Below are 56,389 nucleotides of genomic sequence, written 5' to 3' on the forward strand. Positions count from 1 at the left end.
CCGGCTTTGCATCTGCACTTTTGATGGCAAGCTGTGTGTCTCCCCCGCCTGCAATCACAGGCACTCTTTCAGAAAGACCGAGAACCGCCGTTTTCTTAAACGTTAACATTCCGACAACCGTCCCAGATCGGACGAGTGAAGGAAGAATGGCAGAAGGCACACCGAAGATGTTGCATAATGTCTCTGACCACGCCTTTTTCCTTACGTCAAACAGCAGTGTTTCAGCAGCCTGTGACGGTTCATAGCTTAAAATACCGCTCAGCTCAAATGTCACCCAGTCACTGATGCTTGTGATGTACTTCACTTCTTTCCATAAAGACGGCTGTCTAGCTTTTAATCCGACAAGTTTCATGGCGGAAAATAAAGCGCTCGGAAGACGTCCGGTTTGCTGATGCACTTCTTCTTTTGCATCAATCCCGTCTTCCCATTCACGGCCTCTGTTATCAATGTTGGGCAGACCGAGAAATGCCTTTTTATCTTTATTGATCAGAACAATTCCCTGCCTCTGGCTTGTTGAGGTGATTCCGATTAATGTAATATGAGGGCTTTTGGCAATAACCTTCCTTGCCATAGCGCTGATTTGCGTCCATAACCCTTCCGGTGAGAAATATCGTCCGTCCGGATAAAGCGGATCCGTCACATATTCAATGTCTTCCCTTTCAAGCGCGGTCACTTCGCCGCCGGCAGTCACGACCGCGACTCGCGCATTCCCCGTCCCGATGTCAAATACAAGGTAGCCTTTTTGTTCAGCCATTACAGCCTCCTCCTTCCGTTTCAAGTTCTCTTTTGTTATAAAGTTCACGTATTGAACAGGTTTGATCTTGTTTCCATTTGAAAAGCGCTTCATTTAAAATCTTCACATGATGATCCTCCACTTCAAACGTTGCGCCCGCTAAATGGGGAGTCGCTAACACATTCGGCAAAGAGATCAATTCATAATCAGAAGATTCAGGCGGTTCGTGATAAAACACGTCAAGGATCGCTCCCTTAATCCGCCGTTCTTTCAGCACCCGCAGCAGCTCTTCCCTGTCTGTAACCGCCGCTCTTGACGTATTGACAAAAACAGCTTCCTGTTTCATCAATTGAAAGTGCCGGGCGCCGATAAGGCCGATGGTTTCTTCTGTGCGCGGCAAGTGAACGGAAACAATATCACTTTCAGAAAATACCCGTTCAATCGTCGTTTTTTCATACTCCCGGTTTTCATGACGGACAAATGGGTCATAGTAAAGCACCTCGCAGTCAAAAGCGGCCAATAGCCGGGCGATTCTCTGTCCGACAGCTCCGAAACCGATAAGGCCGACTGTTTTCCCCGTCAGCTCATTTCCTCTGAATTTGACGTAAGCCTGCAAATAATCACCATTCCACTTCCCGTCCTTCAGCCACTGATGGGAAGAATACGTATGACGCAAAAATGAAATCACATTTCCGATAAACATTTCAGCAACAGCCTGGGCATTGCGGGCCGGTGTAAAGAAAACGGGGATTTTTCTTTTAGTCGCCGCCGTAATATTCACATTAGACGGCATTCCTCTGCAGACACCGATAAAAGCGGAATCAGGCAATATGTCAATAACACGCTCAGACACCTCATCAAGTTCAGTAATAAGCCCCGACGCGTTTGTCTCTTGAATCATTCGGATCAATTCATCTTCCCGATAGGCCCGGCCGTGCTTCTTCCACGGCCGGTGCACAGTCCGGCCGAACAGCTCAGTCAGCTCCTTCAGCCCCTCGTCGTGATATGGTGCGGTAATTAAAACCGTCATGGTGCAAAACATCCTTTTCACATAAATTTTTTCATAAAAAAATCTCTTTCCCCAAAGAAGGAAAGAGATTCATATACCGTCTTTATGCGCTTGAAGCGCACAAATATGTATAGATCATTCTTTCCTATCTTTCAAGCATACGCTTGCTGGAATTGGCACAATAAATGTTGCCGAGGTTTCATAGGGCCAGTCCCTCCACCTCTCTGGATAGAAAATAAAATGATGAAATTGTCAGGCTTTTTAAAAGAATAAACTCATCATAGAAAAGTCTTTCCGTGATGTCAACACTTTTTTCTGAATTGACGTTCGATTTTGAAATGTTATAATGCTTACAATATAAACAAAGAGGAGAAATGGGCTATGAATTCTGCTGCAACACAGCCGAACGGGGTCTTTAAGTCGGTATGCTCACTAGACTGTCCCGATCAATGCGGCTTGCTTGTGACAAAAAAAGACGGAAAAATCGTTAACATTCAGGGAGACCCCGACCACCCGGTCACATCAGGGAATATTTGCAACAAAGTCAGACACATGGCTGAGCGTATTTATGATGAGAAGCGTGTAACCGTTCCGTTAAAACGGATCGGTAAAAAAGGTGAAGCCGCGTTTGCGCCTATTTCCTGGGAGGAAGCGATCAATACGATCAGTGCGCGCTGGAAAGAGCTTATTGCCGAAGAAGGAGCAGAAAGCATTCTTCCGTACAGCTTTTACGGCAATATGGGAAAACTGGCGGCAGAGGGAATGGACCGCCGTTTTTTCCATCGTCTCGGAGCGAGTCATCTCGAACGGACGATCTGCAGCAAAGCCGGATCTGAAGGCTATAACTATACAATGGGTGAAGGAGCGGGTACTGATCCGGAGGAGACCATACATGCAAAGCTCTTTATTTTTTGGGGGATCAATGCCGTCAGTACGAATATGCATCAAGTCATGATTGCTCAAAAAGCCCGGAAAAAAGGGGCTAAAATTGTCGTTATCGATGTACATAAGAACCAAACCGGCCGGCTTGCCGATTGGTTTATTCCCATTCGCCCCGGCACAGATGCCGCACTCGCCCTCGGTATCATGCATGTCTTATTCGACGAAAACCTTCACGATGAAGCATTTCTCACAGAATACACCGAAGGCAGTGACGAATTAAAAGCGCATGTTAAACACTATGATCCGGAAACGGTTTCTGCTATTACAGGCGTTAAGGCCGACGATATCAGACGTCTTGCGAGAATGTACGGGGAAACCTCCCCTTCCCTTATCAGGATCGGAAACGGCATTCAGCACCATGACAATGGCGGAATGATCGTCCGCACCGTCGCCTGCCTTCCGGCTGTTACAGGACAGTGGCTCAACACAGGAGGAGGCGCAATCAAGCACAACAGCGCGGTATTAAACTATAACAGACAAGCGCTCCAGCGGCCTGATCTGCTTTACGGCAGGAAGCCGCGATCATTTAATATGAACAGGCTCGGAAGCGTTCTTTTAGAAACAAAACCGCCCGTGCGCTCCCTGTTTATTTACGGCACGAATCCCGCAGTGGTTGCGCCGGAAGCGAATAAAGTCAGAAAAGGCCTGCTGCGGGAGGATTTATTTACAGTCGTTCACGATCTGTTTTTAACGGAAACCGCCAAATATGCGGATATCGTGCTCCCTGCTGCATCCGCATTTGAAAACACAGATTTTTACACGTCTTACTGGCATCATTTTATTCAGCTGCAAAAACCGGTGATCGAACCCTACGGAGACAGCAAATCGAATACGGAAGTGTTCCGTTTGCTTGCCGGAGCAATGGGATTTACCGAGCAGGAGCTTCAGGATTCCGATGAAGAGTTGATCAGACAGGCGCTGGACTTTCCCGACAATCCGTATATCGAGGATATTGATTACGAAGCGCTCTCACGCCATTCCTTCATGAAAGCCAAACGGAAAAAACCGCTTTTTCCGGGAAAGCTCAAGACACCGAGCGGAAGAATTGAATTATATTCGGAAAAGATGAAACAGGACGGTTATCCGGCGCTGCCGACACACATCCCTCTTGAGAGCGATGATGATTTTCCGCTTTTATTTGTCCCGGGACCGAATCATAATTTTTTAAATTCAACATTTTCGAATAATGAAAAACACGTAAAATTAGAAAAAGCGCCAAAGCTTTTTATTCATACAGAGGATGCTGTACGCCGGAACATAGAAGACGGGGAAACCGTTAGAGTTTGGAATCACCGCGGCGAGTGTGAATTAACAGCTTCGGTCGGCGAACAGGTGCTTCCCGGCGTTGCAGTCAGCCAAGGTCTTTGGGCCGATATGGATGATAAAAAACAGCTTGTCAACTCGCTCACGCCCGATCGGCTGGCGGATATGGGCGGAGGCGCTGTTTTCTTCTCCGGAAAGGTGCAGGTGGAAAAGCTCAGCAATCAAAACCGCCCGCAATAAACGCCGGGCGGTTTTGATGAAGGCTGAATCCTTTCAGCCGGCTTCACCGTATAAAAAGTGATAACGTTTATTGGAGGTTTGCTGTATGGATATCATTACCGGCATCGGAATCGCTTTAGCCGGATATTTCATCGGAGACGGATTGAAAAACTTTAAATCACCTGATCCTCATGAACACACTGACCACATTCTCATTAAAGAAAAAGATCTGCACTTCTTGGTTATTATTTAGGAGTTACGAAGGAAGAAGCAAAACAAATCGTGCCCGACACCTCTGACATTCCGCATATCACGAGAAACGGAAAGCGGTATGTGCAGAAGAATACATTAAGAGAATGGCTGACTTCTATGCTGGAAAAAGAATAACAGCTGCCATGAAAAGCGGGAAGAGTTTTTCTCTTCCCGTTCATCAAGATACGCCGCCCTGCCTCTCTTCAACCCCAAACATACGACAGATATCGTTCTTACTTAACGAAACATCCCCTTCTTTAGATTTCAAATAAAACCCTTTCTTATATAACCGTATGACTTCCTCATATGTAAGCTCATGACGAAGGAGCGCCATTAAACGCCCGTCTTTTTTATCCTGTTTATTGAACCATTCATACTGTTCTGACCAGTTCACTTTCTGCATGTCAAACACCTTCTCACTTTGGATTAATGCCCTTTTCGCATTTATTATACTTATTTCCCCTTTTGTAAACACTCCGACTGCCTGTGACATTTTTGCATCCGCACCCACTACTATTAGTCACCATGTTGACTTATTTCCCATTTCGATGTATATTGTAATTGTCAACATGGTGACAATTCAGATAGGAGATACCTTATGGATATTAATTTACTAATGAAGGAACTGCATGTTATGCAACAAAGTTACGCATCATTATTTTCGGTTGTCAATAAAGTGCAGGCTCGGGGGGACGAATACTTAGAACTGTTGACTTCCCGACAGCACATGACTCTTATTGCTATTGCCCATTTACCGACGGAAGATACCACACTTATGAATATCGCTAAAAAGCTGGGCACAACAAAACAAACCGCTAACAAATTAATTTCAAGCCTCGCGAAAAAAGGATATGTTCACACTGTGCCAAGCAAACTGGATAAACGTGCAATCAATATTGAGATTACCGCTGAAGGAAAAAAAGCGTTAATTTCCTGTTCAGAAAAATCCACCTATTTTTTAGCGGATATGTTTCAAGACTTCACAACTGATGAAATTGAAACATTCTGGAGGCTATTGCAAAAACTTTATCGTTTTGATGGTGAAGAACAGGATGGTTTTGAAGAAAAAGCACATTTAAAAGTTGAAGATCAGGCACAATTCATCTCAGATGACTATGAAGAAAAAATCATGGCTGAATTTTCAAAACGGCGATATGGGGGTGCAGACGATGAATAATATGCTTTATCGAAAAGTAAAAGAAACAGAGGATAAGATGAAGGAAAAATGCTATGAGCTGAAAGATAAAATTGATCAATTTATTTCTCATGCTAAATATAAAATTCATTGCAAACGTAAACTGGACCGAGCCGGCAATTATATATCAATTGCCATCGGACTCTTTATCCTAACTGCCTCATGGCTGACCGCAACACAATGGCTGCTTTGGATAGGCGCGGCGAGTATTTTGAGTAATGCCTGTTTGCTCATTATAAAGCCTGTTAAAAATTGAAAATCTGAAAAAAGCTCTCTAAAAGAGAGCTTTCTTTTATTAATCGTCCCAGTCTTCATCTTCTTCCCAGTCATCTTTCGCTTCCTGAATCTTATTATAAAAAAATTCGATAAAGCTTTCTGCAGCGATATCTTGATAGCCAATTATCCTATCCCATTCCACTACAGGGCATTCTCCGTCTTTCATTTTATTCGTATCTAGACAGTAAGCAAAAAAATCAACATCTTCTATGACAACAAGACCATCAGCAAGTCCATAATGTTGTTTATATTCTTTAGTTTTATCTGCAACTGACGCATGATCGAAGTTATAGCCTAAAACTAAAACCCCGAATAAACCACCAGCACCGTATTTTTCTAAGAACCATTTATAGCTAATAGGAAGTTCGCATTGGAGGATTTCTTCAATGCGAGTTATGTTTTCATGGCTTGCACCCTCTGTGAATATAGCATTTTGCTTGTTTTCATTAATAAAGTTTTCAACCTTTGAATAAATCATTTAATTTAAACACCTCAATTCTCATTCTCAAATTGTTTCGCTCTCCACTTCCAATATCTCTTTCGAAAGCTTTCATATTGTGCTTTTAAAACCTTATCATTTCTAAAACTTTCACCATCAGTCTTAAGCTTATGAATAACATCACTATATTTTGTATGTAAACTGTTTGGGATTTCAAGCATTGGGCCAGGTTCTTCTTGAATCAAGTGATGTAAATTAATCTGTGTGCCATCTTTTGCATAAGGAGCATTACCGTTTTTCATAAGCTGAAGATTTGTTACGCCAAATTCTGTTTTTTGGTTCATATCAATATCTTTCATAGTATACACTCTGCGGCTTATGTCTTTAACTTTTCCCTTTGCTTTTACCTTGCCCTTAACCTCAAAGGCACCATACTTTTCTTTATTTAACCAAGGAAGGTTTATTTCTTGACCAGTAAACGGCTTTCTCGTTCCATCCGGGATTTTCTTTGCATTGGTCAAAAGTTCATTTTTAAGGTTTTGGCTGTCAACCACATTGTATGGTACGTTATCGGCCAGAGCAAGATCATACTTAGAGTTATAAGGAAGCAGATCTGGAAGTTTAACGTCTTTAATTTTCTTCCCTGCCTGTCCTGCCTTGCTTATGACCTTCCCCGCCGCATCAGCTTTGTTAACGGCTCCTGCCCCTTTCGTTCCGACAACAGCCACAGCCACTGAACCGACCGCATATGTCACCCATCTTGATCTGGAATACGCATCTCCGTTCACCATATCCTTTTGATACGACTCTTCAATTGCCGCTTTAACAGCATCATATGTTTTAACAGGATGAAGTACTGCATTCCCCAGTGCTGACAGCGTTTCCCCCGGATCGGTTATGAAGTCCCATAGACCGGTCACCGTGTCTTTCCCGACATCATATAAACCAACGCCGGCTCCTTTTAAAATATCCCAAGTCACTTCTCCGGCTTCTTCCATCTGTTTTGCTTGTTCAAGCTGAATGACATATTGCTGTTGGGAAGGTTCAAGGTTTTCATAGCCGATCTTCTTCGCAATTTCCAAATATTCATCCGGATCGGTCACACCGTCGGCGAGCTTTTTCTTTAGATCCTTGATTTCCCGCTCTTTCGCTTCTTCCTTCTTAATCGTCAGATAAGCGTCTGAGTGTCTTGTAATCTCGCCTTTTTTCTTATGTATGTCACTTTCCCTGTAAGCTTTAGCGTTATAGTGAAGTGGTGTTGCGTTTTCCCCTTTGCCCGTGGCATTTTGGAGCTGTTGAAAATCGGCCTGGATGAACTGTTCGTTTGCCTCGGTTTCTGCGTATTCTTTCGTTAGATCGTGATCAAGCTTGCCGAGCTTATGTACAGTATCGTCCCGTTTTTTGTCTGCTGATTCCAGCTTTTGATCGACATCTTCTGTAGAGAAAACATCAAGATGGACAATATCGCTGATTTCATCAAGGATACCTTTCATTTCATTGCGCTGTTCCTGCATGATGGCTTTTGATTTATTTTTCGCATGAATCAGCTCGTGTTCTAAAAATGACTCTTCCACAAACGAATCGGCCAATCCGGCATCAGCTACTTTTCCAGAAATACTGTTAAGAAATGCGATTTTCATATCGATCAGATCAAGCCAGCTGTCTGTGACGCCGGCGTGATCTTGAAAAAAGGCTTTAATGTTGTCGGCGCCTTTGCCTGAAAACTCACTGTCATCTAAGTCAGCCATTCCCTGAAACGCTTTTCTGAGATTGATAAATTGTTCTCTAATCTGATCGTATTGTTTTACCCGCTTTTCCGCTTCTGAAATGAACGAGGCTGCTTCAAATACTTTCATTTACGTCTCCTTCCCGCTTCTTTCTGTCTAAATTTTACCATAGTATATAAGATTAGATGAATCTCTTGCAATTTGTCGAACTGCTTTAATCAAGATCATAAAATTTCAAACAAAACCTTACACGAAGGAATCGGGGATCGGCAAAACAAAGCCAGATATAACATATGTTAAAAAATCTCTTGCATTTCCACACCCGCCATGCTATATTGATATAGCGATGAGCTGAATTGTGTAAGCCGATGCACATGCCCTTGCGGCACACACGAATGTGGCGTGTGGTGTATCGCCTCAATACGCAAAAGACGTTTGCTTCTGCAAACGTCTTTTTTTATTATCCGATTTTCGTTCCGTTCGGTACTGTCTGCTCTGGCGTAAGCAGGACAACATCTCCTTTTTCCGGGATGCCGCCGAGAACGAGAACTTCTGACTTAAATCCGGCGATCCGCCGCGGCGGAAAGTTGACAATAGCGGTAACCTGTCTGCCCGTCAGATCACCCGGTTCGTACCGTTTTGTAATCTGGGCGCTTGATTGTTTCATGCCGATCTCTTCGCCGAAATCTATTGTCATCTTAATGGCCGGCACCTTTGCTTCCGGGAATACTTCCGCTTTTACGACCGTTCCTATTCTAAGATCAAGCTTGATAAAATCTTCGATGACTGCCATATCAAAAACTCCTTTTTTACAATCATGATACCAAAAAAAGAAGCAGTTTATTTAACCGATTTTCAGGATTATTTATCAGATTGAAAGGTGTTTCGGAAGACGCGCGGCGTTATTCCCTTATGTCTGACAAACCATCTGGTGAAGGAAGACAAATTTTGAAAGCCGACCTCCTGACTGATGTCTGTCAGCCGGCATTTTGTTTCAATAAGCATTTGTTCCGCTTTCTTCATACGGAGCTCAGCAATATAAGCTTGCGGGCTTTTTCCCGTCTGCTTTTTAAACCAGTCGGAATAATACGCCGGGTGGTAATGTTCCATTGCGGCGAGCTCTTTAATTGTAAAAGTCTTTGAGAGATTTCGGCGGATATACGCAATTGAATTATTCGTACGGTTTTCTTGTATCTTTCCAGCAATATATTCTGCAAGCAGACTCAATGAATGAGCCGACTGCTGCTTTGTCTCTTCTGTCAGCAGAAACCGAATCGATGTCCAAAAAGGATCAAGCTTATTCAGAACGCCGGGGTCAAAGGAACCTTTGAAAAAAAATGCCGGTATGTCGAGAACGAGACATTCATTTCGCTCCAAAGAACGGAACCGATGTTCATACCCGGGCGGAATATACAGCATTTGATCAGGTTTTAATCTGATTTCACGTCTTTCTGTCTCCAGGTCCAGCTGTCCTTCGAGCGGAAAAAGCATTTGGCAGTATGTGTGTGCATGAGAATCAAAAATATGTGAATAGGTGCGCCGCTCACAAATGATATGTTGTAATGAATCCATTTGTCCCTCCTTTTTATATGATGCGTCTTTTTATTTAGTTTACATAATAATATTATTGTTCACTCGACTGCAAACCTCTTAAGAAAGCAACAACTGCAAACTTCCGGCTTTCCTTAATTGATTCGGTTAATTCAAATGCACTCTGTTTTCTCAACACGGCAAATCCGTGAAGAAGGCTCCTCAGTCCTCTCGCAGCATGAATCGCAGTGTCAGACTGTGCATAACCGTTCGCTGTCAGCTGCCTGACAACAAGCTCTACAAGCAGGCTTGACAGATTCTCAATCCGGCCGTCTTTTATCTTTTGAAATGTTGCGTCATATAATCCGGGATTGGCTTCGGCGAAATTGATATAGGCATCGGCAAGAGCAAGCAAAGCCGTTTCACCCGTCAGTCCTTCTGCAGAGGCCGCCATTCTTTCATATAACATAGTTAAACCGGAGATAGCCAGCTCTGTTTTAATTCCTTGAAGGCCATTGACAAAATTGTAAAGGGAAGGCGGTTTTACGTTTAAGGACTTTGCAACAGCCGCAAGCGTCACTTCGTTCAGCCCTTTTTCGTCAGCGATGCCTGCTGCGGCTCTCAATATCATGTCAAGGCTCATTCCGACTCTCGGTGACATTATGATCGGCCTCCCGGCAGGCTTCGTTCGGCTTCCTCAACAGCCTCAGCCATCATTTCAACGGGATTGCAGAGAACATTTCCATGTCCGGCGGCCAGACTGCTTGGTTGATGAGCGATAAGCGTTCTTGCTGTTTTTACAGCTTCTTCTTTATTCCACGTAGCAAAAGCCGGAAACGGAAATTTCCATTTCAGCTTCCCAGAAACAGCAAGGCCGCCCCGTACTTGAAAGGCATCTCCGACGATCAGCATATCATTTCTCATATCTTTAAAAGCGAGGCTTCCCGGCGTATGACCGGGAGCGGGAATGACAAGTAAAGATCCGATCCGCTCGCCGCCTTTCAGCAGGCGATCAGGTTCGGTCTGAACATTTTTCGGCACTCCCCCCTTTATCGGCGTTTGTGCTTCATGCTCAAATAAAGAAGTGTCACCTTTCAGCAAGAAAGAATCCCGCTCAGAAATACAGACGGAAGCATCCGGAAATTCCGCAGCTAATGAGTCAAGCGAACCGATGTGATCCCCGTGCGCGTGGGTGAGTAATATGTCATTCAGCGGCTTCCCAAGCTGCCGCAATGCTTGCTTGATTCCTTTATGACTGTTAGGCAGTCCGGCGTCAATCAGGGTTACTCCTTCTTCTTCTTCAACCAAATAACAATTCACCGGGAAAAGCGCTGGAAAAAAAGTCAGCTGCCAAACACTTCCGTATTGTAAGATTCTCATCAACATCCCCCTAAAACTAATATCATTAGTTTTATTATAACTAATACTGTTAGTTTATCAAGAGTTTTCTGTTTAAATCCTGAAAAAGGCGCGGGCGCTTCTCTTATGCAAAAAAAAGAAACGCGCATACTGTGATAAAAGATGCTTTCAGCCTGCGAATAAATCAGACTACTAAAACTAGCCGGATAAGCATACACTACTCAACGGAGGGGGAGTTCCACACCATGCATATCACACTTCAAAGCATCTGCCCTGTCTTAATGATTGCCTTTTTCCTGTATAAAAAGGTGAAACGGTCCGTCGGCTTTCAGCCTTTGAAACCCCGCTGGCTTTATACCAGAATGATTTTGTTTTCATTGCTGGCCGCAGCTCTGGCGTTTTTCAGCATCACACACCCGGCTTTATACGGCCATCTTATATTCGGCACTTTTTGCGGCTGGCTTCTGGTCCTGTTTGCCAAACGGAACATTTCTTTTGAAGAACGCCGCGGAAAAATGTATTTTCGCACTCACCTGTGGATTGAACTTATTCTATTAACGTTATTCCTATCGAGATTTGTTTATCGCGTTATTGAAATTTACCGGGTCACAGCGGACTTTACCCATCCGGAGGCATACAGCCAAACGGTCGGGGCCGATCCGCTGACCATCAGTATCTTTTATTTCATCGCAGTGTATTACAGCGGCTTCTCTTTTTATGTTTTAAAAACGAGCAGAGACCAAACCAATAACAGTCAGTACGGCTGACATCTCTGTCTAAAAAGCAGGGATGTTTTTTAATCGTGCCGCGTATGGTGAATCATTTGCTGAAGCACATCTAACACATGTTCATCCTCAGGAGAATAATAGATGGATGTTCCTTCTCTGCGTGATTTGACGAGGCGCAGATTTTTAAGAAAACGCAGCTGATGAGAAACGGTAGACTGCAGCAAATTCAGCTTTTCTGCGATATCATTTACCGCGTGCTCACCCTGTGACAGCAAATGGAGAATTCTGATTCTGGTCGGATCAGACAGCGCCTTAAAAGTCTGGGCAACCAAAAATAAAGTTTCCTCATCTAAATCGACAGCGGGGTCATTCGTGTTTCCGGATTCGTGAAATTCAGTCATATACCTCACCCTTCTTTTCTCAAGTAGCCCAATTATACCAAATGTCAATTGATGCAGATACATCCTGCGCCTGACAAAAGAACCGTTATTTTAAATTTATGTTTCAAATACGGGTTTCCGCTTGGTTTCGCGCATTCATCTGTGTCATAATGAAAAAGTCATAATGCTCCTGAAATTGAGGGTGAAACACAGTGGAGAAAAAGAAAAAAGGCTGTTTCGCTGCCGCGGGTCTTATGATGATATGTGTTTTTGTCATGGTTTCCTTCTTCCTCATTCTGTTATTTTCAAATAATGAATTGCTCAAAAGTCTTCCGTTTGATGTCAAACCGATCGTCCTTGAACGGCTGACAGATTACAAACCGCTTGTTGAAGACGAGCTGGATGAAAAAGGACTCACCAAATATACATCGCTTGTACTCGGCATGATATATCAGGAGTCAAAAGGAAGAGGAAATGATCCCATGCAGTCTTCAGAATCTCTGGGTTTAAAGCGAAATGAGATTAAAAACCCTCAAACCAGTATCAAACAGGGAATCAAACAATTCACTCTCATGTACCAAACAGGCAAGAAAAAAGGCGTAGACTTGGATACGATTATACAAAGCTACAACATGGGAGCCGGCTATATTGATTTTGTGGCTGAACATGGAGGATCGCATACTGAGGAACTGGCAAAACAATACTCCGAGCAGCAGGTCAAAAAGAATCCGAAACTTTACACTTGCGGAGGGAACAAAGACAATTTCCGTTATCCCTACTGCTATGGTGATTACACGTACGCAGAAAAAGTAAAAGCAAAAACAAAAACCGTTGAACAATCCTTAAATGTAACAACACTTGAAACGCTTGAAGAGTAAAAGGCGCCCTGATGAGGCGCCTTTTTCAATCAATAGAAAAAAGCCGCGCAGAGCACGGCTTTTTTTAATAATACGGTGAGATCATTAAGTATACAATGACGCCCGTCAGACTGACATACAGCCAGAGCGGCATCGTCCATCTGGCGATTTTTTTGTGGCGCTCCACCTGCATACTGAATCCTCTGATCAGCGTAAACAGCGCAAGCGGCACGATGATGAAGGAAAGGCAAATATGCGTAATTAAAATAAAGAAGTAAATCCCGCGCATGATGCCGTGGCCGCCGAATAAAGTATTCTCAGCTATCGAGTGGTACACGACATAGCAGATCAAAAACAGCAAAGTCGTCGTAAACGCCGCTAAAATAAAACGTTTATGCGCTTGAATGTTTTTTTGCTTAATCATAAAGAGCGCTGCCAGCAAAAAGATAAACGTGAAGCTGTTAAAAATGGCATTTAACATCGGCAGAATATGAATATTGGCAATGCTGACCTGTCCCGATTTCGGCATAAAAAACAGCACCGCAATTAACCCGTTGATCAGAACGGTCAATGTCAGCACGATACCGGTATAACTTTTAGGTTTGTTTTCTGTCTGATTCATCTTATGACCTCTCTCAATTTTACTGACTATCCAAATGGTATGAGAATTCAGCTTTGATGTCAACGGTTTCGTCCGCTTCGTCAGAAATTAGACAAACTTAAGCCCTAAAAAGACCGGGTGTTTGAGACCCGGCCTTTCGTCATATTATGCTTCCTTCAACAGTTCTTCTATCACCTTATGCTCGTTTTCATTCAACAGATTTTTTGGAATGATCCGATCTATCGGTTTATTCATATGCTGATCGAGAATATCGGCTGTTTCTTTGTCCCCTGCGATTACGAGACGCTCCCATTGGTGTGAAGCGGCCTTTTGATCAAGATTTGAAGCCAATCGTTTATACAGCCTGTTTTGGTTTTCTTCGACGTGGGCTTTGGCGGCGTCTTCGTCCATTGAGGCGGAGCTTCCGCTTACATCCTGCGGTTTCCACGATTCATTGATGACGTCGTATTGATAATGCTCCACCCCTTCAATTTTTCCGAGTACGGTTTCTATGATCTTCACTTCATTCTGCTGGGTGAGAATAAAAGCCGTGCTCGGAAATTGTTCACGGAGAAGTTCTAATTGATCAAGGACAGCCGTTTCTTCCCAATAAAATCGTGTTTCGACAGGCACCTGCAATTCAATCGTCTCCCAAATACCGCCTTCTCCCGATGCAAAAAATACGAGACTTCGCGGCATCTCTTTACCAAGCCCATCGATATATTGATAGACACGTTCCATGATGCGGACGAGAGATTTTTCTTCTTCCGGATCACTGGCAGACAGATACTCTTTTAATCTCCGAAAACCGGTTTTCAAGGCGATTTTCCACTCTCCCCCCTGCTGATCCGGATTTCTCATATCCGTATTTACATATAAGGAAAGCATTTTATCAGGAGATTCCGTCATTACGTACTTCAATTTGCCGATGAGTGAGTCAATTGCCATTATAGATTCCTCCTTTTTCCGCTGCTCACTGTTCCTTTCCCTATCCGCACCGCCTTAAAAACGTCAATCCACATATAAACGGCAGACTTTTCTAAAAAAGTTTTTGCAAAACCCATTTACAAACCAAGACATCATTTACTACAATGGATACTTGTGTTTAACTAAGACTTTTACGCTGTGAAAGGAGTATGATTTTGTTTACTGCAGAAGAAAGAGATCAGAAAGAGCTGGAAAAAGAGCTTCATAAACTTGAATTTCAGATTTTCAGAATGCGGGAAAATCTGATAGATGTATCAAAAGACGCGCGAGTGCTTGGTATTGATCAATCGAACAATGACGATTGGATCATTGTTTCCTCGATTGATGATGGCCAAACATGTAAGATTATGCTGACTGATTGTGAATCAGCCTACCGGGGAAGAGGCTGTTTTTCACTGATCGCCTCTTATTATGACAATGCCATTCATATCGGAGACATTAAAGGCCCGCCGAACCACGGCTACGGCTCGATCTGCATGAAATTTTTAAAACATATCGCCAGAGAGCAGAATATCCCGAAAGTGACGGGCGACATCGCTAAGCGTGATTGGGATCATGTCGACAGACTCGTTCATTTTTATGAAAAGCATCAATTTGATGTCTGGATTGACAATGATACGCAATCAGGCGGCATTAAATGGGTCGACTTGTAAAAAAATAATAGAGAAACCCTCTTTTATATGGTGTAATAGATTAAACCATATAAGGAGGGTTTTTTTTGTATCCGGAAAAATTGAAAAAAGGTGACGGCATTCGTATTGTGTCTCCGGCCACAAGCATGTCCGTTATGTCAGATGAAAATATAAATGCCGCAAAGTCAAAATTGGAGGAGCTCGGCTTTCGTGTCTCTTTTTCAGAGCATGCGAAAGAAATAAATGAATTTGATTCATCATCCATTGAATCGCGTGTACAGGATCTGCACGAAGCTTTCGCTGATCCTGACATCAAAGCGATTTTGACGACACTCGGCGGGTTCCAATCAAATCAGCTGCTTCGCTATCTTGATTATGAAAACATCAAGCGGCATCCGAAAATCCTTTGCGGCTATTCAGATATTACCGCTCTCGGTCATGCCATATATCAAAAAACCGGCCTTATTACATATTCCGGTCCCCATTTTTCTTCATTTGCCATGAAAAAAGGGCTGGACTATACGATTAACTCTTTCTTGGCCTGCTGTGCTTCTGACAACCCGTATGAGATAAAGCCTTCATCCGAGTGGAGTGATGATAAATGGTATTTGAACCAGGAGGACAGACGTTTTTATCGGAATCCGGGACCGCTCGTTATTCAACCCGGATATGCGGAAGGAACACTGATCGGAGGAAATCTATGCACGCTGAATCTTCTGCAGGGCACCGAATACTTTCCGGAGATGGAACAAGTGATTCTGTTTATAGAAGATGATCATATGTCGGACATTCATATGTTTGACCGGGATTTGCAGTCACTCATCCACCTTCCCGCTTTTTCAGCTGTGAAGGGAATTGTCATCGGACGTTTCCAGCATGCTTCAAATGTGTCTGAGGAGGCTCTGCGTGCCGTCATCCGTACAAAAGAAGAACTGTCATCCATGCCTGTTATCGCAAATGCTGATTTCGGCCATACCTCCCCTTTGATGACATTCCCGATCGGAGGAACATGCAGAATAGAAGCCGGCTCAGAAGGCGTAAGGATATGGATCGATCGGCATTAATACATAAAGACGGGAAAACCGCCCCGTCTTTTTATTTTGATGCCTTATGCCGCGGCGTGCGCGGAGCGATCATAATTCGTCCGCCAGCCGCTGCCGTCACCCATACGGAAGCTCCTTCATAAAAACGGCTGATCTCTTCATTATATACGGCATGTGTCAGTTCACGTTTATCATGCGTTCCGTCTTGGTTTTTTACGTTTAAAATAAGCACAAGCTCGTGCCTGCCATTCTTCATCACACCAGTACGTCTCACCTTTTCAATAACGGCTGGCCTTCCTCTCCCTCTGTCAAGCGCCTGAAACAGCCTGACAGCCGGCATAGACAGTCCGATAACGATCACAATGGCCAAAGCGGTACAGATACATGCTTGAAACACCGGTGATTCTGTGAAGGCATTCCATAAACATATAAATTCCGGCTCCATCAGATTCATACACCCCTTCAGATTCCGTTTTCACATCCATTCCTTCTATATAATATATTAGAGAAACGCTTTTTCTTTTTCCGCATATAACGATTATATACAGTCAAAAAAGGGAAGAAAAAAAGAACACAAAGCATTTCGCCTTGTGTTCTTCATCTCTATATGAAACTAGTCTAATACTTTAACATTTACTGTTCTGACGCCCCAGTTGTTAGCGTCACTTTTCTTTGCAACAAATACGTCAATTTTATTTCCTTTAATTGCGCCGCCTGTATCTGCTGCTGTTGCCACTCCGTAACCTTCAACATAAACCTTAGAGCCAAGCGGAATGACACTAGGGTCTACCGCGATGACTTTTGCATCAGGGTTTTTGTTTAAGTCAACACCGGTTGCCGTTACACCGGAAATGCCGCCGTCGTTAGCAGAGTAAGCAGTTGCAGTCATTGTCAGCTGCTTTTTAGGCTCTTGTTGGTTTGTATTTGATTGAACAGGCTGCTGTTTTGCTTCGACAGCCTTCGCTTCTTGTTTAGGTTGTTGTTCTTGAACAGGTTCTTGTTTAGGCTGCTCGTTTTTGACAGCTTCTTGTTTCGGCTGTTCTGTCTCGGCAGCTGGTTTTTGTTCAGTTTGCGGCTGGCTGGCTTCTTGAGCCGGCTGTGCAGCCTGAGCCTGACCTTTCACATTTAACGTTGTGCCTGCGTAAATTATATCTGATTGCAAGTTATTCAAGCTTTTCAGATTGCCGACTGATGTTCCGAATTTCTGAGCAATTTTCCAGAGGCTGTCGCCCTGCTTCACTGTGTACTGCCCAGATGTGGTTGTTTCTACTGAAGAAATAGTCAGTTTCTCTCCTTCAATGATTAAATCAGAAGATAACTGATTCCATTCTTTTAAGTCCTTTAGGTTCACTCCGTTTTTTTGCGAGATCCCCCAGAGCGTGTCACCCTTTTGCACCGTGATTTCTTTAGCAGAAGCGTGAGCTCCGAATGCAGTTGTTGAAATTGCTGCAACTGCGACAAAGGACATAATCGTCTTCTTCATAAGTAAATCCTCCCTTGTTAGCTTTTTATTGGCGGCTAACAGGTGATATCGTAACATATGAAAATGTCAGTTCAATAACAAAACGATTTGAATTAGATTACAGTTCCTTTACATGAAACATTTCTCTCGCTTGGTAAGTCTTGCTGAAACCTTGATACAGCAAGGGTTTTCAAGCTTATGATTTTTCCGGCGCCAATGAAAAACACAATGTGCAAATTTCTAAAAAAACTTTTTTTCACTCTGTTTCTCTTACATAATTTCGGATTTCTTCTAAAAAAACCGCTCCGTATTTCAATCTTTTTTGTTCCCCGACCCCTTTTACGGAAAGAAGATCCTGATCTGTTTTCGGAAGTTTCGCTGACATTTCTTTTAACGTCTGATCTGAGAACACGACAAATGGAGGCACACCCTGTTCAGCTGCAATCTCTTTGCGGAGACGCCGGAGAAGCTCAAATAATTCATCATTTTCAGTTACGGCAGCGGCCTGTAAGGCTTCTTTTCTCGAGACTGCGCTTTTTCCAAGCAGAACGTCCCTGCCTTTTTGGGTGACCATAAGCGTCGGAAATGTGCCGTCCGCCATTCTGATATATTCATCTGAAATAAGGAATTCGATAAAATCACTGATTTCCGCTGCGGATTGATGCTTCATAATGCCGTAAGTGGACAGGCTGCTGAAGCCGTTTTCCAGCACTTTTTTATTTTTTGAGCCGCTAAGCACCTGCGCCACCATCGTTTTTCCGAAGCGCTCATTCATTCTGATGATGCATGATAATACCATCTGCGCTTCTTTTGTGACATCATGGGCGGTCCTTGTATCAGTGCAATTGCCGCATGCTTCGCAAGCTTCCGCCTCATTCTCGCCGAAATACTTCAGAATAAACCGCTGCAGGCAATCTTCCGTATGACAGTAATCCACCATCTGTCTCAGTTTTTTGAGATCCTGCTTTTGTTTTTCTTCTCCGGCGGCCGATTGGTCTATTAAAAAACGCTGCACCATAATATCCTGCGGCGAAAATAAGAGCACACACTCGCTGTTAAGACCATCGCGCCCGGCCCGTCCGGCTTCCTGGTAATAGCTCTCCATATCTTTCGGAATCTGCGCGTGCAAAACGAACCTGATGTTGCTCTTATCGATTCCCATTCCGAAAGCGGACGTAGCTACCATCACTTGTATCTGATCGTTAAGAAACCGCTCCTGCTGGTCTTTTCTGTCATCATCCGCCATTCCGCCGTGATAACGGCCGGCATTGATGCCGCTGCGTTTTAATTTATCATATAAACGGTCGGTTTCTTTTCTTGTCGCTGTATATATAATGCCGGCTTCGTGTTTATTTTTTTCCAGATACCGCTCGATAAACCGATCTTTGTTTTCGCCCTTTACTACTTTAAACGTTAAATTCTCTCTGGCAAAACCGGTATATACAGTTTGTTCTTTCTTAATATGAAGCTGCTTGCAGATGTCATCATGAACCTCAGGTGTAGCCGTCGCCGTTAATGCGATGATGACGGGCGGTTCTTTTAATTCATTAAAAAGGATTTCGATATTCCGGTAACTCGGCCTGAAATCATGTCCCCATTGCGATATACAGTGAGCTTCGTCAATGGCGACAAGAGGAACCGTAATATTCTGCAGGATGTGAATGAATTCAGAAGAAGTCAAACGCTCCGGTGTGATGTAAAAGAGCCGGTAAGCCCCTTGTTTCAAACCGGTCAGGCGCTCATGAATGTCACGGCTTGTCTGGGTGCTGTTAATATAAGCTGCCGCGATACCCGCTTCTTCAAGCGCGTCGACTTGATCTTTCATTAAGGAAATAAGAGGGGAAATAACGATTGTGGTCCCTTCAAACAGCAGTGCGGGAATCTGATAGCAGATTGATTTTCCGCCCCCCGTCGGCATAATGCAGACCGTGTTTTTTCTCTCCTCTGTAACTGATTGTATCGCCTGCTTTTGGCCCGCGCGAAGACTGTCGTAGCCAAAATAATGCGCCAGAAGGGATTGGGCTTTATCCAGCATAAGTTGTAAAACCTCACTTTGTCTTTGATTCTTTCATTTTATCATACAGATAAAGTACGCCGCTCAAGGGCAATTCAAAATAAAAAGCCATCTCCGCAAGGGAAATGGCTTTCGCTACGTATGCCGTACGCAAGTAAGAAAGTTTTAAACCACCACTCCTCAAAGTGGGTGTTTGCAGAAGCGTTCCTGTCGTCCTCTGCAATGGAGGCATGACATTCCGGCTTCGATATAAAACTCCCTATTACAGCTTAAAGGTTAAAACTTAATTAACAATACGAACAATGTAGCTTCTCTTATATCCTACACCATCAGTCGTATTTTGGCAAGAGGGTTAATTCTTTTACAGAAAACCTTTTTTCTTTGTGAGAACTGCTTTATTCTACATAAAAATTGTTTTTTCGACAAAACATCAATATATCAATATAAGATCTGATCGAAAGCTGCCGCCAGTTTCTTCTATAATATAAAAAACTCTCACACCCTGTATGGGCGCAAGAGTTAATGGAAATTAGAATTTTGCAGCCAGATCTTTCGCTTCTTGCAGTCCTTTTTCAATGATCGCTTGAGCGTTATCCGGTGCAGCATTATGGCCTTCAACGACAACAGTGTGAAGATCTTGGACACCCCAGAAACCGAGAACGGTTTTCATGAAGTTTAATGACATTTCAAGAGATGCCATCGGTCCTTCAGAATATACGCCGCCGCGTGCGTTTAAGAGCGCTACTTTTTTATCTCCCATCAGACCTTTTGGTCCTTCAGGCGTGTATGTGAAAGTAACTCCTGCGCGAGACAGGTAATCAACATAAGTATGAAGCACAGCAGGCACTGTGAAGTTCCAAAGCGGGAATGCAAACACGACTTTGTCAGCTTTGACGAATTGATTTAAGTAAATGTCAGCAGTTGACGCTTGTTTTTTCTCTTCGTCTGTCATTTCAATTCCTTTTGAAGCTTTGAATGTTCCGTTAATCATATCTCTTCCGAGGTAAGGAAGGTTTTCTTTATGAAGATCAAGTTCGATCACTTCATCATTCGGATTGTTTTCTTTATAAGCAGCCAGAAACGCTTCGTATAATTTTACGGATACGCCTTCTTCAGCCGTACGGTCACTTGATTTTACAAATAATACTTGAGACATTCTAAATTCCTCCCGGTAATCTTTTAATATTTACTTACAAATAGTATGTTACTTTCTTTTTTATATAAAGTCAATGATTTTATTTCGATTCTGAGATTTTTTATGGAATAAAAAAACAGGTACATATGAATGTACCTGCTGCTATTATTGTGAATCCTGCTCGCGATCCAGGATTTCGTAAGTTTGTGAGCTTTTTTGATCAACGGTTTCTTTATTTGAGAGGTCTTTCACCTGCTCGTGAAATTCCCTTTCATATGACGGAGCGTCTGTTTTCACATCCCCTTCTGTTTCCCGCTGCGCTTCGACGGTCATTCTGGCGTACGGCACAGCTTCAAGTCTTTCATAAGGAATTTCTTTTCCCGTTTTCTCGCAAATCCCGTATGTTCCTTTATCCATTCGTTCAAGCGCGGCGTGCACCTCATCTAAAAGATTCTGATCGACACCGTCCAGCGTCTGATTCGTGACTCTGTCCAAATAAATGCTTCCGTGATCAGCTAAGTGATTATCTACTCCGTTCGACAGTTCTCCTGTGTCTTCGCTCATTGAATGATTTTCTTTTGATTCTCCCTGAAGACTTTCCTTTAAATCGATTAATTTATGATAAAGGCTGTCCTGCTGTTCTTTTGATAATGACATATTCATCATCTCCTTTTTCGTCTGTATTCTTCGCTGCATCTGTTAATACATACCCTCGAAAAAGGAGGCTGAAACAACGGAGTCAATGCTTTCTTCCCCTGATGGTGACATTGGGTGTCTGCTGCTTTGTCTGGCTTTTTTCTTTCGCAGCATCATTTTGCGGGTTGTCCCGACATTCTTCAGCGCAGGCTTGTTTGAGCCTGTGCACCGGTGTATGGTAAGTGGCGCCGATATTCAGCATACCGCTCAGCTCTTCTATACTCAGCTTTTCAAAATCAATATTGTATTCAACCTTGTCCACTTTGACATGCTCAATATGGACATATGTTTTTTCCCCTTCAACCGTTTGCGGCTCAAAATGACACTTATCCTGAAGCTCATCAAGCTGTTGTTCCACTTTCTTAAGCCGGTCTAATTCTTCTTCACACACTTTTTTGAAAATCTCTTTCATTATTTTTTTCAAAGAAAATCACTTCTTTCCCCGTCACTCTTGGAAAGTTCTATGCGTCCCGCATTGCGAATATATAAACATGATATACAAAAAGGAGGCGAATCATGATGTTTTTTCCATCCGTTATCAACTTTGAGTATATAAAAATGAACGGAATCAGCGGCGGAGCAGCTTTTAACACCGGCTCTTCCGTTATGGTGAGAAACACAGCAGCCAATAAAAGAAATGAAGGGTACGGTGAACAAAACGGGGATTGCACCGTTGTCGTCATCCCTATCATGAGTATCGATGATTCAGATCTGATAGATGGCACAGCAAACAAGATCAGCCTTCGATAATGATCTGGCTTGCATCCCCCAGATGTTTAGCAATCGATATATATAAAATCCCGTCTTTGAATACCGCCTGCATTCCCTTCGTTCCCTGAGCGGAATGCGGAAGGTCGAGTTTTTTTTCAAAATCGCCGTATTTTCCGGTCTTCTGTTTAAAATCCTGTTCATTAAAAAAGGATTTTCTCGTGCCTTTTACGACGATATATTCTCCGTAGGACAGCAGCTGAACATCTTGTTTCCGGTAGCCGGGCAGATACAGCAAAAATTGGAGCTCATCATGGGTTTCCACAATATCTATAAGAGGAAAAGCATCCTCATTTCTTCTCATTTGTCCATCTCCCTGTTGAAAGGGAAAATGAGAATGGCCGTTTTGAAATGATTTCAGTTGTTCATCATCAAAAACGTTTTTCCAAAAGTCGCCGCCGGACATGTTTTGCGCCATTTCCATCCATTGCTTCATCTTATCGAAATCCATTTTTATCGCCCCCTGTCTAAGCATACGGTCATAACAGCCGGCATACACCTGTATTAAAGGAGGTTTGCCTGTGGTTCAACCAACTCCATATATCAATATTAATATTTTCATGTTGAAAATTAATTCCTTTGAAAATGCTTCAGCGGTGAATGTCGGACAAAATTTACTGGCGGAATGGCAGAATTCTGATAAAAAGAATCAGGGATACGGACAGAACTTCGGAGATGCAAGCGGCTTCATCGGCACGAACGGCAAAGTGGATGACCGGGATCAAATTGATTCTCCATCTGCCTTTGAGTCTGCATGCGATAAAATCCCTGCCGGAAAAGGAGGCCCATTATGATGTTTTCGCCGGTTTTGGTAAATGTAGGAGGCTTTAAAGTAAATGCAGTCGACCGCGGTTCTTCCATTACGATCGGCCCGTATCAGCAAATCGATTATTTTTTATCCAATAAGATCAACTACGGATTCGGTGAAGAAAATGGTGATTTGGCGCCGATTTATATCCCCATCAGTTCTATTGCTGATCCGGATCTCATTGATTCGAACTCCGGAAAAACAAGCATTATATAATAAAAAGGCCATCCGCATGCATTCGGATGGCTTTTATGTGATATTTAACTGCATAAGTATTTTGTTAAGATGGCTTGAACCTCAGTCAAGTCCGTTTCTTTTGCAAATTCCAATTCGAAAGTTTTTCCCCTTGTCATTAATACAAGCCCGGTATCTGGATCAAACATCCCCGCTTCTTGAATGGCGAAGCTTTCAATTGTTTTATATGGAAGAAATACGCGCACTTTCTTTTTGGAGAACATTTTATTATCAAAGAAAATCACTCGTTTATTCGTAAAGCATATTTGGTCAACCCGCAGTTTATAAATCGTTTCGATCCGTTCTCCCTCAACGAGCAAAGCCTCCAGCTTTTTTGTGTCGGTTGATCTGCTGACAGAAAAAATTCCCAATGAAGAACCCCACTTTCTGCTTCTATACTATTGTTTTATTACAATCATAAAAAAATAAGTTCTTTATCCCTATATAAGAATACGACATAGACGGCATTTAAACCATTACGAACAGATTACATTTTTAGAACGTTCATCAAAAAAGCCCTTCGCGAAAGGTGCCGCTGTTATGAAGTAATACGGTTCAGCGGAAGAAAAGGTTTCAAGAAAACGATATTTTTTTCGAAAAGTCAGTTTTTTATTTTCGCCATAAAAAACCGCGGCTTCTCCAATGCCGCGGTTTCAACAAAACATCAACGATCCGTATCTTCAATCGTTCCTTCTTTATAGGTATCTGAAATTTGTTCCATCGTCGTGTCGGTGCCTTCTTCAGGTTGCACTTGCTGAAGCTGATCTGATGTTTTATTTTGTTTGTCTTGCTCTGTTTTTTTCATTTTGCAGCCACCCTTTAGCCCTTTATATGTAGTCTTTTTTAGTATGGCTCAGGCAAAATAAATTCATTCGCTTTAAACTTCTTCAAAATACTCTTTGTAGAAGCCTCCGACTTTGTTTGTATTGTCTACAACAAAAATGAATTCTTCTGTTTCATTTTTGACTTCATACTCTTTACCCGGCGTCAGTACATTTTTGACAATGTATTTTTTCGCATCTGTATGTACGCATTTGACCTTTTTGACGCTTTCTTTTGTCTGCCAATTATTATGAATCATTTATAAAACTCCTTTTCTTAATCGATAAGCTTATTGTAGCGGTTTTTTCTTGTGAATTGCAATAACGGTTATCGATTGATTTTACCGGGGCTGTTATTATAGAATGACTGTATGCGCTTACTTTGCGCGGACATCAAGATGCTCAAAACAGACCATAAAAAAATTTCGGGAGGTTTGTTACGAATGAGTTCTTTAACGATGCAGATCACAAAAAGGCTGGAAACATTTTTACAGGGCACGAAGAAACTTTATATTGACGGAAAATTTGTTCCGAGCGCTTCAGGATCAACATTTGTCACACCGAATCCGGCAACCGGAGAAACGCTGATGACGCTTTACGAGGCACAGTCAGAAGACATTGACAGTGCAGTGAAAGCGGCACGCAAAGCCTTTGATCACGGCGAATGGCGCACTATGCCGGCCGCTTCCAGAAGCAGGCTGATGTATAAGCTTGCCGATTTAATGGAAGAGCACAAAACGGAACTCGCGCAGCTTGAAACACTTGATAACGGAAAACCGATTAATGAAACGACGAATGGGGATATCCCGCTCGCAATTGAGCATATGCGTTATTATGCGGGGTGGTCTACAAAGATAACCGGACAAACAATTCCGGTCGCCGGCTCATATTTTAATTACACCCGCCATGAGCCTGTCGGCGTCGTGGGGCAGATCATCCCTTGGAACTTCCCGCTCCTTATGGCGATGTGGAAAATGGGCGCCGCCCTTGCCACAGGCTGCACAATCGTTTTGAAACCGGCGGAGCAGACACCGCTGACTGCCCTCTATTTAGCGGAATTAATAGATCAGGCGGGCTTCCCTGACGGCGTCATCAATATTGTCCCAGGGTTCGGCGAAACGGCCGGGGAAGCGCTGACCAACCATGACGATGTCGATAAACTCGCTTTTACCGGTTCTACAGAAATCGGCAAAAAAATCATGGAAAAAGCCGCAAAAAAAATTAAACGCGTGACACTGGAGCTTGGCGGAAAGTCACCTAACATCATTTTGCCTGACGCCAATTTGAAGAAAGCCATTCCCGGCGCTTTAAACGGGGTCATGTTTAATCAGGGGCAGGTATGCTGCGCAGGCTCCCGTGTCTTCATTCACAAAGACAAATATGATGAGGTCGTCAGCGAAATGGTTTCATATGCGAAATCGCTTCAGCAAGGCGCCGGCCTTCACCAGGATACACAAATCGGCCCGCTCGTCAGTCAGGAACAGCATGAGCGCGTGCTTTCATATATTGAAAAAGGAAAAGCGGAAGGAGCCAAAGCTGTTGCGGGCGGCAGCTGCCCGTTTGAAGAAGGGTATTTTGTCTCCCCGACTGTATTTGCGGATGTGGATGACAGCATGACCATCGCAAAAGAAGAAATTTTCGGCCCGGTTTTAGCCGCCATTCCGTATGATACGGTAGATGAAGTGATTGAGCGGGCGAACCGCTCGGAATACGGCCTTGCAGCCGGACTTTGGACTGAGAATGTGAAAAACGCCCATTACATTGCTGACCGTCTCCAAGCCGGCACCGTTTGGGTCAACTGCTACAATGTTTTCGATGCGGCATCTCCTTTCGGCGGCTATAAGCAATCCGGCCTCGGGCGGGAAATGGGCTCTTACGCTCTGGATAATTATACAGAAGTGAAAAGCGTCTGGATCAATCTGGAAGATTAATCAAACAAGAAACTGCTGCCTGTCAGCAGTTTCTTTCTTTTGTCATGCCGCCTTTTACATATGAATATATATGCTTCTGAAGGAGTTGAGCGAGTGTGAGCACAATTCATGAAAACGTCAGAAGCCGCCAAAAGAAAACCATCTCCCTATTAAGAGAAACGCAAAATGCGGACGGCTCATGGTCATTTTGTTTTGAAGGACCGATTTTGACAAACGCCTTTCTGATCCTCCTCCTCGCTTCTCTTGGAGACAATGATAAAGAACTGATCGCTGAGCTTGCAGAAGGCATTCGCGCTAAACAGCGCCCGGACGGAACTTTTGCCAACTATCCTGATGACCGGAAAGGAAATGTGACCGCCACTGTACAGGGCTATGCCGGCTTGCTGGCTTCCGGTTTATATAGCCGTTCTGAGGCGCATATGATTCAGGCCGAACGCTTTATCATCTCAAATGGCGGCTTGCGCAACGTACACTTCATGACAAAGTGGATGCTTGCGGCAAACGGCCTTTATCCATGGCCCGCGCTGCATCTGCCATTATCTTTCTTAGTCATTCCCCCATCCTTCCCGCTGCATTTTTACCAGTTCAGTACATACGCCCGTATTCATTTTGTACCGATGGCCGTGACGCTTAACAAAAGATTTTCGCTGAAAAATCCCAACGTTCCGTCTCTCGCGCATTTAGATCGGCATATGACTAAAAATCCGTTTACATGGCTTCGTTCCGATCAGGATGAGAACAGAGACCTCTCTTCTCTTTTCGCGCACTGGAAGCGGCTTTTGCAGATTCCTGCCGCTTTTCACCAGCTCGGTCTGCGTACGGCCAAAACGTATATGCTTGACCGGATTGAAGAAGACGGCACATTATACAGCTATGCGAGCGCCACTATTTTTATGGTGTACGGCCTGCTCGCTCTCGGTGTATCGCGCCACTCCCCCGTTATCAGAAAAGCGCTTGCCGGCACGAAAGCTCTGCTCACGTCTTGCGGCAATATACCGTACCTGGAAAATTCAACGTCGACCGTTTGGGATACGGCGCTTCTCAGCTATGCGCTTATGAAAAGCGGCATCCCAGATAACGATCAGATGATAACCAGCGCCGCCCGGTTTCTGCGTGAACGGCAGCAGACGAAAGTCGCTGATTGGGCCGTTCACAACCCGCATGCTGAACCGGGAGGATGGGGTTTTTCAAACATTAATACAAATAATCCTGATTGTGATGACACAGCCGCAGTGCTCAAAGCCATTCCGCGAAAACTTTATCCCGCCTCATGGGAACGCGGACTGAGCTGGCTTTTGTCCATGCAAAACAGTGACGGCGGCTTCTCTGCTTTTGAGAAAAATGTCAATCATCCGCTGGTCCGCCTGCTGCCGCTGGAATCGGCTGAGGAAGCTGCCATCGATCCTTCAACAAGCGACTTAACCGGACGGGTGCTGCACTGTTTAGGAGAAGCGGGGCTTTCTTCTGATCACCCTCAGATTGAAAAAGCCGTCCAATGGCTGATCCGCCATCAAGAAGAGGACGGATCGTGGTACGGCAGATGGGGTGTCTGCTATATTTACGGCACATGGGCGGCGCTGACAGGGATGAAGGCTTGCGGCGTGAGCCAAAACCACCCGGCCGTAAAAAAAGCGATCCGCTGGCTGAAGTCCATTCAAAACGAGGACGGAAGCTGGGGGGAATCCTGTAAAAGTGCAGAAGAGAAAACCTATGTTCCGCTTTCTTACGGGACGCTTATACAGACGGCTTGGGCGGCCGAAGCTTTGCTGCAATACGAAAAACCTCATCATCAAGCCGTCACAAAAGGCATATCTTTTCTTATTGAAAACCGGCATTACGAAGGCGCCGCTTTCAGCTATCCGACTGGAATCGGCCTGCCGAAACAGTTTTACATCAGATATCACAGCTACCCGTATGTGTTTTCTTTGCTTGCGCTCAGCACTTTTATGAAAATGAGTGAAAAGGAGGAAGAAAAATGAAAAGGCACGCTTATCAAACCGAGATGCTGAATTGGTGTGAAACCTTGAAGGAACAAGTCATTCAACAAGGTCGGTTCGATCGCTTCGCGGCACAAATCGACCGGATTTTTCACACCCTTCAGGATGATGGATTAACGGAGGCGGAATGGTACGAACAGGCATCAGCACTTTACCGGGACATTACTGAACCCGAAGAGCCGGATGAGCGCAGAGCCTATGTGCCGATCGGCAAGCATGTCCTCCCTAAACTGCCTTACAGTTATTCCGCACTGGAACCGTATATTTCAAGAGAGATTATGAAACTCCACCATACCAAACACCATCAGAGCTATGTTGACGGTCTGAATAAAGCAGAACTGGAGCTCAAAAAAGCGAGACAGACGAAACAGTACGACTTAGTGGCACATTGGGAGCGGCAATTGGCGTTTCACGGCGCGGGCCATTATTTGCACAGTATTTTCTGGTTTTCGATGAATCCAAACGGAAAAAGACGGCCGACGGGTGCACTCTTTCAAATGATTGATGTGTCATTCGGAAGCTATTCCGCTTTTAAAGAGCAATTTTCTCAAGCGGCGAAAAAAGTCGAAGGAGTCGGCTGGGCTATCCTAGTCTGGGCGCCGCGCGCCGGGCGGCTGGAGATTTTGGCCGCTGAGAAGCATCAGCTCTACAGCCAGTGGGACGTCATTCCTTTGCTTCCGCTGGATGTGTGGGAACACGCTTATTATTTACAATATAAAAACGACCGCGCGGCTTACGTGGATCAATGGTGGAATGTCGTTGATTGGCGGGAGGCGGAGAAACGGTTCGAGCAAGCGCACCGCGTGATATGGCCGCTTTATTAAAAAAGCCCCCGTCTTGAACGGGGGCGTGCTTCTTTTGGTTTAAAAAATACCAAGCACGTGCAGAAAAACGATAATAATGGCTACAGGAGCCACATAACGGATTAATAGGAGCCAGACTGCAAACCATTTTCGTTTTATACCGGAACCGCTTTTCAGTTCGTCAAACAACATCTGTTTCGGAATTTTCAGCGGTACGAAAACGGCAATTAAAAGCGCGCCCAGCGGCATTAAGACATTGCTGACCAGAAAATCCGCAGCGTCAAAAATACTGCGGTGAAAAATAGAAACATCACTCAAAATTCCGTACGACAGCGCCGAAGGGACCCCGACAATAAATATAGCAAGTCCCCCGATCCATGCATACCGCTTCCGTTTTGCCGAATCGCCTTTTGACAAAACAGCAACTAAAATTTCAAGCATTGAAAAAGCCGATGTCAGCGTCGCAAATAAAAACAGCAGCAAAAAGGCGAGTAAAAACACGATGCCCAACGGCATTTGGTTAAAGACAGTCGGCAGCACGTTAAATAAAAGCTGCGGGCCTTGATCCGGCTTGAGGCCGAATGCAAACACCGCCGGAAAAATCGCCACTCCCGCCATCACAGCAACAAGGACATTTAATACCGTCACCGATACGGCGGATTGAACAATATTTTCTTCTTTTTCTAAATATGCGCTGTATGTAACCATTACGGACACTCCGACGCTTAACGAGAAAAATGATTGTCCCATCGCATATAAAATGGTATTGGCATCCATCGCGCCAAAATCAGGCATGAAGAAGAATTTTAATCCCTTCGCTGCATCATGCAGCGTAACGGAGCGGATCATTAAAAGAATAAACAGAATAAACAGAGCCGGCATCAGCACCTGGCTTACCTTTTCGATGCCGCTGCTCACCCCTTTTGCCACAACTAAAATCGTCAGCACGATAAACAGCAGCTGGCCGAAAACGGCTGCATAAGGGTTTGAAATGGTATCGATAAATAACGTATCAAATCCCGAAGAAAGCGATAAGCCGCCTGTAAAGCCTTTTATAATGTAGATTAATATCCATCCCCCCACTACGCTGTAGAAGGATAATAGAATAAAACACGTAATGATTCCGAGATATCCGATCCAGTGCCACTTTTTCCCCGGCGCGAGCGCCTTATAGGATTCAACGGCATTTTTTTGTGTTTTTCTGCCGATAATAAATTCAGCAAGCAAAAGCGGCAGTCCGATTAAAACAGTAAATAAAATAAAAACAAGCAGAAAAGCGCCGCCTCCGCTGGTTCCCGCTACGTAAGGGAACTTCCATATTGCGCCGAGCCCGATTGCAGAGCCGGCCGTAGCTAAAATAAATCCCAGCTTAGATGACCATTGATTAGCTTCTTTCACTTCAGCACTCCCAATTCATTTCAGTATAAAAATCAATTGTAAGAATATATGTCTGAATAGTCAAGAAGATGTTAGTTTACATAATAATTTTATTGAAAACTTATATTAAATATTGAATTATTCAGAAAATTATTTATAATGGAATACAGAAAAGTCAGTCATATTTTCTGACTGATTGATTGAATGTAAAAGGAGCTGTGTTTATGGAATGGCTGAAAAAAATAAGCGGGTTTGCGGGCCAAACCTTTGGCTTGTGGGTTATCGTCTTTGCCGGTTTAGGATTCGCCTGCCCTGATTTGTTTTCTTGGATCAGTTCTTATATGACGATTTTCCTTGGTATTATTATGTTTGGGATGGGGCTTACTCTTCAAGCAGACGATTTTAAAGAATTAATCAGAAAGCCTTGGCATGTCGTGATCGGAGTCGCTGCCCAGTTTACGATTATGCCGCTTACGGCTTTCTGTTTATCAATCGGGCTCCGCCTCCCCGCAGAAATCGCCGCGGGCGTCATTCTGGTCGGATGCTGTCCGGGCGGTACGGCATCAAACGTCATGACATTTTTGGCGAAAGGCAATACGGCGCTTTCTGTTGCGGTCACCACGATCTCAACATTGCTTGCTCCTATTGTAACGCCGGCACTTATTATGCTGTTTGCGAAAGAGTGGCTCCCCGTTTCTTTCGGTTCACTGTTTGTTTCCATTATGCAAGCCGTGCTTTTGCCGATCGTCCTCGGGGTGATTGTGAAGCTGTTCTTCAAAAAACAGGTCGGACAAGCCGTGCACGCGCTTCCTCTCGTGTCGGTAATCGGCATTGTAGCGATTGTATCCTCTGTTGTCAGCGTAAATCGTGAGCATCTGCTTCAATCAGGACTGCTGATTGTGTCTGTCGTCATCTTACATAACGGAATCGGATATTTGTTAGGATTCCTGACTGCAAAGCTGTTCAAAATGGATTATGCTTCACAAAAAGCGATTGCGATCGAAGTCGGAATGCAAAACTCCGGACTGGGCGCAGCGCTTGCGACAGCGCATTTCTCCCCTTTGTCAGCAGTGCCGAGCGCAATTTTCAGCATATGGCACAATCTGTCGGGGTCTGTTCTTGCCACCTACTGGTCTAAGAAAAAAGAGAAAAACAGCGCCGAAGTAGAAGAAACGGCAAAGATTCCGTTTTCATAACTGAACAAGGATAGGATAGACTGGCCGCTCCTATCCTTTTTTATTCTGGAGATCATGAAACAGACGCAAAAGCGCTTTTTTTACATCCCCCTGAAATAAACCTCCATGATAACAAATCAATTGGCGGATATCGTAATCGAGCAGCCGCTGCACAGAACGGACCGCATCATCCATATGTAACGTATAGCTAGGATTAGCAAGGTTCAGCTTTCCGTCTTCAATGACGACCGCATCACCTGTGACCATAGTTTTTTCGGCAGGCAGATAAAGACTGATATGGCCGGGTGTATGACCCGGCGTGGCTACAACGCGAATGCCTCCGCACCAAGGCAGCAGCTCGCCGTCAGTAACTGTCCGGTGAACTGGAGCCGATTCGACTGATTGAAGCGAGCGGATGAACTGTTTTGCATAAGGCTTTGCATCCTCTGGCAATGAACAAAACGTTGATTCAGCCTGCTCAAGCCGTAAAGATTTTTTAGAGCCGTCAATATACGGCGCTTCACGCTCATGTGCTCTCACGCTGACATCCGGATGCAAACGGTGTAATGCAGCGAGTGAACCGATATGGTCTATGTCGTGATGCGTTACAATGATTTTTGTCAATGAATGAAGCGACATTCCATGCCGGGCGGCAGCATGTTGAAGATGGTTTGTAAAACCGGGATATCCGCAGTCTATTAATATCGTGTCATGTTCGTCTTGCAGAAGAACCGGAGTGATAGAATGCAATTCTTCATTATATTCAAATTCGATCTCAAGCGGATAACAGCTTTTCATATAAATTCTCCCCTTCTCTCAATAAAAAAAGTACACTGCTTGTAAGGGCAGTGTACTTTTTGTCTGTCTCAAATTATCCTTCCAGCAACAGCTGTTCCGGATCTTCAAGCAGGTTTTTAATGGTGACAAGGAATCCGACCGCTTCTTTACCATCTACAATTCTGTGATCATATGATAAAGCGATGTACATCATCGGACGGTTTTCAGAGCGCTCCGCATCAATCGCTACTGGGCGCAGCTGAATTTTGTGCATACCTAAGATCCCAACCTGAGGGCTGTTTAGGATTGGTGTTGACATAAGCGATCCGAATGTACCTCCGTTTGTGATCGTGAAGGAGCCTCCTTGCAGCTCACCTAATGTTAATTTATTGTTTCGCGCTTTTTTCGCAAGTTCGCCGATCTCTCTTTCAATGCCGGCAAACGTCAGGCGGTCAGCGTCACGCACGACTGGGACGACAAGCCCTTCTTCAGCCGCGACAGCGATACCGATGTCATAGAATTTTTTCACGATCAGCTCATCGCCTTGAATTTCAGCGTTAAGGAGCGGGAATTTTTTCAATGCAGCCACGACGGCTTTTGTAAAGAACGACATGAAACCGAGTTTTACATCGTTTTGCTCAAGGAATTGGTCTTTACGGCGTTTTCTTAGATTCATAACGGCCGTCATGTCAACTTCGTTAAATGTAGTCAGCATCGCAGAAGTCTGCTGCACTTCAACCAATCGTTTCGCGATCGTCTGTCTGCGGCGGGACATTTTTTGCACTTCGACAGGTTTGTCAAAGCTTTGCTGTGTTTTTTGAGCCTGCTGTTTCGGCTGTGCCGCAGGTTTTGAAGCCGGTTTTTCATAAGCTTCCACATCTTGTTTGCGCACGCGGCCGAGCGGGTCCCCCGTCGGAATTTGTGATAGATCAATCCCTTTTTCCCTTGCCAGCTTGCGTGCAGCCGGAGACGCTATCGTTCTGGATTTCGCTTCTGATTGTGCTTCCTGGCTGACTTCTTGTGCAGCAGGTTCAGCTTTTGCTTCCTCTTTCGTTTGTTCATTGGCTGGAGCACTTTCTGAAGGGGCGGGTGCAGAACTTTCGCCAGCGCCTTCTGTAATGGTACCGATAATTTCTCCTACTTGGACGGTATCACCCGAATCTTTCAATACCTCTTTTAGAACACCCGATTCTTCTGCTGTCAATTCAACATTTACTTTGTCCGTCTCCAGTTCAAGCAAGTACTCACCCTGTTCTACATAATCACCGGGCTGCTTTAACCATTGGGCTATCGTTCCTTCTGAGATTGATTCTGCTAATTCAGGTACCTTAATTTCCGCCATTTTTTCATTTCCCCCTTAGTTTTTGCGAGTCAAGCTATCAGATACAATGCGTTCCTGTTCTTTTTTGTGGACTGTCGGATCTCCTTCTGCGGGACTGGATCGTCTTCTTCGGCCGATGTATTGGACATTTACTCCTTTTGGCGCGATTTCCGTCAGATACGGGCTGATATAACTCCATGCCCCCATGTTCTGCGGCTCTTCCTGAACCCAAACGATCTCTTGCAGGTTCGGCAGTTTGGCGAAAAGCTCCTTCGTATCTTTTGCCGGGAACGGATACAGCTGTTCGATTCTGGCAATATGAAGCCAATCCTTATCGCCTTCCATTTTGTTGAAGTGATCGCTGATATCAATTGACACTTTTCCGCTTGATAATACGACGCGAGTCACTTTTTCGTAAGCATGGGAAAGTCCGGACTGCTCATAGACAGGCTTGAATCGGCTTTCGCTCAGTTCCTGCACTTCAGATACCGTATTCGGGTTACGCAGCAGGCTCTTTGGCGTCATGATCACAAGCGGGCGGATTTCCTCACGAAGCAGCATTTTCGCTTGTCTTCTTAAAATGTGGAAATACTGAGCCGCACTTGTCAGGTTGGCCACCGTCCAGTTGTTTTCCGCCGCCAGCTGCAGGAACCGCTCGACGCGGCCGCTGGAGTGTTCAGGGCCCTGCCCTTCGTAACCGTGAGGCAGCAGCATGACCAGGCCTGATTTTTGTCCCCATTTTGCCCGTCCTGCAGATATGAATTGATCAAAATAGACTTGAGCCGCATTGGCAAAGTCCCCGTACTGCGCCTCCCACATCACAAGCGTTTCAGGCGAATACACGTTGTATCCATATTCAAAGCCGAGAACCGATCCTTCAGAGAGCGGGCTGTTATGCACCGTAAATGAAGCAGCGCAGTCGTCTAAGTGATGGAGGGCAACAAATTCTTCTCCTGTTTCGCTGTCATGCAGCACAAGGTTTCTTTGAGCGAACGTTCCGCGCTCTGAATCCTGTCCGGTCAGCCGGATCGGCGTGCCGTCTTTCAAAATGGAAGCAAACGCAAGCAATTCAGCCAATGACCATTCAACTTTACGGTCATCATCAAACGCTTTTGCACGTCTTTCCAGGATTCTTTTCAGCTTGCCGAACACGTTAAAAGATTCCGGCCAGTTGATAAGTTCGCCGTTCAGCTTGCGGAGAACATCAAAATCAATGGCTGTGTCAACGTCTGGAAAACCGTTGGACACCGGTTCCGGCAATTCAATTTCCCGTACGGCGTCTTCTTTTTTGGCGGGCACCTTTTTATAGGCGTCTTCAATACGTTTTGTCACTGCCGTTTCGATGTTTTGCGCTTTTTCCTCGCTGATCAGTCCTTCACTTACGAGTTTTTCCGCAAAGATCCGCTTGACAGTCGGGTGTTTTCTGACGGCGTCATACAGCATCGGCTGTGTCGTTGACGGCTCATCCATTTCATTGTGGCCGTACCGTCTGTACCCGATTAAATCGATTAAGAAATCTTTATTGAACCGCTTCCGGTATTCAACCGCAAATTTAACGGCTGACAGGCATGCTTCCGGATCATCCGCGTTGACGTGAACGATCGGGATTTCGTAGCCCTTCGCCAAATCACTGGCATATTTCGTGGACCGTGATTCATCGCTTTCTGTTGTAAAGCCGATCATATTATTGGCGATGATATGAATGGCCCCGCCGACCTGATAGCCTTTCAGAGAGCTTAAGTTCAGCGTCTCGGCGACAATGCCTTCTCCCGGAAACGCTGCGTCACCGTGAATTAAAATGGCGAGCGATTTTGTTTCGTCTTGAACCGGGTACCCCTTTTGCGTTCTTGTTTCCTGTGCCGCCCGCGTGCTTCCTTCCACAATCGGATTGATGAATTCCAAGTGGCTCGGGTTATTTGCAAGCGTAATCCGCGCGCTTTTGGTTTCAGCATCCTGAAGCTGTCTGTCTGCACCGAGGTGATATTTTACATCGCCCGTCCAGCCGTAGCTGATGCCGGTCGATCCTTCAGACGGCACAAGGTCTTTATTCGGCGCGTGCTGGAATTCCGAGAAAATAATCTCATACGGTTTGCCGAGCACATGCGCAAGCACATTTAAACGGCCTCTGTGCGCCATCCCGATATTGACATTGGTTGTGCCCGCTTTCACAGACTGGGCGATAATGTCGTCAAGAACCGGCACAAGCGCGTCTAATCCCTCAATTGAGAAACGCTTCTGACCGACGAATGTCCGGTGTAAAAATTGTTCAAATCCTTCTACTTCCGTCAGTCTTTCTAAAACGGCTGACAGTTTTTCCGGTGAATTTTTCCGGAACAGTTCTCCGGATTCGACCATTTTTGTAATCCATGCGCGCTCTTCGAAATCATGCACATGGTCAAACTCGAAGGAGATGGTTCTTTTATAGGTATTGCGTAAATGCTGGATGGCTTCTAAGCCGTTTGTTATATTGGCAGGTGCGTCTTTACAGATGACAGACGCGGGTATTGCTTTCATTTCTTCTTCTGTAAGCCCGTACTCGGATAACGGAAAGAGCTCGCTCTTTTTCGGATCCTTTCTGAGCGGATTGACGGAAGCGTTCAGATGGCCATAGGTTCGAATATCTTCTGCAAGTTTAACTGCTGCTGCGATCTTTTGAATCAGATCTGCGGTGACGCGTCCCTGTTCCTTTGTTCCCGATGCCTCTTTTATTTGGCTTGGCGGAGCGCCGAGTTCGTCAAACATGTCTTTCAGATCCGGATCAATGCTGTCTGGATCTTCAGCATATTGGTCGTACAGCTCCAGTGCGTAGCCGAGGTTCGGTCCGTAAAAATCTTCCCAATTCATTCTTTGTTTCATATTATTTTGAAACATTTGAATATTACCCCCAACCTAGATAATCAAGTGATCAATTCACTATCTTGAAATAACTTTTGAACGCTGTGCCCAAAATTATGTAATAAAAACGCTTCCAAGGATATTTTACCACTGATTGCGTTTGGATTCTACCTTGATTGTTCACAAAATAGTAAAAAAAACAGATCAATACCGAAAAAATTAAATCATTTTAAAATAAAAAGCGAAAAAGCATAGGAAAAAGCCTATCCTATGCTTTTATGAAGCAGTTTTTTCAAGAGCGGATACAGTACATCGGGCAGCTGATCGACATCCGGAACAAAAATACTGTACTTTCCGTACATATCCTGAATGGTTTTCATCTGTGATTCTTCTATCGCAGTATTGGACAGAAAAACATTTATGACTTCTATCCCTTTTTTTCTCGCTTCGATGACAGCCTCGCTCGTATCGACGATGCCGTTTTGTTCGTATCCGAATGCTGCCGGCTCTCCGTCTGAAAACACGATTAAAAATTTTTGCGCCTCACTCCGCCGCATCAGCTGTTTCGTCATTTGTCTGATGGCGTACCCGTCTCTGTTATCTTCTTCAGGCGCAAGCTGCATGATCAGCGGACCCGCCGCCTGCAGCAGCGACTCTTCAAACGGAATGACGGTATTGAAGAAATTCGGCTGGCTCGTTTCGGTCGCTTCGTTCGTATCCTCCCAAAATCCGACGATCTGGTGCGGTACGGACACTGATTTCAAGGCTTCATGAAAAAGAACGATCCCTCTTTTTGTTTCATCCATTTTGTCGAACATGCTGGCCGAACAATCGACAAGCAATGTAAAAACGGCGTCAATGTCTGAAGACGGGTCCTGCTTTTTATAGAAAAGGCGCGGGTTCCGCTCCGTAAAATAACGGATCAGTTTGCGATTCAGCCGGCCTGCGTGAAGGTCGGTCCGCGGGAGCGTTTTTTTGTGCTCAAGTGTTTTTTGTATCATCTGCTTCAGGCGTTTTTGATATGATTCTATCGTTTTTGCCTGTTCTTTATAAGACTGCTCCTCTTCAGGAGACGCTTTATGAGGCGTTTGATAAACCGGGAAGGCAAATTTGTTTTCTTTTCCGTCAGCCAGCCCCGCGCCCTTATGTTCATCCTGAATGGATTCAAGCGCTTCCAGTTTGGAGTAATCCTCTCTTTTCGTCTGACGTGCGGAGCCTTGAACGGAGCCGAGCGCCTGGTCACCGTCATCGCCTTCTCTGGCCGCGTCTTTCCCAAGATCTGATTTCGCGCCGTGCTCAATATCAAATTGAAGGAAACTTTTTGACGGCGCTTCGGTTTCCCGGTGCCACGTATTCATTTTCTCTTCAAGGATTTCTTCATCTCCGTCGGAAGACTCAGGGAGCGTGAGATCGTCACTTAACGAAGGCGCTTTTTTTACGCTTTCGAATAAAGGCTCTTCAGCCGCTTTTTCGTAATCAAGTTCCGGCAGAAAAAAGTACGTGTTCAGCATATCTTTCTCAAGCACTTCATCAAGGCCTTCCATGAGGTCTTCCGTTATTCTTGCGATTTGTTCCGTAGAATCCGCCTCATACACCCGGATGAGCTGACGTTCAATATACGGTATCATCATATCAATATGTTCATGCATGGAAGGAATGCCTTCAAGCGGAGACTCAGCCGTCAGCTTGACAAACATCGCGCAATACAAAGCGTCGGTGAAAATGCTCCGTTCTAAATTCAATGTCAGCTGCGTCGTGAAATATTTCCTGTACATCTCCCTCCGCTTCTGAAAAACACGTTTCGTTCCCGGCCGTTCTTTTTTGATCAGCTCTTCAATTCTGATATCCTCAAGCAGCATAAACAGCTGCTTGGCAAAGCTTTGGCGGGTGAAGTGCCGGTGAACGTCATTTAAAAACCCCGCAAATTCCCGAAATGAGCTGCTGCGTGTTCCGACAGCGCGCAAATAGACATCGCTTTTCAGGCCGGCTTCCATATCCCCGGCTGATCGGTCTTTCCAAAAGTGGCTCATGTAAATTTTCTTTTCAAAGGGATTGTAGTAAGACTGCACGCCGTATTCCACTTCAACTTCACTGCTTCTGGTCAGTGTTTTGGCCAGGTCAGTCAGCATCATGAACAAAAACGAATCAATCGTGCTGTCGTTAAATTTGATAAACTTCATTGTATGTCCCTCATTCGAACAGCGTTTCTGCAATATTTCTGACAGCGGCTTTTTCCCTGTCGTCATCAAGTTTTTCCACGATGCCTCTTTCAATCGCCCGTTTCGGCGGGATGTACGCAGCCAAGTCGCACGTATCAATGAGAGCCCTGATGGACGCCGCTTCTTCTGACACTTGTCCGTTATGCGCTTGTGCGATTAAATCAGAAGACAGCGTCATAAAGCGTTCAATTAATTTCTCATCTTTTAAGACAGACTGAGAGGTCAGCACCTGTTTCAGGAGGCTTCCTTTAATATACGGAACATCAATGATGACAAAACGGTTTTTAAGGGCTTCGTTCAGCGGAACGGTGCCGACGTAGCCTTCATTAATCGCGGCGATAACACCGAATCCTTCGCTTGCCTTAATCACTTCTCCTGTAAAGGGATTTGTCATCATTTTTCTGTAATCAAGCACGCCGTTTAGAATCGGAAGGGTTTCAGGCTTTGCCATATTGATTTCGTCAATGTATAAAAAATGTCCCTCGTTCATTGCGGTTGTTACAGGTCCGGGAACGAATTCAATTGTCGCCTGTCCCTGATCATTTTCAATCGTTTTATAGCCGACAAGCGCTTCTGCATCGAGGTCTACGGAGCAGTTGACGCTGTGCATCGGTTTATGAAAATAGTTCGAAAGCGTTTCCGCCAATTTTGTTTTCCCTGAACCCGTCGGTCCTTTTAATAAGATATTTTTTCCCATTGTCAAAGCGATGACGGCATCGAATACAATCGCTTTATCTTCGGCCTCATAGCCTGATGATCCGATTAAATCCCGGAATTCTTGGGAAACGGGATGATTTTGATAAGCCTGCAGTTTGTTTTGTATATCTTCCGGAAGTGATAGGTGCTGTAATTCTGAAGTCATAGGTGATGTTTCCTTTCCATTTGTATTCCATAACCGAGTATACTAAAAAAGCCCTTGTATACTCAATACAAAAGGGCTCATTCCCTGCGGGCGCTTTTTGTCAGGGGAGCGCAGGCGATTCTGGCTCCGGAATTCCCGCTCGGGTTTGTTAAATAATCGTCCGTATGTTCATGAATGACGAACGCGCTTCCGTCCCGGTCGAGCAGGCTGAGTCTGCTCCCTTCTTTTAATGAAGTTTGCGGCGCATTCATAATGACATCCACTTTACCGTCAGCCCCCACTTCAAGATTGGGGAGATCCCCGGCGTGATGACCCATCGGATTGTTGAAGCCGTGTTCTTTGCTCAAAGGGTTGAACGGTCCCCCGGCTGATTCGAAATCAGGTGCCTGACATGTCCCTTTTTCATAAATATGAAATCCGAGAGAAGCGCCGGGCGGCAGATGCCCCGCTGATATATGAATGTCTGACCCTTCATCATCAGATTCCCTCACTTCGATATATCCGATCGTTTTTCCGTTTTGATTGATGAGTCCGCCATGCTCACGGTATGCAGATGCTTCCAATGCGCGGCTTTCCTCATGTTTTTTGGGCGGAACAGGAGCGGGCCTCCCCCCGCAGCCGCAAAGCGTAATTGATGCGAGCATGAGAAAAAGCAAGAGACGATGCATGCTTCCTCCCCCTTATTTTTTTACCCATCAGTCTTGTCAAAACGTGAAAATGGTAAACAAAAAAAGCCCCGAAAGGCTTTTTTTAAAAATAACTGCGCGCTCCTAAATACGCTTTTTTCCAATACGGATTGCTTAAGTTTGAAACTTCAACCCCGGAGGAGCTTGCGTGAATAAAATCTCCTCCGCCCAAATACATTCCCATATGAGAAGGGCCCGCTTTATATGTCGTAAAGAAGACAAAGTCGCCTGCTGACGGCTGGCTGATATGTTTCATCGTATTCCAATATCCGGCCGTGCTCAGACGGGAAACAGAGGTTACCTTATTTAAAAGGTAATAGATGTAACCGCTGCAATCGAAGCCCGCAGGCGTATTGCCTCCCCAGCGGTAAGGCACGCCGACATGTTTTTTCGCCTCGCCTATCATTCTGTCAATCTTTGACCCTGTCACCGGAGGTTCGGGAGTATTCGGCTTGTTTGGCTTTGCCGGTTTGTTATCCGGCTGCCGCACAGGATCTTCTGTTTTTCCCGTTCCGTTAATCACCAGAACTTGTCCGATTTGAAGCACATCAGTTGTCAATTTATTTTTTTCTCTGATGAGCTGAGCGGTGATGCCGAACCGATTAGCAATTTTCCAGAGGGAATCGCCTGCTTTTACTTTGTAAGTGGATGGCTTCTCAGAAGGGTTTGAATGAGATGGCGGTGTTGTGCCGCTGTTTCCGTTATGTGAAGAACCTTTGATCTTTAATACTTGATTCGGATACAGCATGTCTGATGTTAATTGATTCAGCTTTTTCAGTTCGGCGATGGTGACGCCGGTTTGATTGGCGATTTTCCACAGCGAGTCACCCGGCTTCACAGTGTAAGTCCCTGATGCGCCTTTATCAGGCTTTGTCTGTCTGCCGCCTCCGTCCGTGCCGCCGGCAGACCCTTTAATTTTCAGTTTCTGGCCGGGATAGATGACATCTGAACTCAAACGGTTCAGGCTTCTCAGCTCAGAAACGCTCATTTTGTATTTTTTTGCGATCACCCATAATGAGTCTCCGTATGTAACTGTGTAAGCACCCGTGCTTCGTTTTCCTTTTTGACCCGTTTTATGTGTGCCGCTGCCGTCAGGAATGTGCAGCCGCTGTCCGGGATGGAGTATCGTTGATTTCAGTTTATTTTCCGCCTGCAGGGCTGAAATACTTGTATGATATTGCCGGGAAAGCTTCCAAAGAGAGTCGCCGCTTTTTACTTGAATGGTTTTTGCTTCAGCGGGATGCACGGCGAAGGTTGAAGTCATTACTGCAGATACAGCCAGTCCGGCTGCGATTTTTTTCTTCATATAACGAAAAACCTCCTATTTATCATTGCTGAAAGGGACGTTCCTTTTCTTTGGACGCCGCCTGTTATGCAGGATTCATTCAGAAGTCGACATTAATTCCGATTCATTTGGCCTTAGATCATCACCAATGCCACACATTTTACATAAATTGAGAACATTTCACAAAAGACTTTAGAATCATTTTCATAACATGGCTTTTTTCCGCGACATTCCACCTTTCTTGTCTGTTTTTCATACAATTCTCTTTACGGCGTGAAAAATCCTCCCGAAAAACAATCAAAAAAAGCCCGCTTCCTTTAAAGGAAGCGGGTGACGGCTGTGATTACAGAACCCGGGTCTCGGCAGTTTTCACGTCTTCTGCTATCAATTCCGCTGCACGCTGTGCTCCGCCGGCCGCTTTCAGGGATTCTCCGATTTCAGAAGCTTTTGTCTGATATTCAGGATTTTCGCTCAATTCTTTTATTGCTTCAGTGAGCAGTTCCGCTGTTACATCTTCTTTTTTAAACATCTTGCCCGCGCCCGTGTTTTCCACTTGGCTTCCGACGGCGAACTGATCTGCGCCCATCGGAATGACGATCATCGGGGTTTTGTAGTAAAGCCCTTCGCTCGTACTGTTCATTCCGCCGTGAGTGATAAATAAGTCCGCTCTCTTCAGGATCTCAAGCTGCGGAACATAAGGCTTTACAATGACATTCTCAGGAATTTCATCAAGCTCCGCCGGATCAAGATGTTTGCCGATTGACATGACGGCTTTTCCGTTAAAGTTTCTGGCCGCTTTTAAGCATTTATTAAACAATTCCTTCTGATTGTTAAAAATCGTGCCCATGGAAATAAACAGGACGTTTTCTCCTTCAAGCTGTTCAAACGGGAAATCTTGAGCCGCCGCCCTTTCGGTTATGGACGGACCGACAAAGAGATAAGATTCGCCAAACTCTTCTTCTTTCGGCTGAAACGCTCTTGAAGTAAACACGATGGTTTTTCTGCCGTCATTTGAGAAAATATCATACGGCGTTTTAATGTCTGCGCTGAATTCTTCATTGAGCCGGCTGACCGCTTCGGTATAAGCCGGATAATGAGATGATTCCTCTGATACAAGGTTTGTATTTGAAAACACTTCTTTAATAAATGCTTCATTCATTGCAAATGTCGTACAAAGTGAATATGCCGGCAGTTTCAGCTGGTTTCTCACGAGCCTTCCTGCCAGAAAATGATGATCATACAGGATGTAGTCGTAGGATTCATCCTTTACTTCTTCAAGAATACGGAGAGCGGCTTTTTTGGAAGTCTCAATCATTAATAGTAAAAACTCGGTAGCGTCCCGCTGTTCATCACCCGTTGCGTTTTTTCCGAATTCATCTTTTCGGAAATCTTCATATTCACGGAATTCCGCTCCGCTTGACGCGATTTTGTTCTCATATTCCTTCACGCCGTAATATACGACATGTTCCCCTTTTGCCTTCAGTTCTTTTACGACTCCTAAAGACGGATTGATATGGCCTTCTCCCGGAAAGCCGATCATCAATACATTTGCCATCTTTCCACTCCCTATTCTTTTAAATTTTATGTATATTTAAACGATAACATCAATACAGAAAAAGGTAAAGATGTTCACCTTATTAATATTAAATGGGTACAATATTCCCATTTTCTTATTATTTCGTATGAAGCGCCCGCGGCGAAACAAGCGGATACAGTCCGCCGTCTTTAGCAAAGGACATTTTTCCCGTTTCTTCTGAAACAACGAGCACGAGTGCATCAGTCACGGCCGAAAGTCCCATCGCGGCCCTGTGGCGCGTCCCGTATTTGAGATCGACATGTTTTGTTGTGAGCGGAAGCACATTGGCTGCTGATACAACCCGGTTTTCTCTGACCAATACGGCTCCGTCGTGAAGCGGATTGCCGGGATAAAAAATACTCTCAATTAAAGCTGAACTGATCTCGGCATGCAGGCTGGTCCCTTTTTGTATTATTCCGTCCAGCGGATCTGCACGTTCAATCACAATCAGCGCTCCGTGTTTTTCTTCCGCCAGATGCTGCACGGCCCTCGCCAGCTCTGTATAGGAAGGCGTAAAATGTTCGATATATGACTGCAGGTAAAACGACGAAGCGACAGCCTGCATTTCCTGAAACGTATGTCCCAGTTCATCTAATTCGCAAAGAAGGCATTGGTCTTTTTCATCCAATGTCCGCAGTATCATTCCGGCATCCTCTGTAATTTGTTTCAAATACGTTTGAACGGCAGCGGTAAACGCGCTTTCCGTCATTTGAGTGTGGCGCATGTCACATCAGCTCCTTTCCCCTATTTTCTGCATCGTGCGCATGGATATGCGCCGCTGTGTGCACCATAATCATGAAAGGAGGCGCACATCATATGGAATTCGCACGGCTGATGCAATATATCTGCACCTTTTTAGGGGTCATTTCACTTTCATTCATTTATGCCAAGATGTTTAAAAAGCCGAAATCGGACAAAAAAGAGTAGGCCGGCTTTCATTGCTTTTTATACATAAAATGTTATAATTTCTCTCGTTAAAATAAAGAAACGGGGAACCTAACTTGAGAGAAACGAACACGATCGGCCAAAAGGTCAGACAGCTGTTACATATCTTCATTCCGATTTTAATCACACAGGCGGGCCTTTCCCTGATCACCTTTTTGGATACGGTGATGTCAGGGAAAGTGAGCGCTGCCGATTTAGCCGGGGTTGCAATCGGTTCAAGCCTGTGGACGCCGGTTTATACGGGCCTTGCAGGAATATTAATGGCCGTTACGCCCGTTGTTTCGCAGCTGTTTGGAGCCGGCAGACAAAAGGAAGTGCCGTTTTCCGTCATCCAGGCCGTTTATGTAGCGGCCGTTCTCAGTGCGGCGGTTATCCTGATCGGCTTTTTCACCGTTGATATGATCTTGGGACATTTGGGCCTGGAACCTCGTGTCCGGACGATCGCAAAACACTTTTTAGGCTTTTTATCCCTCGGTATTTTTCCTTTGTTTGTGTACACCGTTTTGCGCTCGTTTATTGATGCACTCGGCAAAACGCGAGTCACAATGCTTATTACGCTTTGCTCATTGCCTATTAATTTTGTTTTAAATTATGTATTTATTTTCGGGAAATTCAACATGCCGGCATTGGGCGGAGTCGGTGCGGGGCTCGCTTCTGCCCTGACTTACTGGTGTATTTGCGCCATCAGCTTTTTTATCGTCTGCAGATTTGAGCCGTTTGCCGGGTACTCTGTATTTCGGAAACTGTACCGTTTTTCTCCGTCTGAATGCAGAAAACTTTTGAAAATCGGTTTACCTATCGGTTTTGCGGTATTTTTTGAAACGAGCATTTTTGCGGCTGTCACACTGCTTATGAGCCATTTTCAGACGGTGACGATTGCAGCCCACCAGGCGGCAATGAATTTTGCCTCCCTCTTGTATATGCTGCCGCTCAGCGTATCCATGGCCATGACCATTTTAGTCGGCTTTGAAGCAGGCGCAAATCGCTATAGAGATGCCCGCTCATACAGCTATATCGGGATCGTGATGGCGCTTAGTTTTTCTTTATGCACGGCGGCTTTCATTTTACTGTTCAGGCCGCAAATCGCCGGAATGTATACATCAGATCCGGCGGTGCTCATGTTGACGCAGCACTTTTTAATCTATGCGCTGTTTTTCCAGCTTTCTGATGCCGTAGCAGCTCCGATACAAGGCGCTCTGAGAGGATATAAGGATGTCAACTATACACTCGGCGCGGCTTTTGTTTCGTATTGGATTATCGGGCTTCCGCTCGGTTACGCAGTCGGCACTTATACGGGCCTCGGGGCATACGGCTACTGGATCGGGTTAATTGCAGGACTTGCCGCAGGAGCTGTCGGTTTATTCTTCAGACTGATGAAACTGCAAAAGCGTTATGTGAAAAAAATGATGATTTTATAAAGGAGGAGCAGCAATGCCAAAACATAAACTGCTGTACGATTATTTAACTGAACGGGCGGAGGACATCAGTCAGACATGGTTTGATACGCTTCATGAAACGGATCCTGATTCTGTTTATGCTTCTACTGACCCGGCTGTACTCACAAATCTGAAAAAACAAAATCTGGCGTTTAATTATCAGCTCAATCGGATTTTTTCTGAAGAGAAGGAAGTATATACAGCGGCCTTGGAAAAGTGGGCGTTTAAAGCCGCACGGGATAAAGAACATTTAAAAACTCCCATCCATTATATTATTCGCGAGTTTATCAGAGTTCGTGATTTGTATGTCGGCCATGTCAAGCAGTTTACCAGACTTCATTCGGACACCGTGACAGAAGAAGATGCCGAAGATATATTCCATACGCTGATCAAATCGTTTGATGTGGTCATTCATATTTTCATAGAGGAAATGTATAAAAACACAAACATTCAGCTTGAAGCGCAAAAAGAATTGATCACCGAGCTGAGCTCGCCGGTAATTGTGCTTTTTGACAATGTCGGACTGCTGCCGCTGATCGGGGATATTGACACGGCAAGAGCCAAAATGATTTTGGAGAATACGCTGCACCAGTGTTCAGAGAAGCGCATCACGCAGCTGTACATTGATTTATCAGGTGTAGCCATGATTGATACGATGGTTGCCCAACAGCTTTTCACCTTAATTGAATCACTCGGAATGCTCGGCGTGAAAGCGACATTATCCGGAATCCGTCCTGAAATCGCCCAAACCGCGGTGCAGCTCGGACTGAGTTTTTCAAATTTATCAATACGGTCTTCGCTTGCGGAAGCGATCGCTTCCGATCTGACACAAAAAAAGGGATAAGGCATTTCAGCCTTATCCCTTTTTTTATCAGTCTTTCCACGGATATGTCCAATACACTTCTTCTTCAAACCATGTCTGAAGAACCGGCTCGTTATTTTTTATTTTTTCTTCCAGCTCTCTCAGCATGCCTTCCGTTTGGGTGCGGTGCGCTTTTAAGGCATTCATTTTAATATCGGCAACCTCTTTAATATCAAGAATGACATCAGGCTTGCCGACGGCTTCCTCCCTGTTGCGGGTGATTGCCATGCAAAGCGTGCGCGGGCGGTCCTCTTTTTTCTTTCTGTAAAGCGCTCTGATGACCGCTTCGCCGCATGCATCATGATCCGGATGGACGCCGTGCTCCGGATAGAATGTGACAATCAGACTCGGTTTTACATCGTCGATAATCTCTTCCATCATATCCGCGAGCCACTCGTCATCTTCAAATTCAAGTGTTTTATCACGAAGCCCGAGCATTCTCAGGTCAGTAACGTCCATTGCTTTGCATGCGTCAATCAGCTCTTGCTTTCTTAACAGCGGCAGTGTTTCACGGTTCGCGAAAAAAGGGTCTCCCATGTTTCGGCCCATTTCGCCAAGCGTTGCGCATGCATACGTAACGGGAATATCTTTTTGTCTGTGTAAAGCAATCAGCCCTGCCACTCCGTATGATTCATCATCAGGGTGAGGCAGGATGACGAGTACATGTTCTTTCATGATTTTCACCCTTTTCTTTAAACTGTAAACGGCTTTTCGCTGATTTGAAGCGAAATCGCCAATTTTCCGCCCGGCAGATGCCCTGCCATTAACAGACGGTCTTCGTCATCTACTGTATACTCAGTCAGACCTTCTGCGTAAATCCAGCCCTCTTCTGTTTTCAAACCGACGCGGTACGGGCCGTTTCCTTTGATTTTCGCCTGATGGTACGTCACTTTTGCATTGCGTATATAGGCTACAACCGTCATGTTTTTCTCATTCAGATGCGCTGAATAAGAACCGGTCGTTGTTTCCAAATGGATATATACAGGACGATCGGCATATCGCTCTAAAGAAGTTTGCACATCTTCTTTTATGATCGCTTTCATAGCTGCTCCCCTCTTTCTTCTTTTAAAAATTGCAAACGCTTCGTATGTAGTTCAACCAATTCATATTTCTCAATCGGCCGCAGCCGGGAATCTACAATTCGCTGCACCGCCAGAGCAAACTTTTCCTCGGGTGACTTCCGGAGCCTCGGATGTGTTCTTTGATCAAGCAGTTCAAGATCAATTGCCTTCTCCGCTTCTTCAAGAGTTGAAGCCGGGAGAGTGCGGTTATTCCACAGTGTCTGATAGGCTTTTGCTATGTCTTTATCAGTGCCCATTGTACAGCTCCTTTACATACTCGTAATGATTATACATAATTTAAGCTATCGCTGGAAAGCGAAAGGCTTAGCGGCTTTTTATCGGCCGCTTCCATTTGATCTGTGAAAAGGTAAACAAAAGCAATGCTGCCCATATACAAATGAAGGTAAACGCTTTTTGCCCGGAAAACGGTTCATGATACACAAATACGCCGAGCATAAGGGTAATGGTCGGCGCTATATATTGCAAAATGCCGACTTGATACAGCGGCAGACGCTTTGCCCCCTCCGCAAACAGTAACAGCGGCAGGGCCGTAAATACGCCTGCGAAAAATAGGAGCGCCCATGTTCCTGCCCCCAAGGACCCGGAAGTGCTCCCGTCAGCTGTATATCCTAAATAAATAAGTGCAGCCGGGGTAATCAAAAGCGTCTCCAGCGTCAGTCCGATCGTGCTGGACATGCGGGTTCTTTTTTTACATAAGCCGTACAGGCCGAAGCTGAATGCAAGCAGCAATGCGATATAAGGAACCGCGCCATATTGAAACGCAGATATGATCACGGCCGCCCCGGCAATAGAAACGGCTGCTGTTTGCATCTTGTTAAGCTTTTCTTTTAAGAATAGGATGCCCAAAAGAACGGAAACGAGCGGATTAATGTAGTACCCGAGACTTGCTTCAAGCAAAAAGCCGTGATTGACGGCCCATATGTACACAAACCAATTAACGGAAATTAAAACGGAAGCGAAAAAAAGCGCCAGCAGGCCCCCTTCCGATTTCAAAAGACGCAGTTCACGCCATCCGGTTTTCCACTTCTTAAGCACAGTTAAAAGCACACACATGAAAACAAATGACCATAAAATCCGGTGAGCTAAAATGTCCAATGCGGGTATTTGTTCAAGAAGTTTCCAATAGACCGGAAACAGCCCCCACATGGCGAAAGAACAAGCGGTATAAATGATTCCTTTTCTTGCGTTATTCCCTTGCACGGCCTTCCCCTTCCTTTCTGTAAACAGATTATATTATATCACGGGATGCTTCCGGCGGGCATATACTATGTTGTCCGTTAAGAAAGGGTGAGATGCCGTGTTTGATTGGAACAGATATTTTCCCTTCCAAAATCAGTTCTCTAAAGAAACGTTTAAAAATGCTGATCCGAAAGATGTCGAGACATATGTCAACCGAGTGATGGAAAGCGTATTCGGCGCCGGTTATGCCGGACAGTTCCCTTTTCGCGACCCAATGTCCAAAAAGGCCGATCCGGTCGAAGCGGAACCGCCCAAGCCGGAAATTGACCTGTTTGAAACATCCGATCATGTTTTTGCGAAAATTCCCGCAGAACAAGAGGAACTCGACCGTATCAGGATTAAGCATACGTCACACAGCCTCGTTGTAGAGAACAGCAGTCTGGGAGAAGGAAAAAAAGAAATCATCCTTCCGAGCCTCGTCAAACGGAAAGGAACAAAAGCAGTCTATAAAGACGGGATGATTGAAGTTATGTTTTCAAAACAGGAAGACTACAATTTATCGGAAGTGGAGATTTTAAGATAAAAAAAACGGCCCGCGCGATGCAGGCCGTTTTTTCTTTAATAAAATGGCGGATAACCGCCGGCTCCCGGACCGAAGCCGCCGTATGGGACGCCTCCGTATCCGTAACCGGCGAACCCGTACGGATAGCGGGGTCTTGTAAAACCTGTGGCAATTACGCCTCCGAGAAGACCGCCTAAAAATCCGCCGAATAAAGGAGCGCCGAACAAAAAAGGACTTCTCGCCGGAAATCCGGCAGGACCGAAATTCCCGCGATACAATGCATGACGAGGGTACATGTTTTTCCTCCTTTATGTCTGCCTATTCTTAAGCGTATTCATAAAATGAGGAAATTGATTGGGCGATTGTAACAACATGTGCCTCTCTCTGATATTGCATTAACGTATAAATATTTTGGTTATAATTTGATTACATTTTGATTAACTGTTATACTTTTTTACAAGTTGCGACATTATAAAAAACCATCAGGGGGAATAAAATATGCCATTACTTCGTTTTGACGTTATTGAAGGCCGGGATGACGCAGCATTAAAAAAACTACTGGATACCGCCCATTACGCCATGGTTAAAGCTTTTGACGTCCCTGTAACGGACCGTTATCAGATCGTTCACCAGCATCGGCCTCATGAGCTTATCATTGAAGATACCGGGCTCGGTTTCAAAAGAAGCAAAGATCTTGTCATCATCAGCATTGTCAGCAAAGCGCGCACCGAACATCAAAAAGAAACATTATATCAACTGATGGCTGATCAGCTTAAAACAGAATGCGGCATATCACCCGAGGACGTCATGATTTCCATTACAGAAAACGGGAACGCCGATTGGAGCTTCGGGCTTGGTGAGGCTCAGTTTTTAACCGGGAAACTGTAAAAGGCCTCCCCGCTTGTTCTGAATGATTGCAAATTGAATAAAAGAGGGATGTATGTTGGTTAGTGAGTTGTACCCTTGTTTGATATGCGGATTTAAAGGATTAGAGACAAGTCCCGTTTATAACGGCGAATATCAAAAAACATTTGATATTTGCCCCTGCTGCGGGTTTGAATTCGGCTACAGTGAGGACCATGACGTAAGCTTAGGGTTTATTGTAACGCCTGATCATTTAATTGAAGCGGCATTTCAGTTATACCGGAAACAGTAGATTGAGGGGGGAATGAAACTATTTTCTCCAAATGATGTTCCGGCGGAATGTAAAAATGATCATTTCCTTACATTCGATGCTTTATTAAAGCAATTAAAAGGCTTGAACCTCAATCTGAACAATTTTGATATTAATGGTTTTTATGACGAGTAAACATTATTATTAAGAAAAGGCTGCCTTGGGCAGCCTTTGTTATTCATCACATGTGTCGTTGGCAGATCCCCCGGGCTCGCAAAAACTGTCTGCCCATTTTTGCATTTCCTGAAAAACGGCTTGCAGGGCCATGCCTTTATCAGTCAGTTTATAAATGACTTTGACAGGTGTTTCAGGCAGCACCTGACGCTCGACGATTTCATTTTGTTCCAGCTCTTTGAGCCGCTCCGCGAGCATTTTTTGGCTGATTGTCGGTATCGTTTCGGTCATATCTTTAAATCGTTTCGGCCCGTCCATCAGTACATGGATAATGAGGCCGTTCCAGCGCTTTCCCAAAAGGGAAAAAGCGGATTCCATTTTAGGACACATTGTATATCCCACGTGAGTTCATCCCTTCATCTATGAATTGACAAGTTTTTTGTGATCCATTAAAATTAGTTTTCGAGTTACATTTAGTAAGCTTCTAACTTTTCTATTATGATAACACGTTTATCCGAAGGAGGAAACATGATGACATCCGTATTAGACGTTTTAAAGGAACGCGCATCTGTTAAAGAATACGATAAAGACGCGGTCATTACAAAAGAGGAATTAACAGAACTCCTTGAAATCACAACGCAAGCGCCTTCCGCCTGGAACCTTCAGCATTGGCATTTTCAAGTCTTTCACAGTGATGAAGCAAAAGCTGCCCTGCTTCCGGTTGCTTTTAATCAAAAACAGATTATTGATTCATCAGCAGTTATTGCCGTATTAGGCGATTTAAAAGCAAATGAAAATGGTGAAGACGTTTATGCTGAACTGGCTGAGCAAGGCAATATCACAGAAGAGATTAAACAAACGCTTTTAGGCCAGATTAACGGCGCATACCAAAATGATCAGTTTGCCCGTGATTCAGCATTTTTAAACGCTTCTTTAGCAGCGATGCAGCTGATGCTTGCCGCTAAAGCAAAAGGCTACGACACTTGCGCGATCGGCGGATTCAATAAAGAGCAATTCGTTAAGGAATTCGACGTGAGCGAGCGTTTCGTGCCCGTCATGCTGATTTCAATCGGCAAAGCCGTTAAGCCGGCGCATAAAAGCAACCGGCTGCCTGTATCTAAAGTGTCAACTTGGCTGTAAGATGAAAGAAACCCTTAGTCCGCTTAAGCAGACTAAGGGTTTTTTATAGGAATCGCTCACTGTACCAGGTTCTTGCCTGCTCTGCTTCCTGCTGTGTGAGCTGATGACCGCCCTCCTGCCAAACAAGAGAAACGGATGCATGAGCATCTGTCAGATACTGATAAAGCTCCTCCGATTCTTCTTTTGTACATAGGGGATCGCGTTTTCCCGCACCGATAAACACAGGCATCCCTTTCATATCAGGCAGCTTCACTCCGCGTATCGGCACCATCGGATGATGCAGAACCGCTCCTTTCAGTACATCTTTATAATGAAACAAAAGACTTGCTGCAATATTGGCGCCGTTTGAATAGCCGGCAGCAATCACGTTTTCTCTGCTGAATCCGTACATTTGCGCCGCTTCATCAATAAAATTCTTTAATTCTTCCGTCCGTTCAATTAAATCTTTCTCGTCAAATACGCCTTCTTTCAGCCGCTTAAAAAAACGGGGCATGCCGTTTTCCGACACTGATCCTCTGACCCCGAGCAAACTTGCTTTCGGATCGATAAAACGTCCGAGCGACAGAAGATCATGTTCATTTCCCCCCGTTCCGTGCAAAAGCAGCAGAACATTTTCTGACGTCCCCTGTTCAAACACATGTTTCATCATCATTCTCCTTTCTCCATTTTGGGCAGAACAGCTGTAATCTGGCTGCGATGCTCTTCCAGCCATTCCGGAAGCTTCAGCTCTGTTCCGAGATTTTCAAAGGATTCATCCGTCATAAAGCCCGGTTCATCGGTTGCCATTTCAAATAAAATGCCGCCGCTTTCTCTGAAATAGATTGAAGTAAAGTAAGACCTGTCAAGAATGTCAGATGAAGCAAGATGAGAAGCAGCAAGAATGTCCTTCCACTCCGCCTGCTCTTTTTCGGTAGTGCGGAAAGCGACATGATGGACTGTCCCGTAACCGCCGATACCTGCTTCTTTCGGCGCGAGATCAACATCTATAATATGTCCGATCCGGACCTCCGATTGCAGCCTGACAATCTGATTTTCTTCTCCTGTCTTTGAATAACCGAAGCGTTCTATGAGAAATTGAATGGTTGCTTCAGGACGGTACGAGTACAAAAGAACACCTCTCATGCCTGTGATCGCTTCTTTTTCAGTAATGCCCGAAGGCGTCCATTCACTCTGTCCGCTTCTTTCATCTTCCATTATGGCAAGCGGCAGGTCTTCTGTATCATTAAAGAGAAGCACTTGTTCAGACAGTATGATCTGCTCTTTTACAGACAAGCCGTTTTCTTCAAGCCGGCGCTTCCAAAACGCGAGTGCTCCTTTCGGCACGGAGAAATAAATTCTTCCGGCCTGCCCTTTTCCCACGGTTCCCGGGCGGCTTCCCTGAAAAGGAAAAAATGTAATGATCGTGCCCGGCTCTCCGTTTTGGTTGCCGAAATAAAAGTGGTAAGTGGCCGGGTCGTCAAAATTAACGGTTTTTTTAACGAGCCGCAAACCCAGCACTTCAGTATAAAACCGAAGATTTTCAGCAGGATCTTTTGCAAATGCGGTAACATGGTGCAATCCTTGTGTATTCAATGTATTCACTCCTAAATATCTTGATTTCGAGATATTAACTATTCTAATTTAATATGAATGAAGATGCAACTAAAGTGTTTCAGTTAAAAAAGTAATAGAATTCTTTTTTTTCTGAAAAATATCTTGTGATCTTTTCTGACACCTGCTATGATAAGGAGCATTATCAAGTTTCAGGAGGAAAGTAAATGGTCAGAAAAGCACTAATTTTCGTTCTCATCTTAATCCCTTTCAGCCAGCTGGCCCTGCTGTCAGTCGCTAATCGGGTTCATCCGATCATTATCGGGCTGCCTTTTTTTCATTTCTGGCTGCTTTTATGGATCGCAGTCACTCCATTATGTTCGTTTCTTATTTATAGGCTGCAGAAGAAACAAGGAGGACTGGACTGATGCCCGCAAATATAACAGCATTGATCATTACAGCCGTCATCGTTTTAACCGTTGTCTGCATCGGCTTTATAGCCGGGAGAGACAAATCATCACGCACTTCTGTTGAGGAATGGTCTGTCGGCGGCAGACGGTTCGGGGGGCTCCTCGTCTGGTTTTTAGTCGGCGCGGATCTCTATACGGCTTATACGTTTTTAGGCTTAACAAGCACAGCCTACACAGGGGGAAGCGTTGCTTTTTTTGCAATCCCGTATTCTGTTTTGGCGTATTTTATCGCTTATTTCTTTCTGCCGAAGCTGTGGAAAGTGGCAAAAATACACAAATTAACGACGCTTGCCGATTATGCCCGTGAGCGTTTTGACAGTAAACTTTTGGCCAGTCTTGTCGCGATTGTCGGCGTTCTTATGCTCATTCCTTATATTTGTCTCCAGCTGAGCGGAATTCAAGATACGCTTCAGGTGGCCGGAACGGGTGTCATTAATGTCAATATGGTCGTCATCATCTCTTTTATTCTTGTAGCGCTGTATACTTTTTTCAGCGGAATTAAAGGGCCGACGTTTACGGCGATTATTAAAGACATTCTCGTGTGGGTGATTATGCTGTTTATGGTCGTCTCACTCCCGCTGATCCATTTTCACGGCTGGACGCCGATGATTCACACTTTGGCTGAAAAAGCGCCGCAAATGCTAACGATCCCGGACTCGGGGCCGAAAGGAATTCCTTGGTTTATCACAGCTTCCATCGTATCTGCGCTGGCGCTCTTTATGTGGGCGCATGCGGCAACCGGCGTATTTACGGCAAAAAGCGCAGATGCCGTCCGCAAAAACAGCATGTTTCTGCCGCTTTATAATATTGTTTTGATTCTTGTTATTTTTCTCGGCTTTATCGCGTTTCTTGTCCTGCCGGAAGATACCAATCCGCGGCTCGCTTTATTGAAGCTGATTCAAACGTCTTACGGCGGAGTCGCGCAGGGCTTTGCTTACTCCACGATTGCCCTTGCGTCATTGATTCCCTGCTCTATCATGGCCATCGGAGCATCAAACTTATTTGCGAATAACTTATATCGGGATTTGATTCACCCGAATGTGTCACCAAGCAAGCTGACAATGATCACCCGTTCAATGGTATTTGTCGTCATCGGGCTCGCGCTTTTATTCGGCATGCTGTTCCCGACTGCGCTCGTTACCCTTCAGCTTCTCGGTGTTTCCGGCATGGTTCAGATCTTTCCGGCTATCGCCGTCAGTCTGTTTTGGAAGAATCAAACGAAAGAAGCGACAATTATCGGTCTTCTCGTCGGTCTTATCGTGACATTCACGGTAAATATCACCCAATCCGCCCACGGTATATATGAAGGCTTTTGGGGTTTGACCGCTAACATGGCAGCCGTTATTATTCTTAACCCGTTTTTTGTAAAAAAAGCGGCTTCAAACGCCGTCAAAGACGGTTTATTTAATAAAGCGCCTTCTGATCAACTGAACCAAAAAGGCGCTTAACAGAAAGAAGCCGGCACGTAAATGTGCCGGTTTTTACTTTTTTTGCTTCCATTTGTAGGTAGCCACGGTTTTAGCCGGGATGACGGCTTCAAACTGCCGATTTTCTGAAACGACATGGAATTTTTGGTCGGCGGATGTCTGGTTGATTACGACTGTCACAATGGATTGATCAGGATTAAGGAACGATACATTCGAGACTGTGTTTTTGGAGCCGTAATTACTTTCTATCCGCTTTGCTCCCCGGTCGATAAATTTTGAAAAGTTGCCTGTCATATGAAAGATCGGGATATTCCAATAGCGGTCAGGGTTTTTAGCATCCTGAATAAACAGCGTCGGGTCTGGGGTGCCTATCCAATGATGCGTCTTGATTTGACTGTCGAGCATCGTCACCCACGCATTGTAGCTCGACGCGCCGTTGCGGAAATACTGCGCGATCCGGTCCGCCCCTGCCGTCCCCCAGACAGACCGCTCCGTTAAGTGAATAGATTGATCAGGATATCTCTTTCCGATCTCCGACATGACGGAAAGGTCACCGTCATAATCGTGAAAAGCGATGCCGTCTGCCGCCCGGTTTCCTTTTTTATCATCTAAAATCGGCGGAATATAGTTCCACGCCCCGCTCGCATTGTGATCATAAATCCAAATTTTCGTGTCAATTACGTGTTTTTTCATTTCTTTTTTTAAGGCCAGTGCCAGTTTGCGCTGCTGAGACGGCGGCATATACATGCTCGGATAGTCGATTTCCAGCAAAGGTTCATTTTGAAGGGTCATGGCATAAATCGGAATTCCTTGCTTTTCGTACGCCTCAATAAATTTGCGGAAGTAAACGGCCAGTTCGCCGATATATTTATCTTTCAGCTTTCCCCGCTTAAGGTTTTCATTCGTTTTCATCCAAGCCGGCGGGCTCCACGGTGAGGCAATGATTTTCAGTTCCGGATTTATCTCCAGCGCTTCCTTGATGGTTGCTGTAATGTGTAAATCAATATCCTTTTGGATCGAGAAATGACGGAGCTTAGGATCTGTTTGCCCTTCAGGCATATCATCATACGTATAAAATTCCTGTGCCGTAAAATCAGATGTCCCGATCGTTATACGCATAACGTCCATGCCGATACCATCTTTGGGATCAACCAGTTTTTTCAGCACTTCTTTTCTTTTTGCGGGTGTCATTTTTGATAAATTATGGATTGTGGATTCTTCCAGGGACGATCCTACGCCTAACACACTTTGATAGCGGCGCGACGGATCAATATACACGGCGGCGGAGTCAGAAGTCTTCTTTTTTGTCAATGTAAGCGGTGTTTGTTCGTCTAAGGCGTATTTCACTTCCTGCGGCCCGTCATACCACGTACGGGAAGCCGGATCTTTTTCAGAACTGAACCACACCCTTACTTTGTTTTTGTCTGAAGCCTTCCGATCAGCCGCATACACTTCGGTCATGCTGCTTGATATGAAAAAGAAAAACATAAGAAAAACCAGCGTCATGTGCAGAC

The 56,389-nt window shown here is 44.8% G+C and carries 62 protein-coding genes, 1 other RNA gene, 2 pseudogenes and 1 riboswitch (2 of these 66 cut by a window edge); of the genes and pseudogenes, 23 read left to right on the forward strand and 42 right to left on the reverse strand.

The window, feature by feature from the left end:
* Together NYE38_RS10070 and NYE38_RS10075 are read right to left on the reverse strand one after the other, a co-directional pair.
* Positions 1-754 carry the 5' portion of an FGGY-family carbohydrate kinase gene (locus tag NYE38_RS10070; RefSeq protein WP_017417947.1) on the reverse strand. 713 nt of this gene lie to the left of the window's left edge, so only the first 754 of its 1,467 coding nucleotides appear in the window; the start codon lies at positions 752-754; its stop codon lies off the left edge, out of view.
* Positions 747-1,763: a 2-hydroxyacid dehydrogenase gene (locus tag NYE38_RS10075; RefSeq protein ID WP_017417948.1), complete on the reverse strand. Its 1,017-nt coding sequence runs from the start codon at positions 1,761-1,763 to the stop codon at positions 747-749. The genes NYE38_RS10070 and NYE38_RS10075 overlap by 8 nt, the downstream gene beginning before the upstream one ends.
* A 121-nt stretch (positions 1,764-1,884) precedes the next feature.
* A riboswitch (SAM riboswitch) is annotated at positions 1,885-1,977 on the reverse strand.
* Positions 1,978-2,123: 146 nt separating this feature from the next.
* On the opposite strand from NYE38_RS10075, the gene NYE38_RS10080 reads away from it, so the two are divergent.
* Both NYE38_RS10080 and NYE38_RS10085 read left to right on the forward strand, forming a co-directional pair.
* Positions 2,124-4,187, forward strand: a complete 2,064-nt coding sequence (locus NYE38_RS10080; RefSeq protein ID WP_017417949.1) for a molybdopterin oxidoreductase family protein — start codon at positions 2,124-2,126, stop codon at positions 4,185-4,187.
* A gap of 85 nt (positions 4,188-4,272) precedes the next feature.
* Positions 4,273-4,553: pseudogene (locus NYE38_RS10085) on the forward strand (hypothetical protein).
* A gap of 43 nt (positions 4,554-4,596) precedes the next feature.
* On the opposite strand, the gene NYE38_RS10090 reads toward NYE38_RS10085, so the two are convergent.
* Positions 4,597-4,821, reverse strand: coding sequence for a hypothetical protein (locus NYE38_RS10090; protein ID WP_026092256.1), 225 nt, complete (start codon positions 4,819-4,821; stop codon positions 4,597-4,599).
* 195 nt (positions 4,822-5,016) lie between these two features.
* On the opposite strand from NYE38_RS10090, the gene NYE38_RS10095 reads away from it, so the two are divergent.
* Positions 5,017-5,595 carry a MarR family transcriptional regulator gene (locus NYE38_RS10095; protein WP_017417951.1) on the forward strand — a complete coding sequence of 193 codons (579 nt, stop codon included), beginning with the start codon at positions 5,017-5,019 and terminating at the stop codon, positions 5,593-5,595.
* Complete coding sequence (locus tag NYE38_RS10100) at positions 5,588-5,869, forward strand: hypothetical protein (protein ID WP_017417952.1); 282 nt, start codon at positions 5,588-5,590, stop codon at positions 5,867-5,869. The genes NYE38_RS10095 and NYE38_RS10100 overlap by 8 nt, the downstream gene beginning before the upstream one ends.
* A gap of 39 nt (positions 5,870-5,908) precedes the next feature.
* Here the strand turns inward: NYE38_RS10100 and NYE38_RS10105 are convergent, their stop codons facing one another.
* The 6 genes from NYE38_RS10105 to NYE38_RS10130 all read right to left on the reverse strand — a co-directional run bounded on the left by NYE38_RS10105 (position 5,909) and on the right by NYE38_RS10130 (position 10,965).
* A complete protein-coding gene (locus tag NYE38_RS10105) occupies positions 5,909-6,367 on the reverse strand; it encodes an SMI1/KNR4 family protein (protein ID WP_014418100.1) in 459 nt (152 codons plus the stop codon).
* Positions 6,368-6,381: 14 nt separating this feature from the next.
* Positions 6,382-8,184 carry a T7SS effector LXG polymorphic toxin gene (locus NYE38_RS10110; protein WP_270354656.1) on the reverse strand — a complete coding sequence of 601 codons (1,803 nt, stop codon included), beginning with the start codon at positions 8,182-8,184 and terminating at the stop codon, positions 6,382-6,384.
* A 331-nt stretch (positions 8,185-8,515) separates the two neighbouring features.
* Positions 8,516-8,848: a chaperone CsaA gene (csaA, locus tag NYE38_RS10115; RefSeq protein WP_007611940.1), complete on the reverse strand. Its 333-nt coding sequence runs from the start codon at positions 8,846-8,848 to the stop codon at positions 8,516-8,518.
* A 68-nt stretch (positions 8,849-8,916) separates the two neighbouring features.
* Entirely contained in the window at positions 8,917-9,627 is a 711-nt protein-coding gene (locus NYE38_RS10120) for a helix-turn-helix domain-containing protein (protein WP_017417954.1), read from the reverse strand.
* A gap of 52 nt (positions 9,628-9,679) precedes the next feature.
* Entirely contained in the window at positions 9,680-10,246 is a 567-nt protein-coding gene (locus NYE38_RS10125; protein ID WP_017417955.1) for a TetR-like C-terminal domain-containing protein, read from the reverse strand.
* Entirely contained in the window at positions 10,246-10,965 is a 720-nt protein-coding gene (locus NYE38_RS10130) for an MBL fold metallo-hydrolase (protein WP_012117735.1), read from the reverse strand. Before NYE38_RS10130 ends, NYE38_RS10125 begins: the two co-directional genes overlap by 1 nt.
* A gap of 224 nt (positions 10,966-11,189) precedes the next feature.
* Here NYE38_RS10130 and NYE38_RS10135 point away from each other — a divergent pair, with 224 nt between their 5' ends.
* Positions 11,190-11,711: a hypothetical protein gene (locus NYE38_RS10135; protein ID WP_007407994.1), complete on the forward strand. Its 522-nt coding sequence runs from the start codon at positions 11,190-11,192 to the stop codon at positions 11,709-11,711.
* Positions 11,712-11,740: 29 nt separating this feature from the next.
* On the opposite strand, the gene czrA is transcribed toward NYE38_RS10135, so the two are convergent.
* A complete protein-coding gene (gene czrA / locus NYE38_RS10140; RefSeq protein WP_007407993.1) occupies positions 11,741-12,073 on the reverse strand; it encodes a Zn(II)-responsive metalloregulatory transcriptional repressor CzrA in 333 nt (110 codons plus the stop codon).
* Positions 12,074-12,264: 191 nt separating this feature from the next.
* On the opposite strand from czrA, the gene NYE38_RS10145 reads away from it, so the two are divergent.
* On the forward strand, positions 12,265-12,930 hold the full coding sequence (locus NYE38_RS10145) for a lysozyme family protein (protein ID WP_017417956.1): 666 nt from the start codon (positions 12,265-12,267) through the stop codon (positions 12,928-12,930).
* Between the two features lie 64 nt (positions 12,931-12,994).
* On the opposite strand, the gene NYE38_RS10150 is transcribed toward NYE38_RS10145, so the two are convergent.
* Together NYE38_RS10150 and NYE38_RS10155 are read right to left on the reverse strand one after the other, a co-directional pair.
* Positions 12,995-13,531 carry a DUF420 domain-containing protein gene (locus NYE38_RS10150; protein ID WP_007611945.1) on the reverse strand — a complete coding sequence of 179 codons (537 nt, stop codon included), beginning with the start codon at positions 13,529-13,531 and terminating at the stop codon, positions 12,995-12,997.
* 144 nt (positions 13,532-13,675) lie between these two features.
* Positions 13,676-14,458 carry a VLRF1 family aeRF1-type release factor gene (locus NYE38_RS10155; RefSeq protein ID WP_017417957.1) on the reverse strand — a complete coding sequence of 261 codons (783 nt, stop codon included), beginning with the start codon at positions 14,456-14,458 and terminating at the stop codon, positions 13,676-13,678.
* A gap of 194 nt (positions 14,459-14,652) precedes the next feature.
* Between NYE38_RS10155 and NYE38_RS10160 the strand changes: the two genes are divergently transcribed.
* Both NYE38_RS10160 and NYE38_RS10165 read left to right on the forward strand, forming a co-directional pair.
* Positions 14,653-15,150 carry an N-acetyltransferase gene (locus tag NYE38_RS10160; RefSeq protein WP_003153799.1) on the forward strand — a complete coding sequence of 166 codons (498 nt, stop codon included), beginning with the start codon at positions 14,653-14,655 and terminating at the stop codon, positions 15,148-15,150.
* Positions 15,151-15,215: 65 nt separating this feature from the next.
* On the forward strand, positions 15,216-16,193 hold the full coding sequence (locus tag NYE38_RS10165; protein ID WP_014418108.1) for a S66 peptidase family protein: 978 nt from the start codon (positions 15,216-15,218) through the stop codon (positions 16,191-16,193).
* 31 nt (positions 16,194-16,224) lie between these two features.
* On the opposite strand, the gene NYE38_RS10170 is transcribed toward NYE38_RS10165, so the two are convergent.
* The 7 genes from NYE38_RS10170 to gerPC all read right to left on the reverse strand — a co-directional run bounded on the left by NYE38_RS10170 (position 16,225) and on the right by gerPC (position 21,903).
* Positions 16,225-16,617 (reverse strand): hypothetical protein, encoded by a 393-nt coding sequence (locus NYE38_RS10170; RefSeq protein ID WP_017417958.1) that lies wholly within the window; start codon positions 16,615-16,617, stop codon positions 16,225-16,227.
* A gap of 168 nt (positions 16,618-16,785) precedes the next feature.
* On the reverse strand, positions 16,786-17,655 hold the full coding sequence (locus NYE38_RS10175; RefSeq protein WP_007407985.1) for a 3D domain-containing protein: 870 nt from the start codon (positions 17,653-17,655) through the stop codon (positions 16,786-16,788).
* A gap of 235 nt (positions 17,656-17,890) precedes the next feature.
* The gene (recQ, locus tag NYE38_RS10180) at positions 17,891-19,669 is read right to left on the reverse strand and encodes a DNA helicase RecQ (RefSeq protein ID WP_017417959.1); all 1,779 of its coding nucleotides are present in this window, start codon (positions 19,667-19,669) and stop codon (positions 17,891-17,893) included.
* Positions 19,670-19,776: 107 nt separating this feature from the next.
* A non-coding RNA gene (gene ssrS, locus NYE38_RS10185) (6S RNA) lies at positions 19,777-19,962 on the reverse strand.
* A gap of 215 nt (positions 19,963-20,177) precedes the next feature.
* Positions 20,178-20,804 (reverse strand): FMN-dependent NADH-azoreductase, encoded by a 627-nt coding sequence (locus tag NYE38_RS10190; RefSeq protein ID WP_003153791.1) that lies wholly within the window; start codon positions 20,802-20,804, stop codon positions 20,178-20,180.
* A gap of 144 nt (positions 20,805-20,948) precedes the next feature.
* On the reverse strand, positions 20,949-21,440 hold the full coding sequence (locus tag NYE38_RS10195; RefSeq protein ID WP_017417961.1) for a TraR/DksA C4-type zinc finger protein: 492 nt from the start codon (positions 21,438-21,440) through the stop codon (positions 20,949-20,951).
* A gap of 82 nt (positions 21,441-21,522) precedes the next feature.
* Entirely contained in the window at positions 21,523-21,903 is a 381-nt protein-coding gene (gene gerPC / locus NYE38_RS10200) for a spore germination protein GerPC (RefSeq protein ID WP_014418112.1), read from the reverse strand.
* A 92-nt stretch (positions 21,904-21,995) separates the two neighbouring features.
* On the opposite strand from gerPC, the gene NYE38_RS10205 reads away from it, so the two are divergent.
* Positions 21,996-22,229, forward strand: a complete 234-nt coding sequence (locus tag NYE38_RS10205; protein ID WP_014418113.1) for a hypothetical protein — start codon at positions 21,996-21,998, stop codon at positions 22,227-22,229.
* Here the strand turns inward: NYE38_RS10205 and NYE38_RS10210 are convergent.
* On the reverse strand, positions 22,216-22,698 hold the full coding sequence (locus NYE38_RS10210) for an Hsp20/alpha crystallin family protein (protein ID WP_003153787.1): 483 nt from the start codon (positions 22,696-22,698) through the stop codon (positions 22,216-22,218). The genes NYE38_RS10205 and NYE38_RS10210 overlap by 14 nt on opposite strands.
* A gap of 70 nt (positions 22,699-22,768) precedes the next feature.
* On the opposite strand from NYE38_RS10210, the gene NYE38_RS10215 reads away from it, so the two are divergent.
* The gene (locus NYE38_RS10215) at positions 22,769-23,041 is read left to right on the forward strand and encodes a hypothetical protein (RefSeq protein WP_014418114.1); all 273 of its coding nucleotides are present in this window, start codon (positions 22,769-22,771) and stop codon (positions 23,039-23,041) included.
* Entirely contained in the window at positions 23,038-23,271 is a 234-nt protein-coding gene (locus tag NYE38_RS10220) for a hypothetical protein (protein WP_003153785.1), read from the forward strand. The genes NYE38_RS10215 and NYE38_RS10220 overlap by 4 nt, the downstream gene beginning before the upstream one ends.
* A gap of 44 nt (positions 23,272-23,315) precedes the next feature.
* Here the strand turns inward: NYE38_RS10220 and NYE38_RS10225 are convergent, their stop codons facing one another.
* From NYE38_RS10225 to NYE38_RS10235, 3 genes are all read right to left on the reverse strand, one after another.
* The gene (locus NYE38_RS10225) at positions 23,316-23,660 is read right to left on the reverse strand and encodes a PH domain-containing protein (RefSeq protein WP_003153783.1); all 345 of its coding nucleotides are present in this window, start codon (positions 23,658-23,660) and stop codon (positions 23,316-23,318) included.
* Between the two features lie 293 nt (positions 23,661-23,953).
* Complete coding sequence (locus tag NYE38_RS10230; protein WP_003153781.1) at positions 23,954-24,094, reverse strand: DUF4025 domain-containing protein; 141 nt, start codon at positions 24,092-24,094, stop codon at positions 23,954-23,956.
* Positions 24,095-24,166: 72 nt separating this feature from the next.
* Entirely contained in the window at positions 24,167-24,370 is a 204-nt protein-coding gene (locus NYE38_RS10235) for a DUF6501 family protein (RefSeq protein ID WP_007407979.1), read from the reverse strand.
* A gap of 183 nt (positions 24,371-24,553) precedes the next feature.
* On the opposite strand from NYE38_RS10235, the gene NYE38_RS10240 reads away from it, so the two are divergent.
* From NYE38_RS10240 to NYE38_RS10250, 3 genes are all read left to right on the forward strand, one after another.
* Entirely contained in the window at positions 24,554-26,041 is a 1,488-nt protein-coding gene (locus NYE38_RS10240) for an aldehyde dehydrogenase family protein (RefSeq protein WP_017417962.1), read from the forward strand.
* A gap of 95 nt (positions 26,042-26,136) precedes the next feature.
* Entirely contained in the window at positions 26,137-28,020 is a 1,884-nt protein-coding gene (locus NYE38_RS10245; RefSeq protein WP_017417963.1) for a prenyltransferase/squalene oxidase repeat-containing protein, read from the forward strand.
* Positions 28,017-28,862: a superoxide dismutase gene (locus NYE38_RS10250; protein WP_007611962.1), complete on the forward strand. Its 846-nt coding sequence runs from the start codon at positions 28,017-28,019 to the stop codon at positions 28,860-28,862. The genes NYE38_RS10245 and NYE38_RS10250 overlap by 4 nt, the downstream gene beginning before the upstream one ends.
* Positions 28,863-28,901: 39 nt before the next feature.
* On the opposite strand, the gene NYE38_RS10255 is transcribed toward NYE38_RS10250, so the two are convergent.
* Entirely contained in the window at positions 28,902-30,239 is a 1,338-nt protein-coding gene (locus NYE38_RS10255) for a sodium-dependent transporter (protein WP_007407975.1), read from the reverse strand.
* Positions 30,240-30,442: 203 nt separating this feature from the next.
* Here NYE38_RS10255 and NYE38_RS10260 point away from each other — a divergent pair, with 203 nt between their 5' ends.
* Positions 30,443-31,414, forward strand: coding sequence for a bile acid:sodium symporter family protein (locus NYE38_RS10260; RefSeq protein WP_017417964.1), 972 nt, complete (start codon positions 30,443-30,445; stop codon positions 31,412-31,414).
* A 30-nt stretch (positions 31,415-31,444) separates the two neighbouring features.
* On the opposite strand, the gene NYE38_RS10265 is transcribed toward NYE38_RS10260, so the two are convergent.
* The 9 genes from NYE38_RS10265 to cdaS all read right to left on the reverse strand — a co-directional run bounded on the left by NYE38_RS10265 (position 31,445) and on the right by cdaS (position 43,678).
* Positions 31,445-32,191 (reverse strand): MBL fold metallo-hydrolase, encoded by a 747-nt coding sequence (locus NYE38_RS10265; RefSeq protein WP_151140288.1) that lies wholly within the window; start codon positions 32,189-32,191, stop codon positions 31,445-31,447.
* A gap of 73 nt (positions 32,192-32,264) precedes the next feature.
* Positions 32,265-33,512, reverse strand: coding sequence for a 2-oxoglutarate dehydrogenase complex dihydrolipoyllysine-residue succinyltransferase (gene odhB / locus NYE38_RS10270; RefSeq protein ID WP_014418119.1), 1,248 nt, complete (start codon positions 33,510-33,512; stop codon positions 32,265-32,267).
* 15 nt (positions 33,513-33,527) lie between these two features.
* Entirely contained in the window at positions 33,528-36,362 is a 2,835-nt protein-coding gene (sucA, locus tag NYE38_RS10275; RefSeq protein ID WP_017417966.1) for a 2-oxoglutarate dehydrogenase E1 component, read from the reverse strand.
* A gap of 227 nt (positions 36,363-36,589) precedes the next feature.
* The gene (locus NYE38_RS10280) at positions 36,590-38,506 is read right to left on the reverse strand and encodes a VWA domain-containing protein (protein ID WP_017417967.1); all 1,917 of its coding nucleotides are present in this window, start codon (positions 38,504-38,506) and stop codon (positions 36,590-36,592) included.
* Between the two features lie 10 nt (positions 38,507-38,516).
* The gene (locus NYE38_RS10285) at positions 38,517-39,407 is read right to left on the reverse strand and encodes a MoxR family ATPase (RefSeq protein WP_017417968.1); all 891 of its coding nucleotides are present in this window, start codon (positions 39,405-39,407) and stop codon (positions 38,517-38,519) included.
* Between the two features lie 77 nt (positions 39,408-39,484).
* Complete coding sequence (locus tag NYE38_RS10290; protein WP_017417969.1) at positions 39,485-40,075, reverse strand: superoxide dismutase family protein; 591 nt, start codon at positions 40,073-40,075, stop codon at positions 39,485-39,487.
* A gap of 82 nt (positions 40,076-40,157) precedes the next feature.
* Positions 40,158-41,399, reverse strand: a complete 1,242-nt coding sequence (locus NYE38_RS10295) for a peptidoglycan endopeptidase (RefSeq protein WP_017417970.1) — start codon at positions 41,397-41,399, stop codon at positions 40,158-40,160.
* Between the two features lie 322 nt (positions 41,400-41,721).
* Entirely contained in the window at positions 41,722-42,933 is a 1,212-nt protein-coding gene (locus NYE38_RS10300) for a macrolide family glycosyltransferase (protein ID WP_017417971.1), read from the reverse strand.
* Between the two features lie 118 nt (positions 42,934-43,051).
* Positions 43,052-43,678 (reverse strand): sporulation-specific diadenylate cyclase CdaS, encoded by a 627-nt coding sequence (gene cdaS, locus NYE38_RS10305; protein ID WP_017417972.1) that lies wholly within the window; start codon positions 43,676-43,678, stop codon positions 43,052-43,054.
* Between the two features lie 277 nt (positions 43,679-43,955).
* Between cdaS and NYE38_RS10310 the strand changes: the two genes are divergently transcribed.
* Complete coding sequence (locus NYE38_RS10310) at positions 43,956-45,317, forward strand: MATE family efflux transporter (RefSeq protein WP_014418126.1); 1,362 nt, start codon at positions 43,956-43,958, stop codon at positions 45,315-45,317.
* 13 nt (positions 45,318-45,330) lie between these two features.
* Entirely contained in the window at positions 45,331-46,179 is an 849-nt protein-coding gene (locus NYE38_RS10315) for an STAS domain-containing protein (protein ID WP_017417974.1), read from the forward strand.
* 27 nt (positions 46,180-46,206) lie between these two features.
* Here the strand turns inward: NYE38_RS10315 and bshB2 are convergent, their stop codons facing one another.
* The 4 genes from bshB2 to rarD all read right to left on the reverse strand — a co-directional run bounded on the left by bshB2 (position 46,207) and on the right by rarD (position 48,479).
* Positions 46,207-46,872: a bacillithiol biosynthesis deacetylase BshB2 gene (gene bshB2 / locus NYE38_RS10320; protein WP_007407961.1), complete on the reverse strand. Its 666-nt coding sequence runs from the start codon at positions 46,870-46,872 to the stop codon at positions 46,207-46,209.
* A 17-nt stretch (positions 46,873-46,889) separates the two neighbouring features.
* Complete coding sequence (locus NYE38_RS10325; RefSeq protein ID WP_007611980.1) at positions 46,890-47,240, reverse strand: YojF family protein; 351 nt, start codon at positions 47,238-47,240, stop codon at positions 46,890-46,892.
* Entirely contained in the window at positions 47,237-47,515 is a 279-nt protein-coding gene (locus tag NYE38_RS10330; RefSeq protein ID WP_017417975.1) for a hypothetical protein, read from the reverse strand. The genes NYE38_RS10325 and NYE38_RS10330 overlap by 4 nt, the downstream gene beginning before the upstream one ends.
* 67 nt (positions 47,516-47,582) lie before the next feature.
* Positions 47,583-48,479, reverse strand: coding sequence for an EamA family transporter RarD (gene rarD / locus NYE38_RS10335; protein ID WP_012117756.1), 897 nt, complete (start codon positions 48,477-48,479; stop codon positions 47,583-47,585).
* A 97-nt stretch (positions 48,480-48,576) separates the two neighbouring features.
* Between rarD and NYE38_RS10340 the strand changes: the two genes are divergently transcribed.
* Positions 48,577-49,041: a hypothetical protein gene (locus NYE38_RS10340; RefSeq protein ID WP_014418128.1), complete on the forward strand. Its 465-nt coding sequence runs from the start codon at positions 48,577-48,579 to the stop codon at positions 49,039-49,041.
* Between the two features lie 35 nt (positions 49,042-49,076).
* On the opposite strand, the gene NYE38_RS10345 is transcribed toward NYE38_RS10340, so the two are convergent.
* Positions 49,077-49,316: a hypothetical protein gene (locus tag NYE38_RS10345; RefSeq protein WP_003153736.1), complete on the reverse strand. Its 240-nt coding sequence runs from the start codon at positions 49,314-49,316 to the stop codon at positions 49,077-49,079.
* Positions 49,317-49,518: 202 nt separating this feature from the next.
* Between NYE38_RS10345 and NYE38_RS10350 the strand changes: the two genes are divergently transcribed.
* Positions 49,519-49,908: a tautomerase family protein gene (locus tag NYE38_RS10350; protein WP_003153733.1), complete on the forward strand. Its 390-nt coding sequence runs from the start codon at positions 49,519-49,521 to the stop codon at positions 49,906-49,908.
* 52 nt (positions 49,909-49,960) lie between these two features.
* Positions 49,961-50,329 (forward strand): annotated as a pseudogene (locus NYE38_RS10355) (hypothetical protein).
* A gap of 39 nt (positions 50,330-50,368) precedes the next feature.
* Here the strand turns inward: NYE38_RS10355 and NYE38_RS10360 are convergent.
* The gene (locus NYE38_RS10360; RefSeq protein ID WP_003153729.1) at positions 50,369-50,710 is read right to left on the reverse strand and encodes a winged helix-turn-helix transcriptional regulator; all 342 of its coding nucleotides are present in this window, start codon (positions 50,708-50,710) and stop codon (positions 50,369-50,371) included.
* Between the two features lie 129 nt (positions 50,711-50,839).
* Here NYE38_RS10360 and NYE38_RS10365 point away from each other — a divergent pair, with 129 nt between their 5' ends.
* Positions 50,840-51,448 (forward strand): nitroreductase family protein, encoded by a 609-nt coding sequence (locus tag NYE38_RS10365; protein ID WP_003153727.1) that lies wholly within the window; start codon positions 50,840-50,842, stop codon positions 51,446-51,448.
* Positions 51,449-51,491: 43 nt separating this feature from the next.
* On the opposite strand, the gene NYE38_RS10370 is transcribed toward NYE38_RS10365, so the two are convergent.
* Both NYE38_RS10370 and NYE38_RS10375 read right to left on the reverse strand, forming a co-directional pair.
* Entirely contained in the window at positions 51,492-52,094 is a 603-nt protein-coding gene (locus tag NYE38_RS10370) for an alpha/beta hydrolase (protein WP_025649771.1), read from the reverse strand.
* Positions 52,095-52,096: 2 nt separating this feature from the next.
* On the reverse strand, positions 52,097-53,020 hold the full coding sequence (locus NYE38_RS10375; protein ID WP_017417978.1) for a ring-cleaving dioxygenase: 924 nt from the start codon (positions 53,018-53,020) through the stop codon (positions 52,097-52,099).
* A gap of 185 nt (positions 53,021-53,205) precedes the next feature.
* On the opposite strand from NYE38_RS10375, the gene NYE38_RS10380 reads away from it, so the two are divergent.
* Together NYE38_RS10380 and NYE38_RS10385 are read left to right on the forward strand one after the other, a co-directional pair.
* Entirely contained in the window at positions 53,206-53,406 is a 201-nt protein-coding gene (locus NYE38_RS10380) for a DUF3311 domain-containing protein (RefSeq protein WP_003153716.1), read from the forward strand.
* Entirely contained in the window at positions 53,406-54,896 is a 1,491-nt protein-coding gene (locus NYE38_RS10385) for a sodium:solute symporter (RefSeq protein ID WP_012117763.1), read from the forward strand. Before NYE38_RS10380 ends, NYE38_RS10385 begins: the two co-directional genes overlap by 1 nt.
* Positions 54,897-54,929: 33 nt before the next feature.
* Here NYE38_RS10385 and NYE38_RS10390 read toward each other — a convergent pair whose 3' ends face one another.
* Positions 54,930-56,389 carry the 3' portion of a glycoside hydrolase family 30 beta sandwich domain-containing protein gene (locus NYE38_RS10390; protein WP_017417979.1) on the reverse strand. It continues 16 nt past the right edge of the window, so 1,460 of the gene's 1,476 nt are visible here — the last part of the coding sequence; its start codon lies off the right edge, out of view — the gene reads right to left on this strand; its stop codon occupies positions 54,930-54,932.

Source organism: Bacillus sp. EU63 (assembly GCF_038592915.1).
In the GTDB taxonomy this organism is placed as follows: domain Bacteria; phylum Bacillota; class Bacilli; order Bacillales; family Bacillaceae; genus Bacillus; species Bacillus velezensis.

Coding starts and splice junctions, on each gene's coding strand:
- NYE38_RS10250 (WP_007611962.1), top strand. CDS start 28,017: ATGAAAAGGCACGCTTATCAAACCGAGATGCTGAATTGGTGTGAAACC.
- NYE38_RS10105 (WP_014418100.1), bottom strand. CDS start 6,367: ATGATTTATTCAAAGGTTGAAAACTTTATTAATGAAAACAAGCAAAAT.
- NYE38_RS10120 (WP_017417954.1), bottom strand. CDS start 9,627: ATGGATTCATTACAACATATCATTTGTGAGCGGCGCACCTATTCACAT.
- NYE38_RS10285 (WP_017417968.1), bottom strand. CDS start 39,407: ATGACTTCAGAATTACAGCACCTATCACTTCCGGAAGATATACAAAAC.
- NYE38_RS10150 (WP_007611945.1), bottom strand. CDS start 13,531: ATGAATCAGACAGAAAACAAACCTAAAAGTTATACCGGTATCGTGCTG.
- odhB (WP_014418119.1), bottom strand. CDS start 33,512: ATGGCGGAAATTAAGGTACCTGAATTAGCAGAATCAATCTCAGAAGGA.
- NYE38_RS10230 (WP_003153781.1), bottom strand. CDS start 24,094: ATGAAAAAAACAGAGCAAGACAAACAAAATAAAACATCAGATCAGCTT.
- NYE38_RS10385 (WP_012117763.1), top strand. CDS start 53,406: ATGCCCGCAAATATAACAGCATTGATCATTACAGCCGTCATCGTTTTA.
- NYE38_RS10190 (WP_003153791.1), bottom strand. CDS start 20,804: ATGTCTCAAGTATTATTTGTAAAATCAAGTGACCGTACGGCTGAAGAA.
- NYE38_RS10205 (WP_014418113.1), top strand. CDS start 21,996: ATGATGTTTTTTCCATCCGTTATCAACTTTGAGTATATAAAAATGAAC.
- sucA (WP_017417966.1), bottom strand. CDS start 36,362: ATGTTTCAAAATAATATGAAACAAAGAATGAATTGGGAAGATTTTTAC.
- NYE38_RS10080 (WP_017417949.1), top strand. CDS start 2,124: ATGAATTCTGCTGCAACACAGCCGAACGGGGTCTTTAAGTCGGTATGC.
- NYE38_RS10220 (WP_003153785.1), top strand. CDS start 23,038: ATGATGTTTTCGCCGGTTTTGGTAAATGTAGGAGGCTTTAAAGTAAAT.
- NYE38_RS10265 (WP_151140288.1), bottom strand. CDS start 32,191: ATGAAAAGCTGTTATCCGCTTGAGATCGAATTTGAATATAATGAAGAA.
- csaA (WP_007611940.1), bottom strand. CDS start 8,848: ATGGCAGTCATCGAAGATTTTATCAAGCTTGATCTTAGAATAGGAACG.
- NYE38_RS10130 (WP_012117735.1), bottom strand. CDS start 10,965: ATGAGAATCTTACAATACGGAAGTGTTTGGCAGCTGACTTTTTTTCCA.
- NYE38_RS10370 (WP_025649771.1), bottom strand. CDS start 52,094: ATGAAACATGTGTTTGAACAGGGGACGTCAGAAAATGTTCTGCTGCTT.
- NYE38_RS10290 (WP_017417969.1), bottom strand. CDS start 40,075: ATGCATCGTCTCTTGCTTTTTCTCATGCTCGCATCAATTACGCTTTGC.
- NYE38_RS10350 (WP_003153733.1), top strand. CDS start 49,519: ATGCCATTACTTCGTTTTGACGTTATTGAAGGCCGGGATGACGCAGCA.
- NYE38_RS10170 (WP_017417958.1), bottom strand. CDS start 16,617: ATGGAGCCGGAATTTATATGTTTATGGAATGCCTTCACAGAATCACCG.
- recQ (WP_017417959.1), bottom strand. CDS start 19,669: ATGCTGGATAAAGCCCAATCCCTTCTGGCGCATTATTTTGGCTACGAC.
- NYE38_RS10175 (WP_007407985.1), bottom strand. CDS start 17,655: ATGAAGAAGACGATTATGTCCTTTGTCGCAGTTGCAGCAATTTCAACA.
- NYE38_RS10330 (WP_017417975.1), bottom strand. CDS start 47,515: ATGGGCACTGATAAAGACATAGCAAAAGCCTATCAGACACTGTGGAAT.
- NYE38_RS10100 (WP_017417952.1), top strand. CDS start 5,588: ATGAATAATATGCTTTATCGAAAAGTAAAAGAAACAGAGGATAAGATG.
- cdaS (WP_017417972.1), bottom strand. CDS start 43,678: ATGCGCCACACTCAAATGACGGAAAGCGCGTTTACCGCTGCCGTTCAA.
- NYE38_RS10295 (WP_017417970.1), bottom strand. CDS start 41,399: ATGAAGAAAAAAATCGCAGCCGGACTGGCTGTATCTGCAGTAATGACT.
- bshB2 (WP_007407961.1), bottom strand. CDS start 46,872: ATGAAAGAACATGTACTCGTCATCCTGCCTCACCCTGATGATGAATCA.
- NYE38_RS10075 (WP_017417948.1), bottom strand. CDS start 1,763: ATGACGGTTTTAATTACCGCACCATATCACGACGAGGGGCTGAAGGAG.
- NYE38_RS10095 (WP_017417951.1), top strand. CDS start 5,017: ATGGATATTAATTTACTAATGAAGGAACTGCATGTTATGCAACAAAGT.
- NYE38_RS10155 (WP_017417957.1), bottom strand. CDS start 14,458: ATGGCAATTGACTCACTCATCGGCAAATTGAAGTACGTAATGACGGAA.
- NYE38_RS10110 (WP_270354656.1), bottom strand. CDS start 8,184: ATGAAAGTATTTGAAGCAGCCTCGTTCATTTCAGAAGCGGAAAAGCGG.
- czrA (WP_007407993.1), bottom strand. CDS start 12,073: ATGACTGAATTTCACGAATCCGGAAACACGAATGACCCCGCTGTCGAT.
- NYE38_RS10090 (WP_026092256.1), bottom strand. CDS start 4,821: ATGCAGAAAGTGAACTGGTCAGAACAGTATGAATGGTTCAATAAACAG.
- NYE38_RS10300 (WP_017417971.1), bottom strand. CDS start 42,933: ATGGCAAATGTATTGATGATCGGCTTTCCGGGAGAAGGCCATATCAAT.
- NYE38_RS10365 (WP_003153727.1), top strand. CDS start 50,840: ATGACATCCGTATTAGACGTTTTAAAGGAACGCGCATCTGTTAAAGAA.
- NYE38_RS10240 (WP_017417962.1), top strand. CDS start 24,554: ATGAGTTCTTTAACGATGCAGATCACAAAAAGGCTGGAAACATTTTTA.
- NYE38_RS10235 (WP_007407979.1), bottom strand. CDS start 24,370: ATGATTCATAATAATTGGCAGACAAAAGAAAGCGTCAAAAAGGTCAAA.
- NYE38_RS10195 (WP_017417961.1), bottom strand. CDS start 21,440: ATGTCATTATCAAAAGAACAGCAGGACAGCCTTTATCATAAATTAATC.
- NYE38_RS10315 (WP_017417974.1), top strand. CDS start 45,331: ATGCCAAAACATAAACTGCTGTACGATTATTTAACTGAACGGGCGGAG.
- NYE38_RS10345 (WP_003153736.1), bottom strand. CDS start 49,316: ATGTACCCTCGTCATGCATTGTATCGCGGGAATTTCGGTCCTGCCGGA.
- NYE38_RS10280 (WP_017417967.1), bottom strand. CDS start 38,506: ATGAAGTTTATCAAATTTAACGACAGCACGATTGATTCGTTTTTGTTC.
- NYE38_RS10260 (WP_017417964.1), top strand. CDS start 30,443: ATGGAATGGCTGAAAAAAATAAGCGGGTTTGCGGGCCAAACCTTTGGC.
- NYE38_RS10380 (WP_003153716.1), top strand. CDS start 53,206: ATGGTCAGAAAAGCACTAATTTTCGTTCTCATCTTAATCCCTTTCAGC.
- NYE38_RS10125 (WP_017417955.1), bottom strand. CDS start 10,246: ATGTCACCGAGAGTCGGAATGAGCCTTGACATGATATTGAGAGCCGCA.
- NYE38_RS10325 (WP_007611980.1), bottom strand. CDS start 47,240: ATGAAAGCGATCATAAAAGAAGATGTGCAAACTTCTTTAGAGCGATAT.
- NYE38_RS10210 (WP_003153787.1), bottom strand. CDS start 22,698: ATGGATTTCGATAAGATGAAGCAATGGATGGAAATGGCGCAAAACATG.
- NYE38_RS10135 (WP_007407994.1), top strand. CDS start 11,190: ATGCATATCACACTTCAAAGCATCTGCCCTGTCTTAATGATTGCCTTT.